Origin of the sequence: Marinitoga sp. 1138, from assembly GCF_013363265.1 — a bacterium.
Classification (GTDB): domain Bacteria; phylum Thermotogota; class Thermotogae; order Petrotogales; family Petrotogaceae; genus Marinitoga; species Marinitoga piezophila.
The window spans coordinates 1-57,671 of the sequence record NZ_LBFA01000001.1; the positions used below are offsets into that span (position 1 = coordinate 1).

General features: G+C 28.9%; 63 protein-coding genes and 2 tRNA genes (1 of these 65 running past the window's edge). 44 read left to right on the forward strand and 21 right to left on the reverse strand.

The window, feature by feature from the left end; genetic code table 11:
- Positions 1–113: 113 nt before the first annotated feature.
- Positions 114–1,478 carry a chromosomal replication initiator protein DnaA gene (gene dnaA / locus XO11_RS00005; protein ID WP_014295533.1) on the forward strand — a complete coding sequence of 455 codons (1,365 nt, stop codon included), beginning with the start codon at positions 114–116 and terminating at the stop codon, positions 1,476–1,478.
- Between the two features lie 38 nt (positions 1,479–1,516).
- On the opposite strand, the gene msrA is transcribed toward dnaA, so the two are convergent.
- On the reverse strand, positions 1,517–2,017 hold the full coding sequence (msrA, locus tag XO11_RS00010) for a peptide-methionine (S)-S-oxide reductase MsrA (RefSeq protein WP_175417928.1): 501 nt from the start codon (positions 2,015–2,017) through the stop codon (positions 1,517–1,519).
- Between the two features lie 130 nt (positions 2,018–2,147).
- Between msrA and XO11_RS00015 the strand changes: the two genes are divergently transcribed.
- On the forward strand, positions 2,148–2,879 hold the full coding sequence (locus tag XO11_RS00015; RefSeq protein WP_175417929.1) for a SagB/ThcOx family dehydrogenase: 732 nt from the start codon (positions 2,148–2,150) through the stop codon (positions 2,877–2,879).
- 25 nt (positions 2,880–2,904) lie between these two features.
- On the opposite strand, the gene XO11_RS00020 is transcribed toward XO11_RS00015, so the two are convergent.
- From XO11_RS00020 to dnaN, 4 genes are read right to left on the reverse strand one after another with little or no spacing between them, the layout of a single operon-like run.
- On the reverse strand, positions 2,905–3,162 hold the full coding sequence (locus tag XO11_RS00020; RefSeq protein WP_014295536.1) for a hypothetical protein: 258 nt from the start codon (positions 3,160–3,162) through the stop codon (positions 2,905–2,907).
- Complete coding sequence (nfi, locus tag XO11_RS00025) at positions 3,149–3,862, reverse strand: endonuclease V (protein WP_368494353.1); 714 nt, start codon at positions 3,860–3,862, stop codon at positions 3,149–3,151. The genes XO11_RS00020 and nfi overlap by 14 nt, the downstream gene beginning before the upstream one ends.
- Complete coding sequence (gene ispF, locus XO11_RS00030) at positions 3,852–4,322, reverse strand: 2-C-methyl-D-erythritol 2,4-cyclodiphosphate synthase (protein WP_075780025.1); 471 nt, start codon at positions 4,320–4,322, stop codon at positions 3,852–3,854. The genes nfi and ispF overlap by 11 nt, the downstream gene beginning before the upstream one ends.
- Positions 4,322–5,590 carry a DNA polymerase III subunit beta gene (gene dnaN / locus XO11_RS00035; RefSeq protein WP_014295539.1) on the reverse strand — a complete coding sequence of 423 codons (1,269 nt, stop codon included), beginning with the start codon at positions 5,588–5,590 and terminating at the stop codon, positions 4,322–4,324. Before dnaN ends, ispF begins: the two co-directional genes overlap by 1 nt.
- 127 nt (positions 5,591–5,717) lie before the next feature.
- Here dnaN and XO11_RS00040 point away from each other — a divergent pair, with 127 nt between their 5' ends.
- The 8 genes from XO11_RS00040 (at position 5,718) to XO11_RS00075 (ending at position 12,662) form a co-directional block, all read left to right on the forward strand.
- Positions 5,718–6,581, forward strand: a complete 864-nt coding sequence (locus tag XO11_RS00040; RefSeq protein ID WP_083635604.1) for a glycerophosphodiester phosphodiesterase family protein — start codon at positions 5,718–5,720, stop codon at positions 6,579–6,581.
- A 46-nt stretch (positions 6,582–6,627) separates the two neighbouring features.
- Positions 6,628–6,933 (forward strand): ferritin family protein, encoded by a 306-nt coding sequence (locus XO11_RS00045; RefSeq protein WP_175417930.1) that lies wholly within the window; start codon positions 6,628–6,630, stop codon positions 6,931–6,933.
- Between the two features lie 92 nt (positions 6,934–7,025).
- The gene (locus tag XO11_RS00050) at positions 7,026–7,472 is read left to right on the forward strand and encodes an LPP20 family lipoprotein (RefSeq protein WP_014295542.1); all 447 of its coding nucleotides are present in this window, start codon (positions 7,026–7,028) and stop codon (positions 7,470–7,472) included.
- Between the two features lie 16 nt (positions 7,473–7,488).
- Positions 7,489–8,469, forward strand: coding sequence for a 2-hydroxyacid dehydrogenase (locus tag XO11_RS00055; RefSeq protein WP_014295543.1), 981 nt, complete (start codon positions 7,489–7,491; stop codon positions 8,467–8,469).
- A 22-nt stretch (positions 8,470–8,491) separates the two neighbouring features.
- Positions 8,492–9,478: a PhoH family protein gene (locus tag XO11_RS00060; protein ID WP_075780027.1), complete on the forward strand. Its 987-nt coding sequence runs from the start codon at positions 8,492–8,494 to the stop codon at positions 9,476–9,478.
- Positions 9,465–10,832, forward strand: coding sequence for an HDIG domain-containing metalloprotein (locus XO11_RS00065; RefSeq protein WP_175417931.1), 1,368 nt, complete (start codon positions 9,465–9,467; stop codon positions 10,830–10,832). The genes XO11_RS00060 and XO11_RS00065 overlap by 14 nt, the downstream gene beginning before the upstream one ends.
- Complete coding sequence (gene ybeY / locus XO11_RS00070; RefSeq protein ID WP_014295546.1) at positions 10,822–11,253, forward strand: rRNA maturation RNase YbeY; 432 nt, start codon at positions 10,822–10,824, stop codon at positions 11,251–11,253. The genes XO11_RS00065 and ybeY overlap by 11 nt, the downstream gene beginning before the upstream one ends.
- 164 nt (positions 11,254–11,417) lie before the next feature.
- Positions 11,418–12,662, forward strand: coding sequence for a DUF1015 domain-containing protein (locus XO11_RS00075; protein WP_014295547.1), 1,245 nt, complete (start codon positions 11,418–11,420; stop codon positions 12,660–12,662).
- Between the two features lie 20 nt (positions 12,663–12,682).
- Here the strand turns inward: XO11_RS00075 and tdt are convergent, their stop codons facing one another.
- Complete coding sequence (gene tdt / locus XO11_RS00080) at positions 12,683–13,687, reverse strand: tellurite-resistance/dicarboxylate transporter (protein WP_175417932.1); 1,005 nt, start codon at positions 13,685–13,687, stop codon at positions 12,683–12,685.
- 20 nt (positions 13,688–13,707) lie between these two features.
- Positions 13,708–14,037, reverse strand: coding sequence for a helix-turn-helix transcriptional regulator (locus XO11_RS00085; protein WP_075780031.1), 330 nt, complete (start codon positions 14,035–14,037; stop codon positions 13,708–13,710).
- Positions 14,038–14,318: 281 nt separating this feature from the next.
- On the opposite strand from XO11_RS00085, the gene XO11_RS00090 reads away from it, so the two are divergent.
- The 7 genes from XO11_RS00090 (at position 14,319) to lpdA (ending at position 18,642) form a co-directional block, all read left to right on the forward strand.
- A complete protein-coding gene (locus tag XO11_RS00090) occupies positions 14,319–14,558 on the forward strand; it encodes a sulfurtransferase TusA family protein (protein ID WP_014295550.1) in 240 nt (79 codons plus the stop codon).
- A gap of 24 nt (positions 14,559–14,582) precedes the next feature.
- Positions 14,583–15,602, forward strand: a complete 1,020-nt coding sequence (locus XO11_RS00095) for a YeeE/YedE family protein (protein ID WP_014295551.1) — start codon at positions 14,583–14,585, stop codon at positions 15,600–15,602.
- 40 nt (positions 15,603–15,642) lie between these two features.
- Complete coding sequence (locus XO11_RS00100) at positions 15,643–16,113, forward strand: rhodanese-like domain-containing protein (protein ID WP_014295552.1); 471 nt, start codon at positions 15,643–15,645, stop codon at positions 16,111–16,113.
- Positions 16,114–16,144: 31 nt separating this feature from the next.
- Positions 16,145–16,498: a DsrE/DsrF/TusD sulfur relay family protein gene (locus XO11_RS00105; RefSeq protein ID WP_041638396.1), complete on the forward strand. Its 354-nt coding sequence runs from the start codon at positions 16,145–16,147 to the stop codon at positions 16,496–16,498.
- Between the two features lie 10 nt (positions 16,499–16,508).
- Positions 16,509–16,865, forward strand: a complete 357-nt coding sequence (locus tag XO11_RS00110) for an intracellular sulfur oxidation protein (protein WP_075780032.1) — start codon at positions 16,509–16,511, stop codon at positions 16,863–16,865.
- A gap of 22 nt (positions 16,866–16,887) precedes the next feature.
- Positions 16,888–17,145, forward strand: a complete 258-nt coding sequence (gene tusB, locus XO11_RS00115; protein ID WP_217671565.1) for a sulfurtransferase complex subunit TusB — start codon at positions 16,888–16,890, stop codon at positions 17,143–17,145.
- A gap of 135 nt (positions 17,146–17,280) precedes the next feature.
- Complete coding sequence (gene lpdA / locus XO11_RS00120) at positions 17,281–18,642, forward strand: dihydrolipoyl dehydrogenase (RefSeq protein ID WP_175417933.1); 1,362 nt, start codon at positions 17,281–17,283, stop codon at positions 18,640–18,642.
- A 43-nt stretch (positions 18,643–18,685) separates the two neighbouring features.
- Here the strand turns inward: lpdA and XO11_RS00125 are convergent, their stop codons facing one another.
- Positions 18,686–19,258 (reverse strand): sulfurtransferase TusA family protein, encoded by a 573-nt coding sequence (locus XO11_RS00125; protein WP_014295557.1) that lies wholly within the window; start codon positions 19,256–19,258, stop codon positions 18,686–18,688.
- A 172-nt stretch (positions 19,259–19,430) separates the two neighbouring features.
- Here XO11_RS00125 and sfsA point away from each other — a divergent pair, with 172 nt between their 5' ends.
- Positions 19,431–20,111, forward strand: a complete 681-nt coding sequence (gene sfsA, locus XO11_RS00130; RefSeq protein WP_175417934.1) for a DNA/RNA nuclease SfsA — start codon at positions 19,431–19,433, stop codon at positions 20,109–20,111.
- A complete protein-coding gene (locus XO11_RS00135) occupies positions 20,099–20,674 on the forward strand; it encodes an HD domain-containing protein (RefSeq protein WP_014295559.1) in 576 nt (191 codons plus the stop codon). The genes sfsA and XO11_RS00135 overlap by 13 nt, the downstream gene beginning before the upstream one ends.
- A gap of 31 nt (positions 20,675–20,705) precedes the next feature.
- Here XO11_RS00135 and XO11_RS00140 read toward each other — a convergent pair whose 3' ends face one another.
- Complete coding sequence (locus XO11_RS00140) at positions 20,706–21,149, reverse strand: SRPBCC domain-containing protein (RefSeq protein ID WP_075780034.1); 444 nt, start codon at positions 21,147–21,149, stop codon at positions 20,706–20,708.
- Positions 21,150–21,234: 85 nt separating this feature from the next.
- Here XO11_RS00140 and ltaE point away from each other — a divergent pair, with 85 nt between their 5' ends.
- From ltaE to XO11_RS00155, 3 genes are read left to right on the forward strand one after another with little or no spacing between them, the layout of a single operon-like run.
- On the forward strand, positions 21,235–22,263 hold the full coding sequence (gene ltaE / locus XO11_RS00145; RefSeq protein ID WP_014295561.1) for a low-specificity L-threonine aldolase: 1,029 nt from the start codon (positions 21,235–21,237) through the stop codon (positions 22,261–22,263).
- 4 nt (positions 22,264–22,267) lie between these two features.
- Positions 22,268–22,759, forward strand: a complete 492-nt coding sequence (locus XO11_RS00150) for a permease (RefSeq protein WP_014295562.1) — start codon at positions 22,268–22,270, stop codon at positions 22,757–22,759.
- A complete protein-coding gene (locus XO11_RS00155) occupies positions 22,756–23,256 on the forward strand; it encodes a hypothetical protein (RefSeq protein WP_075780035.1) in 501 nt (166 codons plus the stop codon). Before XO11_RS00150 ends, XO11_RS00155 begins: the two co-directional genes overlap by 4 nt.
- Before the next feature lie 21 nt (positions 23,257–23,277).
- Here XO11_RS00155 and XO11_RS00160 read toward each other — a convergent pair whose 3' ends face one another.
- The 10 genes from XO11_RS00160 to XO11_RS00205 form a co-directional block, all read right to left on the reverse strand.
- Positions 23,278–23,829, reverse strand: coding sequence for an NUDIX domain-containing protein (locus XO11_RS00160; RefSeq protein ID WP_175417935.1), 552 nt, complete (start codon positions 23,827–23,829; stop codon positions 23,278–23,280).
- A gap of 59 nt (positions 23,830–23,888) precedes the next feature.
- Positions 23,889–24,644, reverse strand: a complete 756-nt coding sequence (locus tag XO11_RS00165; protein ID WP_075780036.1) for a hypothetical protein — start codon at positions 24,642–24,644, stop codon at positions 23,889–23,891.
- A 61-nt stretch (positions 24,645–24,705) separates the two neighbouring features.
- Complete coding sequence (locus tag XO11_RS00170) at positions 24,706–26,073, reverse strand: GlmL-related ornithine degradation protein (protein WP_014295566.1); 1,368 nt, start codon at positions 26,071–26,073, stop codon at positions 24,706–24,708.
- Positions 26,073–27,218 (reverse strand): aspartate aminotransferase, encoded by a 1,146-nt coding sequence (gene aspC, locus XO11_RS00175; RefSeq protein ID WP_014295567.1) that lies wholly within the window; start codon positions 27,216–27,218, stop codon positions 26,073–26,075. Before aspC ends, XO11_RS00170 begins: the two co-directional genes overlap by 1 nt.
- A gap of 176 nt (positions 27,219–27,394) precedes the next feature.
- Positions 27,395–28,666: a UDP-N-acetylglucosamine 1-carboxyvinyltransferase gene (gene murA, locus XO11_RS00180; protein WP_041638655.1), complete on the reverse strand. Its 1,272-nt coding sequence runs from the start codon at positions 28,664–28,666 to the stop codon at positions 27,395–27,397.
- A gap of 55 nt (positions 28,667–28,721) precedes the next feature.
- Positions 28,722–29,312: a diguanylate cyclase gene (locus XO11_RS00185; RefSeq protein ID WP_014295569.1), complete on the reverse strand. Its 591-nt coding sequence runs from the start codon at positions 29,310–29,312 to the stop codon at positions 28,722–28,724.
- A gap of 20 nt (positions 29,313–29,332) precedes the next feature.
- The gene (locus XO11_RS00190; protein ID WP_148265113.1) at positions 29,333–30,145 is read right to left on the reverse strand and encodes a hypothetical protein; all 813 of its coding nucleotides are present in this window, start codon (positions 30,143–30,145) and stop codon (positions 29,333–29,335) included.
- The gene (locus XO11_RS00195) at positions 30,108–30,935 is read right to left on the reverse strand and encodes a Cof-type HAD-IIB family hydrolase (protein WP_014295571.1); all 828 of its coding nucleotides are present in this window, start codon (positions 30,933–30,935) and stop codon (positions 30,108–30,110) included. Before XO11_RS00195 ends, XO11_RS00190 begins: the two co-directional genes overlap by 38 nt.
- A gap of 72 nt (positions 30,936–31,007) precedes the next feature.
- Positions 31,008–31,083 (reverse strand) — tRNA-Ala (locus XO11_RS00200).
- 51 nt (positions 31,084–31,134) lie between these two features.
- The gene (locus XO11_RS00205) at positions 31,135–32,073 is read right to left on the reverse strand and encodes a PD-(D/E)XK nuclease family protein (RefSeq protein ID WP_014295572.1); all 939 of its coding nucleotides are present in this window, start codon (positions 32,071–32,073) and stop codon (positions 31,135–31,137) included.
- A 76-nt stretch (positions 32,074–32,149) separates the two neighbouring features.
- Between XO11_RS00205 and XO11_RS00210 the strand changes: the two genes are divergently transcribed.
- From XO11_RS00210 to XO11_RS00270, 13 genes are all read left to right on the forward strand, one after another.
- Positions 32,150–34,099, forward strand: a complete 1,950-nt coding sequence (locus XO11_RS00210; RefSeq protein WP_175417936.1) for an IGHMBP2 family helicase — start codon at positions 32,150–32,152, stop codon at positions 34,097–34,099.
- Between the two features lie 192 nt (positions 34,100–34,291).
- Positions 34,292–35,521 (forward strand): beta-ketoacyl-ACP synthase II, encoded by a 1,230-nt coding sequence (fabF, locus tag XO11_RS00215; RefSeq protein ID WP_014295574.1) that lies wholly within the window; start codon positions 34,292–34,294, stop codon positions 35,519–35,521.
- A 15-nt stretch (positions 35,522–35,536) separates the two neighbouring features.
- The gene (locus XO11_RS00220; protein ID WP_175417937.1) at positions 35,537–36,382 is read left to right on the forward strand and encodes a DegV family protein; all 846 of its coding nucleotides are present in this window, start codon (positions 35,537–35,539) and stop codon (positions 36,380–36,382) included.
- On the forward strand, positions 36,382–36,801 hold the full coding sequence (gene fabZ / locus XO11_RS00225) for a 3-hydroxyacyl-ACP dehydratase FabZ (RefSeq protein WP_041638659.1): 420 nt from the start codon (positions 36,382–36,384) through the stop codon (positions 36,799–36,801). The genes XO11_RS00220 and fabZ overlap by 1 nt, the downstream gene beginning before the upstream one ends.
- Position 36,802: 1 nt before the next feature.
- The gene (locus XO11_RS00230) at positions 36,803–37,684 is read left to right on the forward strand and encodes a 3-oxoacyl-ACP synthase III family protein (RefSeq protein ID WP_014295577.1); all 882 of its coding nucleotides are present in this window, start codon (positions 36,803–36,805) and stop codon (positions 37,682–37,684) included.
- The gene (locus XO11_RS00235) at positions 37,677–38,606 is read left to right on the forward strand and encodes a nitronate monooxygenase (protein WP_014295578.1); all 930 of its coding nucleotides are present in this window, start codon (positions 37,677–37,679) and stop codon (positions 38,604–38,606) included. Before XO11_RS00230 ends, XO11_RS00235 begins: the two co-directional genes overlap by 8 nt.
- Positions 38,603–39,493, forward strand: a complete 891-nt coding sequence (gene fabD, locus XO11_RS00240; RefSeq protein WP_175417938.1) for an ACP S-malonyltransferase — start codon at positions 38,603–38,605, stop codon at positions 39,491–39,493. Before XO11_RS00235 ends, fabD begins: the two co-directional genes overlap by 4 nt.
- A 113-nt stretch (positions 39,494–39,606) precedes the next feature.
- A complete protein-coding gene (gene pcp / locus XO11_RS00245; RefSeq protein WP_014295580.1) occupies positions 39,607–40,224 on the forward strand; it encodes a pyroglutamyl-peptidase I in 618 nt (205 codons plus the stop codon).
- A gap of 65 nt (positions 40,225–40,289) precedes the next feature.
- On the forward strand, positions 40,290–41,372 hold the full coding sequence (locus XO11_RS00250; protein ID WP_175417939.1) for an Rpn family recombination-promoting nuclease/putative transposase: 1,083 nt from the start codon (positions 40,290–40,292) through the stop codon (positions 41,370–41,372).
- Positions 41,373–41,511: 139 nt separating this feature from the next.
- Positions 41,512–42,333, forward strand: a complete 822-nt coding sequence (gene aroF / locus XO11_RS00255; protein ID WP_014295582.1) for a 3-deoxy-7-phosphoheptulonate synthase — start codon at positions 41,512–41,514, stop codon at positions 42,331–42,333.
- Complete coding sequence (aroA, locus tag XO11_RS00260; RefSeq protein WP_175417940.1) at positions 42,330–43,598, forward strand: 3-phosphoshikimate 1-carboxyvinyltransferase; 1,269 nt, start codon at positions 42,330–42,332, stop codon at positions 43,596–43,598. Before aroF ends, aroA begins: the two co-directional genes overlap by 4 nt.
- 12 nt (positions 43,599–43,610) lie before the next feature.
- Entirely contained in the window at positions 43,611–44,768 is a 1,158-nt protein-coding gene (locus XO11_RS00265; RefSeq protein WP_175417941.1) for an exonuclease SbcCD subunit D, read from the forward strand.
- The gene (locus XO11_RS00270) at positions 44,755–47,553 is read left to right on the forward strand and encodes an AAA family ATPase (protein WP_175417942.1); all 2,799 of its coding nucleotides are present in this window, start codon (positions 44,755–44,757) and stop codon (positions 47,551–47,553) included. Before XO11_RS00265 ends, XO11_RS00270 begins: the two co-directional genes overlap by 14 nt.
- Before the next feature lie 31 nt (positions 47,554–47,584).
- On the opposite strand, the gene XO11_RS00275 is transcribed toward XO11_RS00270, so the two are convergent.
- A complete protein-coding gene (locus XO11_RS00275) occupies positions 47,585–49,381 on the reverse strand; it encodes a PQQ-binding-like beta-propeller repeat protein (protein WP_175417943.1) in 1,797 nt (598 codons plus the stop codon).
- A gap of 268 nt (positions 49,382–49,649) precedes the next feature.
- Positions 49,650–49,726, reverse strand: a tRNA-Ile gene (locus XO11_RS00280).
- Positions 49,727–49,804: 78 nt separating this feature from the next.
- On the opposite strand from XO11_RS00280, the gene XO11_RS00285 reads away from it, so the two are divergent.
- From XO11_RS00285 to XO11_RS00325, 9 genes are all read left to right on the forward strand, one after another.
- Positions 49,805–50,014: a hypothetical protein gene (locus XO11_RS00285; protein ID WP_014295587.1), complete on the forward strand. Its 210-nt coding sequence runs from the start codon at positions 49,805–49,807 to the stop codon at positions 50,012–50,014.
- A 116-nt stretch (positions 50,015–50,130) separates the two neighbouring features.
- Positions 50,131–50,643: an adenine phosphoribosyltransferase gene (locus XO11_RS00290; protein ID WP_014295588.1), complete on the forward strand. Its 513-nt coding sequence runs from the start codon at positions 50,131–50,133 to the stop codon at positions 50,641–50,643.
- A gap of 33 nt (positions 50,644–50,676) precedes the next feature.
- Positions 50,677–52,044, forward strand: coding sequence for a glucose-6-phosphate isomerase (locus tag XO11_RS00295; RefSeq protein ID WP_175417944.1), 1,368 nt, complete (start codon positions 50,677–50,679; stop codon positions 52,042–52,044).
- A complete protein-coding gene (coaE, locus tag XO11_RS00300; RefSeq protein WP_014295590.1) occupies positions 52,041–52,613 on the forward strand; it encodes a dephospho-CoA kinase in 573 nt (190 codons plus the stop codon). The genes XO11_RS00295 and coaE overlap by 4 nt, the downstream gene beginning before the upstream one ends.
- A 75-nt stretch (positions 52,614–52,688) precedes the next feature.
- Positions 52,689–53,984, forward strand: a complete 1,296-nt coding sequence (locus XO11_RS00305) for an ABC transporter substrate-binding protein (protein WP_014295591.1) — start codon at positions 52,689–52,691, stop codon at positions 53,982–53,984.
- A gap of 158 nt (positions 53,985–54,142) precedes the next feature.
- The gene (locus XO11_RS00310) at positions 54,143–54,715 is read left to right on the forward strand and encodes a TetR/AcrR family transcriptional regulator (RefSeq protein ID WP_014295592.1); all 573 of its coding nucleotides are present in this window, start codon (positions 54,143–54,145) and stop codon (positions 54,713–54,715) included.
- 177 nt (positions 54,716–54,892) lie between these two features.
- Positions 54,893–55,825, forward strand: a complete 933-nt coding sequence (locus tag XO11_RS00315; protein ID WP_050899171.1) for an inorganic phosphate transporter — start codon at positions 54,893–54,895, stop codon at positions 55,823–55,825.
- A gap of 47 nt (positions 55,826–55,872) precedes the next feature.
- The gene (locus XO11_RS00320; RefSeq protein WP_014295594.1) at positions 55,873–56,517 is read left to right on the forward strand and encodes a TIGR00153 family protein; all 645 of its coding nucleotides are present in this window, start codon (positions 55,873–55,875) and stop codon (positions 56,515–56,517) included.
- Between the two features lie 147 nt (positions 56,518–56,664).
- A protein-coding gene (locus tag XO11_RS00325) for a CHASE2 domain-containing protein (protein WP_175417945.1) crosses the window boundary here: on the forward strand, positions 56,665–57,671 show its 5' portion. The gene runs 1,003 nt beyond the window's last position; only the first 1,007 of its 2,010 coding nucleotides appear in the window; it begins with the start codon at positions 56,665–56,667; its stop codon lies beyond the right edge, outside the window.

Here is a 57,671-nt window from a genome sequence, read left to right on the forward strand (position 1 = left end):
TAAATCTCAACAAAGTTCATGAAATTTTTTCTTGATTAAGTATGTTAAATCTGATATCCTATATAGTGCACCTCGTTTTATTATTTTTATTTTTTGGTCAGGGGGTAATTGTTGTGTCGAAGGAAGAACTGTTGGAGCAATTGAAATCGAAAATAAATAGACTTACCTGGGATCAATGGTTTACCTCTGCCAAGATTCTCGATATACAGGGAGATAGGGTAATAATAGGAATGGGAAATCTTTTTATAAAAGATTTCGTAGCAAAGAAATATGGTAATCTTGTGTCGGATACGCTTTCTGAAATTCTTTCTAAAAAAGTAAAGGTTGAATTTACATTTATACCAGCTGACCAAAATAAGAATAAACCAGCTGGAAAATTAATCAAGGAAAGACCTTTAAAATTATCCGACTTTAATCCTGAATATACATTTGAAAATTTTGTTGTTGGAGAATCTAACAGAGTGGCATATTATTCTGCGTTAGAGGTAGCGAATAATCCAGGGAAATACAATCCATTGTTTATATATGGCGATGTTGCCTTAGGAAAAACGCATTTATTACATGCTATTGGTAATAAAGTTATGGAAACATCTCCAAATTTAAAGGTTATGTATGTAACAGCAGAAGAGTTTATGAATGATATGATGCGTTCTTTAAGAGAAGAACAGATGGATGATTTTAGAGAACGTTATAGAAAAAAGGTTGATATCTTATTAATTGATGATGTTCAATTTTTAATAGGAAAGGACATGGCTCAGGGAGAACTCTTCCATACATTTAATACATTATTTAATCTTGGAAAACAAATTATTATCTGTTCTGATAGAACGCCTGAAGAATTGGCAACCTTTCATCCAAGGTTAATAAGTAGATTTGAAATGGGATTGGTTGTTAATGTAAATGAGCCTGATAAAAAAACAAAGTTAAGAATTGCTAAGAAAATGGCAGAGATGAGTTCTTTATATATTTCCGATGATGTTGTTACATATTTGGTAGATAACATAGATAATAATTTAAGAAAATTAAGAGGTTTAATTTTAAATCTCTTTTTCCATAGCAAGGTTACTGGGGAGCCTATAAATGTTGAAACTGTGAAGAAATTGTATAGCTCATTAAAAAGACATAAGAAAATTGCTATGGAAAATAAAGAGAGTTTGGCTGTATTAAAGAAAAATCTTATTTTGGAGTCTGTATTAAAAGAATATAATCTTACAAGAGATCAATTGTTTAGCACTACCAGAAAAAAGGAAATATCTGAAGCGCGTCAGGTTTTAACCTTTTTATTAAAAAATTATGGAAAGATGAAAGTAAAGGAAATTTCGTCTTTTGTTGGTAAGAATCATTCCACTGTAAGTCAGGCTATAAAGAAAATAGAAAAGGAATTAACTACAGGGAATCTTGTCTTAAAAAGAAGAATTGATGATATAAGAAGAGTTTTTGAAGAAGCAGAAAAGATTCATGATCAAACAGCAAGTTAAACTGTACCCTTATATTTCAGGGTACAGTTTTTTATTTATTATAAAGAAATAAAAAATTTTGTAATTTCTTCTCTTTTATAATGACAATAAGGTTTTTTCCCTGTTTTTTCATAATAGTCCTGATGGTAATCTTCAGCAGGATAAAATTCTTTCGCCTGTTCTATTTTTGTAGCTACATCATATTTTGACTGTAAAATAGATATAATTTTTTCAGCCAATTCCCTTTGTTCATCTTCGGTGTAAAATATAACACTTCTATATTGTGTCCCGATGTCAGGTCCTTGCCTATTTATTTCAGTGAAATCATGTATTTCAAAAAAATATTTTAATAATTCTTCTGTTGAGATAATTTCATTATCATATATAACTTTTACAGTTTCTGCATGTCCTGTTCTTCCTGTACATACTTCTTCATATGTGGGATTTTCTGTTTTTCCACCCATATATCCAACCTCAGTATCCATTACACCATCTAATTTTTTAAATAAATCTTCTACTCCCCAAAAGCAACCAGCAGCAAGATAAATTGTTTTTTTCATATTTTCACCTCCAGAAAATGTATATATATTATTTTACCATAAAATTAGGAAAACAAACAACTTTTTTATATTATAATAATCTGATATAATATAAATAACAACAATGAATTTGTTAAGGGAGGGAAGAAAGATGAAATGCGGAAGAGAGGTTTTAAAATCGAATTGGAAGAATCTTGAAGTGGATTTGCCAGATAGAAAAAAGGGAATTAAAAATCCTCCATATATAAAACCATATCCTCAGGATACGGAATTAATAAATTTACCAGACATAAAAGGTTTTAAACCGATAAATAATGATTTCATTTCTTTATTGTTTAATAGGCAGAGTCGCAGAAGATATAAAGATAAACCTATTAGTTTGGAAGAATTATCCTATATGTTGTTTTATACGCAAGGTGTAAAAAAAGTGGTAAAGGATAAAGTAACCTTTAGAACTGTTCCATCTGCAGGAGCTACACATCCTCTTGAAACATATATTGTTGTGTTTAATGTTAAAGGATTAGAAAAAGGAATTTATAGATATATACCAACAGAACATAAATTGCTTCCAATAAAATCTGGAAACTTAAGAGAAGAGATTATAGAAGCTACATTAGGCCAAAGATTTATAGGAGAAAGTGCTGTTGTATTTGTTTGGAGTGCAATTCCTTATAGAACAGAATGGAAGTATAAAAATGAAGCTCATAAGACAATTTCTATTGATGCAGGACATGTATGTCAAAATCTATATTTACTTGCTGAATCAATAAATTGTGGGACATGTGCAGTTGCTGCGTATGATCAGGATTTAATGGATAAATTAATTGAAGTAGATGGTAAAGATGAGTTTGTGGTTTATCTTGCACCAATAGGTAAAATTTAATAAAAATAGCAGCCTGAAATGGCTGCTATTTTACTATTACATTTATTTTTTCTTTAAAGAAGTCTTTATCTTCTTCGGTAAATACATTGGTTGGATATAAATAGATATAAGTCCATACTGTATCAATAGGGTCTATAACCATTTTTTTATCAGTTCCATTTATATAATTCACAATTTCTTTTAAAGCAGAAATTGACTCTTTATCGTCAGTATTAACTTTGAATTTCCATGTTTCAATTTTTTCACCTTTTACTTCAAGCACTTCAAGTTCAAATTTTTCCATTTGCATTCCTCCTTGGAAAGATTTCATTTTTAATTTTTTGAGAGTAATAATGTGCTAATCTTGTTGGTTCAGGGAGTTTATACCTTGTAGAAAATTTTAAAGCAAAATATCTGGCTTCATCTATTGTAATGAAATTCCCCGGTGAAACAAAAACAGGTTTTGTTTTTTCACGCGTTCTAATAACACAGCCAATTTTTTTGTCTTTTTTATCATAAATATATGAATAATCACCTTTATTATTTCCAGGTTCATCAAAGTTACCATATAATTTTGATTTTGCTATACCAATAGTCGGAATTTCTATAAAAAATGAAGCGTGAGTAGCAATTCCCATTTTTCTTGGATGAGCAATTCCATGACCGTCAAAAAAAACAATATCAGGTCTTATAGTGACTTTTTTCCATGCGTTTAAAAAGACAGGTAATTCTCTAAAAGCCAATAATCCAGGTATATATGGAAATTCAATTTCCTGATAATGATATTTTACTTCTAACTCATTGAAATTTTTATCTATTATTACTATAATTGCCAATCCAAATTCTTTATAAAACGAAAGATCGACTCCTGCAACCACATTAACTTCCTTTGACAAAGGAATTAGTGAAATTTGATTTATTAAAGATTTTTGTATATTTATGCACTTTTTATAATCTAAATCTATAAAATCATGAATATGATTATAATCCAATTTATTCACCACACTCAATTAATACAACACAATAAGCTTCTATACCTTCATTTTTGCCGCCGATTCCAAGCGAATTTCCTGATTTTCCTTTTATATTAACTTGGGAAGGTGAAATTCTCATTAATTTTGATAAAAGCTCTTTCATTTCCGTTTTATATTTGTTTATCTTTACATAAGAAGTAACAACGGTGGTATCTATATTGATTATTTTGATATTTGAAAGTTTTTCCATAGTTTTTTTTAATAGAATTTTGCTGTCTATATTTTTATATTCTTCAGTTTCAGGGAAAAGCTCTCCTATATTTTCATATCCACATGCACCAAGTAATGCATCAATTATAGAATGAATAAGGACATCCCCATCGGAATGCCCTTTTAATCCTAAATCAGAATTTATCTCAATGCCGCCAAGATATAATTTTTTGCCTTTTTCAAAAGGATGTACATCATATCCAAAACCAACTCTGAACATTATTGTAACCTCACTGGCATAACTATATACATGTATGAATCATCGCCAACAGGTTTTATCATTGTTTGTGAGCTTTCACTTGTAATATTAAATTCAACCTCAGCGGTTGCAATATGGTCAATAGCCTCTCTTAGATATTTTGGAGAATAAGCTATTAATATATCTTCACCTTCTTTATCAACTTCTAATTCTTCAACAGCAAGACCTACATCAGGTGATTTCGCTGATAATTCCATAATACTATCTTTTATTTCTATTTTTACCTGATCATTTTTTGCAGCAATTGAAACTCTTTTTAAAACATTAAGGAATAAATCTGTTGACGCAATAACTTTTGTTTTAAATGCCTGAGGAATTATATTTATATAATCCGGGAAAGGTGCATCAACGACATTTAAGATTATTTCTACCTTATCGTCTTCTAGGAATATTAGAACCCTGGAACCATCAAAGAAAAGTTCTATGTTTTCGGTTTTTGAGCTCTTTAAAACATTTACGAGTTCTTCCATACTTTTTAGAGATAATAAAAATGATGGTGGCATATTTACTGTATCTAATGAAAGTTCAGCAAGTGCTAATCTATAACCATCTGCAGCAACAAGAGTTAAATAACCACCTTCTCTAAAGTCCCAATAAACACCATTTAAATTTTTTGAAATATTTTCAGAGCTTTTTAATGCACAAAAAATAACCTTTTCAATCATAGCTAATAATTTAGTTTTTTCAAATGTAAATATTCCTTCTTCAACTTTATTTGGTACTATTTCCGGAAAATCTTCAGGATCCATTGTTGGAACTACAAATTCAGATTTTCCAGCAATAATTTTAATGTTTTTTCCTTCAATATAGATATTAATATTTTCATAATTTAAATTTCTTATAATATCTACAAAGTTTGTAGCATCAACTACAAATTCAGGTTTTAAAGAAGTTGAATCAGTCTTTATTTCTTCAGGGGAAAATAATGTGTTGTTTTCTTCTTCGGTTTCAATAACTTCAAAATTTTCATTTTCAACAGCATCAGCTGAAACGCTTTCTTCTCCGAATAATTCATTGTCTATTTTTTCAACCTCTTCAAATAATATGTTACTTAAAACACCATGAAAAGAAGTTTGTAAATCTGTTGCGTAAAGGTGTAAATTGTTATCCTTAACAGAAAACTTAAATCCAGATAATACAGGGTTTGTTGTTTTTTTAGCCACAGCTTTTGATGCCATATCCATAAGGTTTAAGAGCTTGTTTCTTGTAACTTCTAGCTTATAAATCATTTTTATTCCTCCTCAATCTATTTTATTTGATTATTTCATATAAAAATATTTATATATTCTATTTTACAATAAATCTTCATTAAAAATCAAGTAATATATAGTATAATATATATGAGGATGTGAAATTGTGAGATTTTTAAAGATCATAACTATTGTTTTTTCTATAATTATTTCATTATCAATGGTATATGATAAATTTAACGATGAAATTAATTATAATAAAATATTTTCAGATATTGAAAAATATAAAGCAACACATAAAATTAAAGGAGGAAGAAAGATGAAAGATAGACCTGTAATACTTGGTCATAGAGGATATAGGAGTAAATATCCAGAAAACACAATTTTAGCTTATTTAAAAGCTATAGAATATGGTGGAGATGGTGTGGAGCTTGATGTTCACCTTTCTTCAGATAATGTTTTAATAATTCATCATGATGATAACTTTGAAAAGATCACAGGTGATAAAAGAAAAATTAGAGAAATGACTTCGAAAGAAATAATGAAAATAAAAATAGACGGAGAGCCAGTTCCTACGCTTGAAGAGGTTTTTGTAAAATTACCAGAATATGCATATATTAATGTTGAAATAAAAGATCCAGATGCCTCTGAGCTTGCATATAATGTTGTTAAAAGTTTTAATGCGTTTGATAGAGTTCTATTTTCTTCATTTGAAATTGAAAGTTTGAGACGTTTAAGAAATCTTGATAAAGATATAGATCTTGGACTATTAATTGAAGATAAAGAGAGAATAGAAAAAATAATGGACTTACACAAAGAGCTTAATTTTTATTCTTTAAACCTTCCAGTTGAAGGAATTGAAATGTTGGGGTTAGATAATTTTAAAACATTAATATCAAAATATTCTGAGATTGGGTTGCATATTGTAATATGGACATTAAATGATATTAAAACATTAGAAAATTTAGATGGTTATATAGATGCTGTAATTACAGATGATATTGAAAAAATAGTGAATTATTATAAATGATTTTTATAGAAAAATCTATGGGTTATTACATGATGGGGGGGATAATATGCCTGAATTTGCAAATCCATTTTCTGGATTAAAAAAGGATAAGAAATTATCTCATGAAGAATTGGTAAGGGCTATTAGATTCATGGTTGCAGCAGAATATGAGGCAGTTCAAATGTATATGCAACTTGCAGAATCTACGGATAACAAATTGGCAAAAGAAGTTCTTATTGATATTGCCAATGAAGAAAGAGTACACGCAGGAGAATTTTTAAGGTTATTGAAAGAACTTGCACCTGATGAAGAAAAGTATTATGAAGAGGGTGTCAAAGAGGTTGAAGAGGAAATTGAAAAGTTAAAAGAATAATAAAATGGCTAATCTCGTCTGAGATTAGCCATTTTTATATGAAAAATATATGGTATAATATGTACTGTATATGGAAAATGGGAGGTGTTGATATGAAAAGAAGATTATATTTTATTCTGGCATTATTTATTATAGTAATTACATTTAATTCATGTGGAGCTACAAATAGTGGTATATTTGCTCAACCGGATATGGAAAAGAATACTTCATATCATGATTTTAAAGGATTTGGAATTATTGATTACAAAACTTTTCCTCATGAAGCACAGGCAAAACTTGCAGCGCTTGAGGCTGCAAGGCAGGATGCATATACAAAAGCAGTGGAATATGTTTATGGGACATATATTGATTCCAGTACAACTGTAAAAGATTTCGTTATGCAAAACAAAGAAATTGAATCAAAATTATATGGTTTAATAAAAGGTGCCCAGGAAATAAATCAGGGATTTGATATGAATGAAGGAATGGCATGGGTTGTTATAAGAATATATAAAAAGGATATAGAAAATATTATTGGAAAAAGAATAAAGTACTTCTAAAAAAGGAGGAATTCTTTTGAAAATCCTGTTTTTGCATCAATTTAATAGTTACTGGGATGAAAAATTGAAAGAATTAAAAAAGGAATTCCCGGAAATAGAAATAATATTTCCTCAAAAAAATAAAGAAATATCATTAAAAAATGCTGAAGCAATAATAGGTGGATTTATAAATGAAACAGAATTAGAAATAGCAGAAAAGCTTAAAATAATTTTTGTTCCTTTTGCTGGTGTTGAACAATTACCTTTGGAAATATTAAAAGAAAAGAATATTATTGTTTCAAATGCTCATGGGAATGGGAAATATGTCGCTGAAAGAGCTGTAGCCTTAGCTTTAGCTCTTCTTGGAAAAGTTATTCCATTTCATGAAGATTTAAAAAATGGAGTATGGCATGGTTTTACAGTTGGAGAATCGATTTTTGAATCATGGCACTCAATTCAAGGAATGAAAATAGGAATACTTGGATTTGGAGAAATTGGTAAAAATATAGCCAGGTTTTTAAAACCTTTTGATACTGAAATTCATATATTAAAAAACAAAAAGATTGATTATATTCCAGAAAATGTTGATAAAGTTTATTATGATGTTGATGAAATAATTGAACAAAGCGAAATGTTGTTTTTAACTCTTCCGTTAACTGAAAAAACATTTAATATTTTGAGCAAGGAACGGATTATGAAAATGAAAGATAAGTATATAATAAATATTGGAAGAGGGAAATTAATTGATGAAGAAGGGTTATATTTATCTCTTAAAGAAGGAATTTTAAAAGGTGTAGCTTTGGATGTATGGTTTAATTATCCAACAAAAGAAAATAAAAATGTGTATCCTTCAAAATATCCTATATGGGAATTTGATAATGTTGTTTTATCTCCGCATGTAGGTGGCTATTCATTTCATGCAACAACAGCAGGTATAGATTATACTATTGAAAGTATTAAATCATATTTGAAAACAGGAAAACCATTGTCAATAGTTGATTATGAACATAAATATTAAGCTAATTGTGAGGTGATATTTTATTAAAGAGTTTATTAATATACCGGATGACATAGAAATTATAGAACTTTTCGGTACTTATAATAATAGGGTAAAATATTTAAAGAACAAATTTGATGTTGAGATTAGCTATTTAAATAATCGAATTGTTATAGTAGGAAATAAAAAAAATAATATTGAAAGGGTAAAAAGCATTTTAAAGGAAATAATAGATATAACCTCAAATGGACATTTGCTTGATTGGACAGAATTTCAATATATAACTTCATTATATGAAAATAATAAAAATACAATTCAAAAAAATGAATCTAAATCATATAAAAGTGTTGTAAATACTACAGTAAGTGGAATGAGAGTTCAGGCAAAAACACACGGACAGTCGTTATATATAAACACAATGAAAAAAAATGATATAGTCTTTTGTATAGGACCAGCCGGAACGGGGAAAACATATCTTGCAGTAGCTATGGCGGTTGAATTTTTAAAAACAGGTCAAATACAGAGAATTATATTAACAAGACCTGCAGTTGAAGCAGGTGAAAAATTAGGTTTTTTGCCAGGAACGTTATACGAAAAAGTTGATCCTTATTTAAGGCCGCTTTATGATTCGTTAATGGATTTTATGCCAGCAGATAGAATAGTTGAATATAAAGAAAAAGGAATTATAGAAGTGGTACCATTGGCATATATGAGAGGAAGAACTTTGAATAATGCATATATTATTCTTGATGAAGCGCAGAATACTACATATTATCAAATGAAAATGTTTTTGACCAGGATAGGATTTAATTCAAAAGCTGTTATTACAGGAGATATTACACAAATAGATCTTGAAAACAAAAAGGATTCAGGACTTTTAGCTGTTCAAAAAATATTAAAAAATATAAATGGGATTTCATTTATAGAATTAACTGAAAATGATGTTGTTAGAAATCCATTGGTTAAAGAAATTATAAAAGCCTATGATAATTTTGAGAAAATCAAGGTGAAGAAAAATGAAAAAATTTAATAAGTTAAAAATAGTGATAATAGTACTTAATTTTTCAATATTATCTATATTTTCTGAAATATTTTTATGGAAAAATGTATCCATAGAATTTTTGTATAATTCCCTTTTGATACTTATCCCTTTCTGGTTTGGGATAATAGAGTTTTTTATGAATAAAAATAAAAAATTCAAATTACATCCTAAAAATTATTGGGCAACATTTTTAACTGTACTTGATATAGGTATAGTGTTAAATATAATAGCTTTAAAATATTATTCGGATCCGGCAATTTCACCTGTTTTTGTTACTGTAATGATAACCTTGATGATGGATTTTTATATGGGATTATTAATATCTTTAGGTTTTTCTTTTTATTTTGCACTTTTACTTGGTTCATCGTTTAAGTTATTTATTATTCTATTTATTACAGGGAATGTAGCAGCATATTTTAGCAAAAATCTTTATTCGAGGGTAAGGATTATAATTCCCGCTTTTTCGGCTATAATAGTCCAGATCATTTCTTATCTGTTATATTATCAATTTGACTATGAGGCTATTCCTGTAATAAGTTTTTCTAATTTTATACAAATGTTATTAATTCTTGGAGTGTTGCCATATCTTGAATATATAACAAGAATATATTCCGATATTGGATTGTTGGAATTGGGGAATTTGAATCATCCATTATTAAGAAAATTATCATTTAATGCGTCAGGAACATATTATCATAGTTTGATTATTGCAAATCTTGTTGAAAGTGCTTCTGAATCGATAAATGCAAATCCTGTTTTGTTAAGAGTTGGATCATATTTTCACGATATAGGTAAATCTTTAAGACCATTGTTTTTTACCGAAAATCAAAAAGGTATAAACCCGCATGATAAAATAAATCCGAAACTTAGTGCTATTATCTTGAATAAACATGTTACAGATGGAATTGAACTGGCAAGAAAATATAGATTACCTATACTCATTGAAGATTTAATAGCACAACATCACGGAACAAGAATAAAAAGATATTTCTTCCATAAGAATCTTGAACAGGAATTGAGTATTCCAGCAGAGGAGTTCAGATATCCAGGACCAATTCCACAATTTAAAGAATCTGCTATTTTAATGATTGCGGATAATATAGAAGCAATTACAAGAAGCATGAAAGAGTTAAATAAAAAGACTTTATCGGAAAGGTTTGATAAACTGATACAGGACCTCTTTTTTGAAGGGCAACTTGATGATTGCGGTTTAACCTTGTCTGAAATAAACAAAATAAAGGACTCAATGATAGAAACAATACTGAATATGAATCATTCCAGAATTAGTTATCCGGAAATTCCGCAGGAATTATTGAAGGAAGGGAATAAAAATGAAAATTAATGTAATTAACAATCAAGATTTAAAAAAAATTGATGAAAAAAAAGTTGAAGAAGTGTCAAAATATGTATTATTAAAGGAAATAGGCGAAGGAGATTATGAATTAAATATAGTAATTACAGATAATAATGAAATTGCTAAGTATAATGAAGAATATAGAAACAAGAAAGGACCAACAGATGTATTATCCTTTGAATATGGATTAGATGAAGAAATAATTGGAGATATAATGATATCTGTTGAAAGGATTGAAGAACAGGCTCCAGACTTTAATAATACCTTTGAAGAAGAATTTTTTTATATTTTAGTTCATGGAATATTGCACATATGTGGATATGATCATATAAATGAAGAAGATAAAAAAATAATGTTTCCAAAACAGGATAAATATTTTCAAGAGTTGAAAGAAAAAGGAATTATCTAATTGAAAAATTTTTCATACTTATGCAACTGAAAGATTTTAGTTAATAATTCCCCATATTCCTTCTTTAAAATAGCGTTTTTTAAAATAATCAGGTTGTTTATAATCATTAGAATTGTTATAATAAAGACGATTTTAAAACAAAATTTATTAAAGGAGGAGTCAAAATGTCAGTGATTAGACCATTTAAAGGTTTAAGACCTGTAGAAAATATGGTAGAGGAATTTTCCTGTCCCCCATATGATGTTTTAGAAGAAGAAGAAGTAAAAGAAATAGTTTCAAAACATCCAAACAGTTTTTTAAGAGTTACAAGGGCAGAAGTAGAATTCAATGAAGATATAGATCCACACAGTGAAGTTGTGTATAAAAAAGCAAAAGAAAATCTTGATAAATTTAAAGAAACAGGAGTTTTAATGGAAGAAGAAAAACCTGCATTATATTTATACAGAGAAACATGGCAGGGGCATTCTCAAACAGGAATTTTTGCAACATTTTCTGTTGATGAATATCAAAAAGGTTTAATTAAAAAGCATGAATTAACAAGACAGGATAAAGAAGACGATAGAACAAAGCACATAATGATTTTAGAAGCACAAACAGGTCCAGTATTCCTTACATTTAAATCAAAAGAAGAAATAAAGGATTTAATAAACAAAGGGATTGAAGCAGCAAGAAAAATATATGACTTTACAGATGAAAAGGAAGTTCATCATGAATTATGGGTATTAACAGATGAAGAATTAATAGAAAAATTACAAAAAGCATTTGAAAGCGTTGAAGCATTATATATTGCTGATGGTCATCACAGAGCAGCTGCAGCTTCAAGAACAAAGGAAATATTAAAATCAAAAAATCCTGCGCATACAGGAAATGAAGAATACAACTTCTTTATGGCTGTTGTATTCCCGCATGACGAATTAAAAATCCTTGATTATAATAGAGTAGTTAAAGATTTGAACGGATTAAATGACGAAGAATTTATGAAAAAAGTAGAAGAAAAATTCGAAATTTCAGAAGCACCAGAATCACCATATAAACCAAAATCAAGACACGAATTTGGAATGTATATTAATAAAAAATGGTATGTATTAAAAGCAAAACCAGAAATAGTTAATGAAAATGATCCTGTGGAACAGTTAGATGTTTATATTCTTCAAAATTATTTATTAGATCCAATACTTGGAATTGAAAATCCAAGAAAAGATCCAAGAATTCACTTCCTTGGTGGAATTAGAGGAGTAAAAGCTTTAGAAGATTGGATTGACGGTAAAAATTGGAAAGTTGCATTCTCCATGTATCCAACATCAATAGAAGAATTAATGGCTGTTGCTGATGATAATAAAACAATGCCACCCAAATCAACATGGTTTGAACCAAAACTAAGATCAGGATTATTAATTCACGAAATATAATAAAAAAAACGGGCAATTCGTTATGAATTGCCCGTTTTTTTATTCAATAAATTAAAGAAAGTTGCAAACCAGAAAAATACTAAAAGGAAATAAATAATAAATCCAAAATAATCTATAAATTTAATTTTAAATATTAATGATATTGTATGAGTTGCTGTTATGTAAGCCCCAGTAGGGAAGATAAAAGCAAACCAGGATAAAGTAAAAGGTATCTTCATTTTTTTAGAATAATATATAGTTAAAGAAATAGCCATTAGCAACCACCAGATACCGTAACCCCACAATAAAAATGAAAATCCATAAAAAACATCTTTTGAAATAATAAAATTAGATGCTTTTGTTAGTTTAATTAACGCTGTTGTTCCAGCACCGATAGGACCAAGATTAACCCATATAGTTGGTGCCATAATATTTGGTAATGGATGATGTAAAATAAATCTGTACATTGAAATTGCAGACATTATCAAAAATAGAAAAAAACCTGTTCCCCAGCTAAAGTAATTGATAAAAATAATAAAATCATTTACCCAACCCTGAAAATGATTAATAAAAAAACTTCCTGGAATTGGAATAACAATAAAAGCAACTGGCGGAATAAAAAACGCAGGACAAATGTGATCAAGTTTTATATGGTTTTCTTTAAACATAATAAATGGAGTTATGATGCCGAATAAAATAGTAAAAAATGTACCTGCAATCCAGAATCCAAACGAAAATGAAAAAGAATTATTAAACAACATTTGTATATTTGCTGATATAACAAGCATTGCAGCACCAAAAGCTGAGAAAAAGTTGGAAACAAGCGGATGATAAAAATCTTTTAAAAAATCCTTTTTAAAAATAAAAAATTTCACAATCCATAAAGATAAAAAAATGATAAACAAGAGAATATTGAGATAGAAAAGGAAATAAGAAAACGATCTTAGAAAGGAAAAGTATTGTGAAAAAATCAAAGAAGTGATAGAAAAAATACCTGTTCCCATAATGCCAGCAAACCATGATGGTTGAAATTCTTTAGCTTTCATATAACTACCTCCTTGAAATATTAAAGATTGCAATTATTATCTAAGACAACATATTCTTTACTTCTTTCTATATCTTCAGAGTATTCGTTAAAAAGATCATGTTTTAAGTAATTAAAAAAAATGAATTTATTTGCTATTTTATCATTAATAGAATACTTTGTAAGAGTTCCCATTTTTTCTGGCATAATAATTCCAATTAGTCGCATCTTTGAAATATGCCTTGAAACAGTAGATTGAGGTAAATCAAGAATTTTAGTTAATTCACAAACGCAATGTGGCCTATAAAATAAAAGATTTAAAATACGTAAACGGGTTTTATCGGCAAGAATTTTCATTAACTCTTCTAACATTAAAACACCTCTTTCTAAATATCCGGATATCCGGATATATTATAAATTAATAATGTTAATGTAAAATGAAGGAAAAATAAAAATAAAAAATTAGGAAGGATAAATAAGATATCTAAATAATATTTTTCATTATTACCAACTTGTAAAAAAATAGAAATTTTTATTTAACAATAAATAGATATAATAAATGTGAAAAAAGTAATTTTAAAATTTGGTAAAAAATGAAAGTGTATTTTATATATAAAGTGAATAAAATCACTAAAAATAAGGAGGGAGTTACTATGGCAAATTATGAAGTAACAAAAACAATTGATGTAAGAGGAGAAGTTTGTCCGGTGCCAGATGTAGAAACAAAAAGGGCATTAAAAAAAATGAAATCAGGTGAAATTTTAGAGGTTTTAATTGATTATGCAATGTCAGTTGAAAGGATTCCGGAAACTGTGAAAAAACTAGGGCATGAAGTATTAGAGGTTAAAGAAGCTGGTAATAGCGAATGGAAAATTTACATAAAAGTGAAATAATTCCTTATAGGAGGATGATTAAAAATGGACGGATTCCTTGATATTCTTTATCAATATGAAATTTATTTTGGATTGGGAGTAGGACTTTTATTTGGTTATATTTTACAAAGAGGGCGTTTATGTTTTAACTCAGCAATTAGAGATGTTAAGTTTTTTGGTGACAATTATTTGATGAAAGCTATTTTTTTGGCAATTTCTATTAATTCACTTGTGTTTGTTGCAATGGCTCAATTTGGTTTAATACAATTACATCCGCTCGCATTTGCACCACTTGGAAATATACTTGGAGGTTTAATTTTTGGGTTTGGAATGGTTTTAGCAGGTGGATGTGCAAGTGGTGTTACATATAGAACCGGAGAAGGAATGATAAGCGCGTGGATTGCTGCATTATTTTATGCAATATTTGCATCAGCATCTAAAGCAAGCTTTTTAAAACCTTTAATTTCGTTATTAAAAGGTCCGGTATATACTGTTGAAGGTGATGGGAAATATTATGCATATGACGCTGTTGGACCAACAATTGCAACTGTTTTAAAGGTAAATCCATGGATACCAGCAATAATTTTTGCGGTAATTGTATGGTATATTCTCTGGAAAACAAAAACTACTGAAAGGCCAGATTCAGCATGGAACTGGAAATTGTTGGGTATCCTTACAGTAATTGTTTCTGCATTAGGATATTTAACAAAACAAACATATGGTCTTGGAATTACTGGTGGCTGGGTAAGTTTAATGAATTATCTTATAGGCGGTAAATATATAGGCTGGTCTGGAATGTTTATTCTTGGAATTATTTTTGGTTCTTTAGTAAGCGCATTAATTCGCAAAGAATTCAAATTTAGAGCACCAAGAGATCCAAAAGTGTTTGGACAGGTAGCTCTTGGTGGAATTTTAATGGGATTTGGAGCTGTTTTGGCAGGTGGCTGTAATATTGGACATTTCCTTACAGGATTTTCACACCTTGCTATAGGTTCTATTTTAACAACAATATTCTTTTTTCTTGGAAACTGGGCTGGTTATTACTGGCTTTATGAAAGGGATTAATTATTTTTATAAATTATTATAAATCTATGGAGGTGGAATTATGAAATTAAGAAAGGGTTTATTGGCATTATTGGTATTGATATTATTGATAACAACATTAACAGCAGAAATTAAGGTAAAAACAGCTAAAGATTTTATTGCTGATGCAAAAGCTGTTGTAAAGGAAATAAGTGTTGAAGAAGCATTTAAGATATATAAATCAAAAGATTCAAAATATATATTCCTTGATGTTAGAGAAGCAAATGAAGTTGAAGCTGGACATATTCCAAATGCACATTGGATACCTAGAGGATTATTGGAATTTAAAATTGCATCGCTTGTGAAAAATACAGAAGATAAGATTATAGTTGTATATTGTAAATCCGGAGGAAGGTCAATTTTAGCAGCTAAAACATTGAAAGAAATGGGATACAATGTATTAAGCGTTTCAGGTGGATTTACTGCATGGAAAAACAAAAGATATCCAATTAGAAGAGGATTACCTGGAACAACTGGTGGAGGCTGCTCTTGATTATAAGAATATAGATATAGGAGGCAATAATATGAAAATAGCTATACAGGTTATGGTTCAACCATATACTTATCAGGATATAGATTCTGCTATAAATATAGCAAAAGCTGCTTTGAATAAAGGGCATGAGGTGACAATTTTCTTATTCTGTGATTCTGCAATAGCTTCAAACGATAAAATAAAACCCGTTAGAAGTGATAGGAAAATACCTTCATTATTAAAAGAAGTTGTAGATATGGGTGGAAGAGTTGAAATTTGTGGAATTTGTATGGATTATAGAGGCATTACAAAGGATATGATTGTTGAAGGTTCTAATCCAAGTGGATTGCCAGAACTTGCTGAATTAATATATGAAAGCGATAGATTCATAAGCTTTATGGCGTGAGGTGAAAATAATGGATAAAAAAGTATTGTTTGTAGTCTATCAATCTCCTGTAGGAAGTATATGGATAAACGAAGCATTTAGAACAGCATTTGGTATGTATGGTGAAGATATAGAACCAGCTGTAATGGTTATGAAAGAAGCAGTAACAGGTATATCTGCCGACACTAAACCAGAATCACTTGGGTTATTGCCAATAAAAATTGTTCAACGATTTATAAAAAGATATGAAACACCTGTATATGCATTAAAAGAAGATGTTGAAAGATATCATGTGAAAAATATAGATGAAAATTATCAGGTTCAAATGATATCAGAAAAAGATTTATCAGATTTCCTTCATGATTTTGATTACGTAATATTTATGTGAGGTGGTTATTGTGGCCTTAATTATGGTTAAATATGGTATAGATCATCCTGTAGAAAGACTTAAGATTCAAAGTGCAAAAAACGATGATACAATAGTTTTAATACAAAACGGAATATACTGGAATTTTGAAAATTTAAAAAAATTAACAGATGCAGAAGTAGTATTATTAAAAGAAGATTTTAATGCGAGAGGATATTCTGATGAAGATGCAAATGTAAAGCTGGTAGATTATAACGGTTTGATTGAAGTTATAGAAAAACAGGAAAAGTTTATTGGATAAGTAAAGTAATTTTTGGGGAGCTAATAACTCCCCTATTTTTTTAAGAGTTTATTTTTTGTTAATCTAAAGGTTAATAAGTATTTTTTTTAAAAGGATAAAATTATATCTGAATATAAAAGGTTAGGAGGGGTAAGGATGTATGATGCAATTGTAATAGGTGGAGGACCAGGAGGATATGTTGCAGCAATTAGATTGGCACAACTTGAGAAAAAGGTTGCCCTTATTGAGAAAAATAATCTTGGGGGAACATGTACAAATCAGGGGTGTATTCCTACAAAAGCTATATTGACTGCTGCACATCTTTATTCAGATATTATAGGTAAATCAAAAAAGTTTGGTATAAAAGTAGATAATGTGTCTTATGATCTTGCAGGAATTCTAAAACACATGAATAAATCCATTACAATGTCAAGAAAAGGTATAGAATATCTTATGAAAAAGAATAATATAGATGTAATGAAAGGAAATGCTATTATAAAAGATAAAAATCATGTAGAAATCGAAGAAAGTGGAGAAGTTATTGAAGGAAAAAATTTAGTATTAGCCCATGGTTCAGTACCAGCTATATTTCCACCATTTAGCGAAGTTGAAGGAATATGGACAAGTGATGATGTATTTAATAATATGAAAGAATTGCCAGAAAGTATAGTTATTGTTGGTGGAGGAGTTATTGGTGTTGAATTTGCTACATTCTTCTCTTCGCTTGGAAAAAAGGTATATATTGTTGAACTTGCAGACCATATATTGCCATTTGAAGATGCAGATATTGCACAGGAAGTAAAAAAAGCTTTAACCAAAAAAGGTGTAAAAGTTCTTGAAAAGACAAAGGTAAAGGGAGTTTCAAAAGAAGAAATATATAAAGTAACAATAGAATCAGAAAAAGGCGAGGAAATCATCGAAGGTGAAAAAGTATTACTTGCAGTTGGAAGAAGACCATATATTCCAGAAGATGTAAAAGCACTTGGAGTTAAAATAGAAAAAGGTGTTGTTACAGACAAAAGAATGAGAACAAATATAGAAAATGTATATGCAATTGGAGATATAAGAGCACAGATAATGCTTGCACATGTTGCAATGTTTGAAGGAATTGTTGCTGCTCATAATATAGCTGGCGAAGAAATGAAAATGGATTATTCAGCAGTTCCATCAATAATTTTCTCATCACCAGAAGTAGCCTCAACAGGTTTAAAAGAAAAAGATCTCGATCCAGAAAAAATCGTTATAGGGAAATTCCCTGTTTCTGCAAATGGAAGAGCAAGAACAATGGAAGAAAGGGAAGGATTTGCAAAGGTTATTGCCGATAAAGAAACAGGTAAAGTACTTGGTTTTGCAGTGGTATCGCCATCAGCAACCGATATGATAATGGAAGGAGTACTTGCTGTTAAACATGGATTGACTGTTGAAGAAATTGAAAATGATATACATCCACATCCAACTCTAACAGAAACAATACTTGGAGCATTTGAAGACGCTGAAGGAATGGCTTTACATATTTAAAGATATCCAATAATAAAAAGTCCTGACATATATTTAAAGGTTGTCAGGACTTTTTTATATATATCTTTATTTCACCAGGAAATTCACTAATTTTTCCCAAAACAGTATTGCCCTCTTTAGTTACCGAAATAGGAATCCTTTCTGCAGATAATGGATAATCTACAATTACCAATAAGATTTTATCTTTATCCATATTTTCAAGCACTTTTCTTGTTTTTATGTCAGGGATAGGGCATATTTCTCCACGCATATCAAGAATAATATCAGGTTTTATATTTAATTTATTTTGATCAAATGGACATATTGTAGAATCAGAACAATCAATTATTCCCGTTCCATTTATTTCGGAAACAAATTCAATGGCATACTCTAAAATACGAAATATTTTAGTTGATGCAAAATCAAAATATTCAATACCTTTTTTTCTTGAAGAAGTTAGAATTCCAATTTTTTTCATATGTGTGAGATGTCTATACACTGTCGAAATATCATAGCCTAACCTATTGGCTATATCTGAAGTAGTTAAATGATTATCAAGGATAGATATTAATATTTCAATTCTTGTTTGATTTGAAATAGTTTTAAAGAGTTCGTGAAGAGTTAATTTTTTAGACATTTTTAATCATCTCACTTTCTATATGTTTTCATATTCATTCTACAATAATAATAAAAAAATTTCTTTTCTTGATTATTAATAAAATAGTGTTTTTTTATTAATATGAATATATTAATTTTGGACAAAAATATTTTCTTGATATAATATTATAAAAAGCGGTTAGGAGGAATTTATGAAAGTAATAAAAATAGAAAATCTTCAAACAGGAACTTTTATTGACAGACCAAATAGGTATCTTGCAAAAATTGAAATTAACAATGAAATTCATGAAGTTCACGTTCATGATCCAGGAAGATTAAAGGAGTTATTATATTCTGGAAATGAGGTTTTGATAAAATCTGTCTCAAATAAAAAAAGAAAAACAAAGTGGGATTTAATTGCTGCTAAAAAAGATGATAAATATGTACTTGTTAATTCAATGTATCATAGATATATTGCTCAAAAAATGCTTGAAAAAAGGTTTGAGAAATTACAGGCAGAAGTAAAGTACAATAATAGCAGAATAGATTTTTTAGGTAATGAGAAAACATGGATTGAAGTAAAAGGATGTACTTTATCTATAAATGGAATTGCATTATTCCCAGATGCTCCAACAAAAAGAGGAACTAAACATCTAAATGAATTAATTGAATTAAAAGAAAAAGGCTATGAAACAGAAGTTTATATTTTAGTATTTTCAAAAGCAGAAGTTTTTTCTCCAAATTTTAAAACCGATAAATTATTTGCTAAAACATTCTATAAAGCAATTAATAAAGGGGTAAAAGTTCATCCGTTATTGTTTGAATTTCAAGATGAATGGATAATCTATAAAAAAGAGTTAGATATTATGGAGGAAGATAAATGGATTATATAAAAAAGATATATGAATATGTATTAAACTTAGAGCACGAACATTCGCATGATTTTGGGCATATATTAAGGGTAACGAAAAATGCTGAAATTATAGCAGAAAATGAAAATGCCAATAAAGAAATTGTGATAATTTCTGCTCTTTTACATGATATTGCAAGAGCAGATGAATTAAAAGGATTAATTGAAGATCATGCAATAGAAGGGGCATTGAGGGCAGAAAGATTTTTAAAAGAAATAAATTATCCATATGTTAATGAAGTGAAATATTGTATAGAAGTTCACAGATTTAGCAAGGGTTTAATTCCTGAAACACTTGAAGCAAAGATTTTACAGGATGCAGATAGGCTTGACGCTTTAGGAAATATTGGAATAGCAAGGGTATTTATGCATAAAAATGGTGGTGATATAAAAGAAAGACTAAACCATTTTTATGAAAAAATACTGAAATTAGGAGATTTAATGCATACGAAAACCGCTAAAAAAATGGCAGAAGAAAAAAATAAAATTATTAAAAATTTTGTGGAAGGACTGGAAAGGGAATTAAACTTAATATTTAAAATTTAATAATTCTGGCTGAGAATTCAGCTGGAATTTCTTATATAATTGTAATTCCTTTTTCTATCCATAATTTTGCAAGGGTTAGCATTTGCCCCCAACCTAATGCACAACCATATTTTATTTGTAATTCATCGAGAGTATATACCTGTGTATAATCAATTATTTTAAGCCAGGTTCCGTTATTTTCGTCTTTAGAAAAAGACATTTCAACCTTTGAACGATATCCTCTTTCTTCTTTATACCACCAGAATATTATTAACCGCTTATCTATTATTTCTTCAATATATCCTTCATCTTCCACAATTTCACCAAGGGTTAATTGCTTCCATAAAAATGTGATTTTACCTTCATTTCTTAATTCCATATACATTTTATCAGTAAACCATGGACTCCAACCATTTTCATTAACAAAAACATTCCATACTTTTTCTATTGGAGCATTAAAATATTCAATTATTTCAATTGGCGGTGTTTCGACCATAATCCATTACCTCCATTTTTTGACATTTCAATAAGAATTATAGTATAATTTAGTTAATCATTTATAACTTTGAGGGGGAATTTTTGTGAAGTTTATAGATTTAAGGAGCGATACAGTAACTGAACCAACAGAAGAAATGAGAGAAGCAATGTGTAAAGCTGAGGTTGGTGACGATGTTTACGAAGAAGATCCTACAATAAAAAAATTAGAAGAAATGGCAGCGCATATATTAGGAAAAGAAGCAGGGCTTTTTGTGCCAAGCGGTACTTTTGGAAATCAACTTTCTTTATTTACACATTGTGAACGCGGTAATGAAGTAATTGTTGGTGATGATTGTCATATTGTTCAGCACGAAGCAGGTGCAGCATCTATAATAGCAGGAGTTCAGTTAAGAACTGTGAATTCTGATAAAGGTGCTTTACCACCTGAAGAGGTTTTAAGAAAGATTAGAAAAGAAGAAGATATACATTATCCAAAAACGGGTTTAATATGTCTTGAGAATGCACATTCCAATGGAAGAGTAATACTTCTGGAAAATTTTAAAGAAATAAGGAAAATAGCTGATGAATATAGTATTCCCATTCATCTTGATGGTGCAAGGATTTTTAATGCAGCGACCTATTTAAAAGTCGAAGCGTCAGAAATTGCCAAATATGCCGATTCTGTTAGCTTTTGCCTTTCTAAAGGATTATGTGCTCCAGTTGGATCTGTAGTAGTTGGAAGCAAAGATTTTATTGAAAAAGCTAAAAAAAGAAGAAAAATTATGGGTGGTGGATTAAGACAGGCGGGGATTCTTGCTGCAGCAGGAATTGTTGCACTTGAAAAAATGCGATTAAGACTGGATGAAGATCATGAAAATGCCAAATATTTAAAATCAAAGCTTGAAGAATTTGATTTTATCAATATAGTTGAAGAGGTTCATATTAACATGGTCTTTTTTAAAATTAACAGGGATTTTGAAAATATAGATTTTATTGATTATATGAGAAAAAACGGTATAAAAATTAATCCTCCAGAAGAGGGAATATGGAGGTTTGTAACCCATTATTGGATTAAAAAAGAGGATATAGATAAAACTATAGATATAATAAATAAATATTTTAAGGGGTTATGATAGTATGAGTACAATAATTAGTGGTGGAATTTTTGTTTTATTTGTTATGGGGTTATATATTTCTTTATTGAGGAAAAATGAAAAACAAAAGTTTAAAAAGGCATTGAAGAAAGGTAAGAAGAACTTAATTCAAAATGTTTTAAGGTTATTCATAATATTTTTGATTATAGGAATGTTGCAGAATTTTCTTGCTCCAGACAAAGTTGGACAATTTTTATTGAATTTTTCAGGTATAAAAGGAGTAGTAGCAGGATTAATTACAGGTTCAATTATGATGGGGCCACCTGCCAGCGGCTATCCAATAGCCCAATATCTTTTCCAGAATAATGCAACTGTATCTCTTGTAACAGCGTTTTTATTATCCTGGGTTATGCTTGGGATAATGTTTATAACTTATGAATTTCAATATTTGGGTAAAAAATTTACATTGATTAGAAATACTCTTGCAGTTATTTCTATTATTATAATTTCCATTATTATGGAGATGATAATATGAAGCAATTTATAAAAAATTTCATGATGGAATTTATTCTTTTAATAATTGCAATTGTTCTTATAATAATTAATCCAGATAAAGCGATAAATGGAGTTATTTATGCGTTAAAAACATTATTAAATCTTTCATTGGTAATAATTGGTGTTGCATTTTTAACTGGATACATTTCAGAAGTAGTAACCAAGAAAACTATATCAAAGTTTATTGGCCATGAAAGTGGATTAAAAGGAATGTCATTAGGAGTAGTTTTTGGAACAATGATGGTTGGACCAGCATTTGCATTTTATCCTTTCTTTGCTGAACTAATAAAAGAAGGAGCAAGTGTTGGGGTAGTTGCAGCAACAATTGCTGCATGGTCAGTTAAGATTCAATGGATGCCGCTTGCATTGAGCTTATTAGATGTAAAATATGTATTGTTGTTAAACTTCTTTATAATATTATTTGCGTTTTTTAGCGGGATAATAATGAATTATTTATTTAAAAAATATGGAAAATAAAAAAAAAGCCTTATTCCAGAGCTAAGGAGAATAAGGCTTTTTTATTTCCTGAATATTTATTATTTGAGCTTTTTTATTTTCATCATAATTGATTTCAAAGAAATAAATAAAGTCTTTTTCATCATAAAGATATGGAATAATCTTTTTATCTATATCCGTTAAGTTTTCTTTTTGAAAATGCTTTTTATTTATCCATTTTAAAATACCTTCATTACATTCTGGCAGAGGTTCTTTCTTTATTTTCGCTAAAAATATAAATAATATCCAGTTATAATGTTCTGGACCTTCTTCGGAAGTAAATGCTTTTAGTTCAATATTTTCTAAATTAAAACCTGTTTCTTCCATATACTCTCTTTTCATTGCTTCAATAATCTCTTCATTATCCTTTACTTTTCCACCAGGCGGAACTAATTTTCCTGCAAATGGTTCTTTATATCTTTCAAGCATTAAAACTTCACCATATTCATTTTCAGCATAATACATTACAGCTATTTTTTGATTTTCATTTTTAAGTAATCTATTAATGTCAAAGTTAATTTTTATGGTGTTAAAAAATTTTTCGATATTTTTCATATTATCCCCCTTCAATATAATATTCTAAAAATAAAGCCTCCCGTTAGGGAGACTTGAGATTATTTTTCAAATGTTGGATACGATAAAATCAAGTTGAAATTTTTAATCCATAAATCGGCAACCAAATCCTTTTTATTACTACTACAATATGTCCAGAATACAATTCTCATTTTATCAGCTTTTTCATTTGCAAATTTAGATACATCAAAGTTTAATTCAAATGGCGTATACATTGTAGCATATAATCGATTAATCCATTTATGTTTTTCAAAAGGATAGGAATTATTTCCCCATACATATGATGTTTTTCCAACTTCATATCCATCTTTATCCATAAAAACAATTAATAATCCTGCTAAAGAATATTCTTTTTCATCAGTACTTTTTGTACTTGAAGTGAATCCCATCATATCAACAGATAAATTAACATGTGTTCTATTTCCATATGGAAGTTTGAAATCTTTATATAAATTGTTTTCAGAAAAACCGTCTTTATGTATTCTTAACCATTTTTTACCATCCACAGTATCTACATATATTAAGCTACCGCCCTGTCTTCTTCCTCCTATTTTCCATTCATTTGATTTTTCAATAAAAGGATAAACATATTTTTCAATGTGCTTTGGAATTATAATTTTTACGATATCTTTTTCATTAAGTTGAATTAAAGAATCTTTCAATTGCACATCGTATATACCATTGTAATAGTGTACTAATTTACCTTCAATAACTTTACCATTTAAAAGATAGAATTTTTCGGAAAATACTAATAACGATAATACAAAAACAAAAAATAAGAAAAGAAATTTCTTCATAATTTCGCCCCCTGATAGAATTTTTATTATATTTATATTATATCAGGGTATTTGCGTTTTTTCAATCAATATTAAAAAATTCTATATCTTCTTTTAATATATTAATAGCAATTTCTTTGTCAATAGTTGAAATTACTCCAATAGGAGCGAAAATATAATTTTTATCATAACCAATTTTTTTGATTTCTTTTGGCAACAATTCATCAGGATGATGTTTATGTTGGCCGATAATTGATTTTATTATAGTTTTATTGAATTTTGATCTTGTAAGAACACCACCAGTTCCAAAAATATATTTTATAGCTGTTAAATCCTTTCCCTGAGCAATAGTTTTTCTCCCTAAAGGTGTATAGATATGTTTTTTCCTTCCAGCGTGTCTTCTTATTCCTTCAACAAAACAATATTCAGCTAATGCTGCCATAAACTTTTCATTTTCAATGGTTTTGGGGTATGGAGAAATTTCTTCAACAAGTTTATCAAAATTTTCAAATCTTTTTCTTAATTCTTTTTCGCCAATAAGTTCTATTACTGTATGTGCATTCACAAATACTCCCATATCCCCTTCTACGGTTCTTTTGGCAACTGGTTCAGGATTAATCATAATACTTTGAATTTCTGGATCGCCTTCAGTAACAGAGTCAACGTCTGTAGTTGCTCCTCCAATATCTACTGTTAAAACATCTTTATATAATTCACTTAATAGTTGTGTAGTTCTCATTACAGCTGCAGGTGTAGGAATAATTTTTTCATCAACATATTCTTCTATTTTTTCCATTCCTGGCGCGTGGATAATATGTTCAGAAAAAACCTCTTGAATTACCTTTCTTGCCGGTTCAACATTTAATTGATCAACCTTTGGATATACGTTTTCGGTAATATATAATTTTTTTCCACTATCTTCAAAAATTTCTCTAATTTCATCAACAACAGCAACATTTCCTGCGTAAATTACAGGAACATTTATAGGTAAATTCCTTAATAATTCGGCATTATGTAATACAGTTTCTTCTTCACCATAATCAACACCACCAGCAAGAAAAATTACATTTGGTTTTATTTCAAGAATCTTTTTTAAATGGGATTTTCTCATTTTGCCAGCGGTGATATATTTTATTACACCACCAGCGCCAAGAGCAGCTTCTCTTGAAGCTTTTACAGTCATATCATATACAAGTCCATGAACAGTCATCTTCAAACCGCCGGCGGCTGAGGACGTTGCAAGGAATTTATTCCATTCAACCTTTTCTCCTAAACGCTCCTCGGCAATTTTCAATGCTCGTTCTATACCTATTGTTATATCCCCTTCATTAATAGTTGTGTAATGTTCTCCTTGAGAAAGAATAATAGGCTTTTTAGTATCTATTTTATCAAATAAGGTTACTATAGTTGTTGTACTGCCAATTTCTGCAGTAACTAAATCAATTTTCATTATCTCACCTCATTGATATATTCAATAAGTCTATTGATTCCTTTTTCAAGATTTTCTATAGAGTTTGCATAAGAAATTCTTATGAACCCTTTAGCTCCAAAACCACTACCAGGTATAACAGCTAATTTTTTTGTTTTTAATAGTTGATTACAGAAATTTAAGTCATTAGTATCGTATTTTGAAACATCTATAAATAGATAAAATGCTCCTTTTGGATAAACATAAGGTAAATCTGTTTGATTGAATTTGTTCAAAACAAATTTTCTTCTTTCATCAAATTTTTCTATATAATAATCAATATCTACATCAAATGCTGATAATGCACCATATTGAGCAGGAGTATTGATATTTGAAGAAAGATGACTCTGTATTTTCTTAATTTCTTTTGAAATTTCTTTTGGAGCTACTGAGTAACCAACTCTCCACCCTGTCATTGACCATGTTTTTGAAAAAGCATTAATTATTATAGTTCTTTCTCTTAATTCTTCTAATTGTGTAGGTGAGAAAAAATCACCTTCAAATACTAATTTTTCATATACTTCATCACTTATAATATAAATTTCTCTATCTTTTATTAATTCATAAATTTCTTTAAATGTTTCTTCGGGATATACGGCGCCAGTTGGATTATTTGGAGAATTAATAATTATAGCTTTTGTTCTTTCGCTTAAATAAGGTTCTATATCAGAAGCTTTTGGAATAAAATTATTTTTGAATTTTAATGGAACATGAACAGGAATTCCACGGGCCATTTTTATTTGAGCTTCATAACTTACCCATGCAGGATCAAGCATTATAACTTCATCTGCAGGGTTTAATAATGCCAATAACGTATTGTACAATGCCTGTTTTCCGCCATTGGATACAACAATATTATCTGGAGTATATGTTGTGTTTCTTCTACTATTAATAAAATCAGCAATTTTTTCTCTCAATTCCAAAATACCAGCTGAGTCAGTATATTTTGTTTTTCCTTCAAGCATAGCTTTATAAGCACTTTCAATAATTTCTTTAGGAGTTATAAAATCCGGTTCTCCAGCAGTTAATTTAACTACATCTTCTCCACTTTTTTCAAGCTCTATAGCTTTTGCATTTAATTCTAGAGTAATAGATGGTTGAATACTTTTTATAATTTTTGATATCAAAATAATCCCTCCAAAATAAAATATTGTGTCATTTGTATTCTAACGCTTTATGAAAAAAATTTCAATATCAATTATGCTGTATTTATGTTAAGAAAATGGCAAGATGATAATTATACTCATTTATTTTCCATTAATCTTATAAATTAAAAATAAGGCAGTTCTTTAAAAGAACTGCCTTATTCAAAGTATTCAACACTTAAATTTAGTTTTTCTAATTTGTCAAATAATTTTTCATATCCTCTAAATATATGATCAACGTTATTAATTACAGTTTCCCCTTCAGCTGCTAACGCAGCAATTAATAATGCTGCTGATGCTCTTAAATCTGTTGCTTCAAGTGGAGCGCCTGATAACTTTGTTACTCCTGTAATAATTGCCGTATTACTTTCAACAAAAATTTTTGCACCCATTCTGTTAAGTTCATCAACATGATTAAATCTTGTTTTAAAAACATTTTCTGTTATAGATGATCTTCCAGGAATTAAGCTAAGCAATACCATTAGTTGAGGTTGTAAATCTGTTGGAAATCCAGGGAATGTCGAGGTTTCAACATCAACAGGAGTTAATTCCATTTTTGAAATACCGCTAACAATTAACGTATTATTTTTAAATTCATAATGAATTCCGAGTTTTTCAAAAATATCAAGTAAGGAGAAAAGATGATCTTCTATTACATTGTTTAAAGTAACTTTTCCCCCGAGTATAGCTCCTAATATAGCATAAGTTCCAGCTTCAATTCTATCTGGAATAATAGTATATTCTGTTCCGTATAATCTATCGGTGCCATAAATTTTGATATTAGATGATCCCTGACCTTCGATTCTAGCTCCCATTGAAATTAGGAAATTACATAAATCTACAATTTCGGGTTCTTGGGCACAATTGGTCAATATTGTTTCAGTATCTTTTAACATTACTGCTGTTGTAATTAAATGTTCAGTTGCACCAACACTTGGGAAAGGCAATGAAATATGTATTTTTTTCTGATGATTATTTTCTGTAAATTTTGAATTTGTATAACCATGTTCGATTTTTGATTCAATTCCTAATTTTTTTAAACCTTCTAAATGAAAATTAACAGGTCTTACACCTATTGAACAACCTCCAGGTAATGCAACTTTTGCATAACCATTTCTTATGGTAAGTGGGCCAAGTACGTTAAATGAAGCTCGCATTTTTCTTACAGGACCATAGGGTAAAATAGAATTGATTTTTTCTTCGCCTTTTTCTATAACTAATGTTGAGTTTTCCCACGTAACCTTTTTACCTGTGTTTTCTAATATTTCAATCATTGTATTAACGTCAGCAAGATTTGGTATATTATGCAATATAACCTTTTCATCGGTTAGAATTGTTGCAGCTAATATAGGTAATGCCGAATTTTTTGAACCGGATATGGTGATTTCACCGTTTGCATATTGAGGTCCGGCAACTTTCATTTTACCCATGGTTTCAATCTCCAATCTATGTTTCATTCTATTTCCTCCATTCATATGAATAGCGCTATTCAAAATATTTTATTAAATCTCCCGTAGATGTTAAATCTTGAGGTAAATAAAATTTGTATATCTCTAAATTGTTTATAAAATCAAGTTTTTCAATTTGACTTTTTATTCTGTCGGAAACTTTAAACAATACATCTTCTGTAATGTCTGGTATAATTATGGCAAATGTTGTTTTTGAATATCTCAACACTAAGTCCAACGGCAATCTTACATTGCTTCTTAATATTTTTCCTATTTCCATTTCAGGACCTTTATACAATTCACCTTCGTATTTTATTTCAGCTAATTCCGGTAATTTTAGAATAATAAGACCATAATTTTTCTGGCTTTCGAAAGCCTTTTCAAGTAACAGGTAAAAAATCTTATCAAAAAATTTTCTTGAATATACCCTTGTTGATGGATCAATAAAATCACGTGTGATAATATCATCTACAAAATCACTATATGCATCTATCTCTTCTTTAGTAAAAGTATTATATTCTTCAATAAGTTTATTCATATTATCAATTGTACTTTCAAGTTGATCAACTTTTTCCTTCAATTGATTATTCTCTTTTTCTAATTGATTTACCTTATTTTCAAAATCCATTTTATTCCCCCCTTATTTTTTTACCAACTCCAATTTTTCTTTGCAGAATATATAGGAGTTTTATTGTTGATAAAATCGTTTATAAGATTTTCAACGCTTTTTGAAAAATAAACTATACTTTTTTCTTTACTGTTTTCAGGAAGTTTTCTATAGTATTTTTTATAGTTTTTTCCTATCCAGCCTGTAACAATAATAGAATTTTCATATATTTCTTTTATTATTTCTTTATAATTTTCAGAATTAAAAATTTCCCAGTTTAATTCTGGATAAATATCATTATTTAAAAATACCTTTTTTTCTATTTTATCATAAAACATAAAGGTTTTATCATATGTATTAGAATAATAAAAAACTTTTCCAGCCTTTTGTTCTAAGGAATTCTTTACATCTGAATCAAAATCCTGTCTGAGGTAGATAACAGGAAAAATGCCTGATGTTTCAAACCCGCGTATCATAGTATAAAGAACCTGGGATACTATATATGGGGAGCTTGCAATATATTCTAAAAAATTTTCTGTTCCTTTTTTTAATGTGGCTAAATTACCAAATACAACAAAATCATATCCTTTTCTTTTTAAAAAAGAGCCTATACTTTTTGAAAATTCAAATATCAAGTCATAAGAGTTTAATGTGCCTAAAACAAAATAATCCAATTCTTTATCTAATTCATGTAAATTTAGCAAATAACCATAAAAAGCCTCTTTATTGACTGAATCTTCTAAAGAGGTATTTAAATAACCTATTATTACTTTTTCTTTTTCAATTGGTATTTTTTCAGAAAAAACATAAATAAAATTAATTACTATTACTAAAATTAGAAATAATCTTTTCAAGGACAATAGCAACACCCTCTTCATCATTTGATAGGGTTATATTTCTTGCAGATTCTTTAACATGTTCATTTGCATTGGCCATTGCATAAGAATTCTTTGACAGAGAAAGCATAGATATATCATTTTCACTATCTCCGAATATATATGCTTCTTCCAGATTAAATCTGTAAATTTCCTTTAATTTCTTTAAAGCAAGACCTTTGGATGAATCCTTATTTAAAAAATCAAGATAAATACTAAATGATCTAACTATATTTAAGGTATTTCCATATTTTTCTGTCATGGATTTTTGAATAATATCAAGTTTCTCTGGTTGATTTATAGCGAGAATTTTTGTTGGTTCTCCATGTTGTTTTATATGCTCAACAATATCTTTTACAATCTTATATTCAACACCTGAATGTTTGGCATATTGTTTTATTTCATCATTGTCTTTATCGGTAATTAAATCATCATTTAAATATATTTGCACATGTGTATCGTGTTTTTTTAAATCCTCAATAACCTTAATAGCTAAATCCTTTAAAATATCAGATTCAAAAACAACTTCCCCTGTATGACTTACAACATATGCACCATTATATGAAACAATAGGGATGTTATTATGTAAAAAAGGCATATATTTTTCTACAATTAATCTTGTAGATTTATACATTCGACCACTTGCAATAATTATAAAACTTCCCATTTCAAATATTTTTTTAATACTTTCAACAGTTCTTTGGGAAATGGACTCATTTGAATTTAATAATGTTCCATCAAGATCGAAGATAAATGTTTTATTATGCAAGTTTCTCACCCCTTAAATTATATCATACATTTAACAAAAAAACAAAAAAATGGGGATAAATTCCCCATTTTCTGGTGGAGTCGATGGGACTTGAACCCACGACCTCTACCGTGCCATGGTAGCGCGCTCCCAGCTGCGCCACGACCCCACATCACAAATTATTATATAATATAAAGTTTAAATTGTCAAGAAATCCATTTTAAATTTTGTTCTTTTCCCTCATTTCCTTATATGCAGGACATATTTCTTTGAAATTACACCATTTACAATTATTTATAGATGGATTTGCTACAAAATATTCTTCATCTTTTGGAATATTTAAATATGAATCCTTAAGATAACCTTCTAAAACCTTTATCTGTTCTTTTATAAACTCTTCAACTTCTATAATATCCTCATTTTTAAATACTCTTTCTTCTGCATAACCATAAAGAAGATATTCATTAATCAAGATAATGTCCTCAAGTGGGAATCCATACTTTAAAGAAGCATATAATGCATATAACCTTAATTGAAATTCATCATCTTTAGAAGGCTTTCCTGTTTTCCAATCAACAATATAAATCTTTCCATTTTGTTCGAACATTAAATCGATAATGCTGTAAATCTTATAATCATTTATAAAAAAATGAGGGAAATTAGTTTCATCAACTTCATATTTAATATGTTCCTCTTTTAATCGCTGATAAGTATCAGAAGAAAAGTAATTATTAATTATTTTTTCAGTTTTTTCTTTTAAATTTCTTCCAAAATTATCATCAAATAATTTTCTCGTGTTATAATAAACAGAATGGAACATAACATAATCCTTAGGTCTTTCAAACCATTGCTTTTTATGTTTATACGAATCTTTTATGGCAATATTAAATTTATTTCCTATGAAATTAACAGCATCTCTTTTGTTATTTAAAGAAGATGTAGTAATATTTATTGTGATAAAATCATGAACTACATTACCAAGATATTTTTCAATTGTAGTGATTTTATCCAGCCTATACGCAAGTTTTTTTCTGTACTCAACAGTATCTTCCCAACCACGCCATTTATAAAACTTTGTGAAGTAGAATTCACGAGGGCATTTATTCAAAATTTTATGTTTTGAAAGAGACCATGACTTTTCAGGATATTCACCAATCAAAATTTCAACTCCTTTATTTTTTTCAGAAATATTATAACATAAAATTTAAATATATAATCAATTATGAGGTGATGCGATGAACTTTTTTGAAAAACTGTATGAAGCAATAGAACTGGAAAAAGAAGCAGAAATACAGGCTATGAAAAATGAAATAAAATTGTACAAAAAAGAAAGGGAAAAAATGGGAAGGGCTATAACAGGCCTTTCTGGAAAATATCTTGGAAGGGAAATAGGTAACTTATACATAGTAAAATTTGGCAGAAAAAAGGATATAAAAACAGAGATTTCTTCTGGAGATATTGTATTGGTAAGTAAAGGCGATCCATTAAAAAGTGATTTAACAGCGACGGTTACAGAAGTTGGGAAAAAGTATATTATCGTATCCTTTTCTGAAAAAATTCCTGTTTGGGTATATAAAAGCAAAAACATAAGACTTGATTTATTCTTAAATGAAATAACCTTTAAAAGAATGCAAAAAGCCATTTTAAAAATGAATTATGCTGAAAATGAATTAAAAATATTAAAAAACATATTTACCGGGAAATATAAACCAACACCCATTAAAAAAGAAAAAATAAAGTTTTTTGATAACTCATTGAACAAATCTCAGAAAGAAGCAGTAGAAAAAGCAATTGGAAGCAAAGAAATATTTTTAATTCATGGACCACCTGGAACAGGAAAAACAAGAACATTAACAGAAATTATAGTCCAGGAAGCTAAAAAAGAAAAGAAAGTGCTTGTAACTGCTGACTCAAACGCTGCAACAGATAATATACTTGGAAATCTAATAAAATATGAAACCTTTAAAATCTGCCGGCTTGGACATCCAGGGCGTGTAGACGAAGACTTAAAAAAACATTCATTATATTACATAGCAGAAAACCATGAAGAATACAAAGAAATTGTAAAAATCAGAGATGAAGCTATGCAATTATCTGAAAAAAGAGACAAAACAGGAATAAAACCAACTCCACAAAACAGAAGGGGGTTAACAGACGAACAAATTGAAAAATATGCTTTAAAAGACAGAGGAACAAGAGGAATATTTCCAGATGTAATGAAAAAAATGTACGAATGGATAAAAATAAACAATGAAGTTCAAAAACTCTTTGACAAAGCCAGGGAAATGGAAGAAGAGTTAATAAAAAAAATAATTGAAGAATATCAAATTATAGTAAGCACAAACAGTACATCAGGAATAGATGAGTTAGAAAATATAACCTTTGATGTTGTGGTAATAGATGAAGCATCCCAATCGACAGAACCTTCATGTTATATACCAATTACACATGGCAAAAAGATAGTTATGGGTGGAGACCACAGACAATTGCCACCAACAATATTAAATAAAGATGTAGAAAATATTCTTTCAAAAACGCTTTTTGAAAGAATGATTAACAAATATCCATCGCATTCCGCGATATTAAAGGTTCAATATAGGATGAATGACAAAATAATGCAATTCTCAAATCAAAAGTTCTATAACGGAATATTAAGAAGTGCAGATAATGTCTATAATCAAACCTTAACTCTTGATCTTTCAGAAGTAAATGATGAAAAAACAAAGGAAATTCTTGATACAACACCAATTGTTTTTGTAGATACCTCCTCAAATCCAGAAAGGTTTGAAATATATAAAAAAGGTTCAAAATCAAAATACAATCCATTGGAAGCAAAAATAGTAATTGAACTGGCAACCATATTAAAAGAACAAAATGTCGATTTTGGAATAATCACACCTTACAAAGACCAGATGAAATATTTAAAAGAAAAGACAGATTTTTATGTCAATACCGTCGATGGTTTTCAGGGAAGAGAAAATGACGTAATAATCCTTTCGTTAACCAGAAGCAACGATGAAGGAACAATAGGATTCTTAAAAGACGAAAGAAGATTAAATGTAGCAATAACCAGAGCCCGTAAAAAACTGATAATAATAGGTGATATCTCAACACTGAAAAATTATCCACTATTTGATGAACTTATAAACTACATTTCCTTACATGGGAAAATAATTAGTATATGAACAAATCCCTTCCGAATTTTTCGGAAGGGATTTTTTTATAAAAGGGTATAAGATTTGTATATGTTTTATATAGTTTATGTATTCAGGGTATAAAAATTTTTAAAACTGCAAACAAATGTTCGTATAAAAATAAGTTGGCACGGTGTTGCTAATAATAATAATGGAATAAAAAATACAGTGGGAGGTATGAAAATGAGAAAAGTAGCAGTAACAGGATTAGGAACTATTAATTCAATAGCAAAAAACACAAAGGAATTTAAGGAAGAATTAAAAAAGATGACTATAGGTATTGATCACATAACTCAATTTGACACAACAGATCATAAGGTAAAGATTGCAGCAGAGGTTAAAGATTTTGAACCAACGTTATATATGGATAAAAAGCTTGCAAGAAGATATGACAGATTTTTACAGTTTGCAATTGCAGCAACAAAAGAAGCATTGGAAGATAGTAATCTTGAAGGAGAAGATTGGAAGGAAAATGCAGCAGTAATTGTTGCATCAGGAATAGGTGGATTTAAAACATTATATAAGGAATTTTTGAAAATGGAAAAGAAAGGTCCAAGAGTTGTTAGTCCTTTCTTGATACCAATGATGATTTCTGATATGGCTTCAGGTGTTGTTTCAATAGAATTTGGATTAAAAGGTCCTAATTTTAATACAGTAAGTGCCTGTGCATCATCATTACATGCAATAATTATGGGAAGTATGTTAATAAGACATGGTTATGTAGATGTTGCAATAGTTGGAGGAACTGAAGCAACAATAGATCCAATGCCAATAGCTGCATTTGCTAATATGATGGCATTATCAACAAGAAATGATGATCCTAAGACTGCATCAAGACCATTTGATAAAGATAGAGATGGTTTTGTAATGGCTGAAGGTGCAGGGGTTATTGTGCTTGAATCTGAAGAACACGCTAAAAAAAGAAATGCAAATATTTATGGATATGTAGAAGGATTTGGTATGACAGGTGATGCTTATCATATAAGTGCTCCTGATGAAAATGGGACTGGTGCAGCTAAAGCTGTGGAATTAGCTCTTGAAGATGCAAAGGTTGATCCAGAAAAGGTAAAACTTGCAAATTGTCATGCTACTTCAACACCTGCTGGAGATATTGCTGAAACACGAGCTCTAAGAAGTGCATTTGGAGAACATGCTAAAAAAATATATATCCAGGGAACAAAATCATTGGTAGGACATGGATTAGGTGCAGCAGCAGCAATAGAATTTATAGGTATGGTATTGCAGATGAAAGAAGGATTTATTCATGGAATGCCAAGTTTATTTGAACCCAATGATGAATTAAAAGATTTGAATTTCCCAAAAGAAACTATAGAAGAAAAGGTAGAATATGCCATAAAGAATTCATTTGGATTTGGAGGACATAATGCATCGATAGTGTATAAAAGTTTGTAAGAGGAGTGATTTTATATGAAAATAGGTATAGTTACCGATAATACGTGTAATTTAACACAGGAATTTATGGAAAAAAACGATATTGGATATGCTTCATTATATATTTTAAGAAACGGAAATCATGTAAAAGCAATTGATTTATGCCAGACAACTTTTTATGAGGACTTAAAAGTTGGATCATACGTACCTTTAACCTCTCAACCTTCTGTAAAGGATTTTGAAGAGGTATACAGGGATATGCTAAAAAGATATGATTATCTTATTACAGTTACAATTTCTGAAAAATTAAGTGGGACATTAAATTCTGCAAGATTAGCAGCTTCTATGGTTGATGAAAAAAGAATATTTTTACTGGATTCAAAATTAACCAGTTACGGTTTAGGTTTTCTTGTTTTGGAATTAATGGAAAGAATAAAAAGTGGAATGTATAGCGTCGAACAACTTGTTGAATATGCAAGGGAATTTTACAAGACTACAAGAATATATTTTAGCGTTACCAATTTAGATTATTTATACAAGGGTGGTAGAATTGGTAAAGCAAAGGCATTAATGGGTGGATTGCTTAATATGAAGCCAGTCCTTTCATTGACTGAAGGGGAAATTATACCTGTAAAAAATGTGAGAGGTATTGGTAAGATGGTAAAGGAATTGGCAAATTTAGGACTTGAAAGAATTGATTCCATGAGATTAAAGAGATTGGCAGTGATTCATACTGGCAATTTAAAATATGGTGGCCAATTGTTAGAAGAATTAAGAAACAGGGGAATAAAAGATGAAGATATAGTTTATTCAATGTTGGATACAGTAATAGGAACTCATTTAGGACCTGAAGCGGTAGGGGTGATAACACAATGGGAGTAATGAATATTGATGAAATAATGAAAATATTACCACATAGATATCCTTTTTTGTTGGTTGATGGTGTGGAAGAAGTTTCAGAAAATAAAATAATTGCATATAAAAATGTGTCGGTAAATGAACCGTTTTTTCAGGGGCATTTTCCACAATATCCAATAATGCCGGGGGTACTTATTATAGAAGGCCTCGCACAAACTGCCGGATTATTATTGATGAAGGATTTAAAAGATGATGCAATACCATTGTTTTTAGGTATAGACAAGGCAAGATTTAAAAAAGAGGTTCGTCCTGGAGATAAGCTTGTATATGAAGTTGAATTGATTCAGGAGAAAATGGGTATGTATAAATTAAGTGGAAAAGGAAAGGTGAATGGAAAAGTAGTAACAAGTGCTGAAATACTTGTTGGAATAAAGAAGGGATAACATGAAAATTAAAGAAATTAATGCATATATTCCTGAAAGAGTGTTGGATAATAAAGAACTTGCAGAAAGGTTTAATGTTTCTGAAGAATGGATATATAAAAGAACAGGAATAAAAAAAAGGTTTGTATCCGAACTGGATATATTTCAAATGGGAATGAAGGCAACAGAAGGTTTAAATTTAAATGGTGTTGATACTGTATTATTTGTATCTTCAGTAGGAGCACATTATGTTCCTTATTATGTAAGAGCATTTGAAGAATTAAAAATAGCAACGCCAAGATACGGAATAGATATATCAAACGGATTTGTTGGTTTCATTACTTCTTTGCATATTGCAAATTCAATGTTTAGAGAAAATATAGCCAATAAAATATTGATGATTATATCGGAAAAATTATCGGATCTTGTTGAACCTGATGATATAAATACTGCTATCTTATTTTCTGATGCGGCTGTAGCCATGATTTTGGAAAATCATGACAATTGTGTATGTGATCATAGGGTTCATTATGATCCAGAATATCTTGATGCATTAAATATAAATGAAAATAAAAAGATAAAAATGGATGGTAAAAGGGTATATAAATTTGCAGTCAATAATATGAGAAAAATGATAGATGCGTATTTTAAGGAATATGGAGAAAAGATAGTAGTTCCTCATCAGGCAAACAAAAGGATACTGGAAAGTGTAAAAAAATATTATAAAAACACTGAATTTATAGATATAATAGAAGGTTATGGAAATACGGGAGCAGCCAGTATACCGGTATCTTTATTTGTAAAATATGGCAATAATGAAATATCGTTAAAGGATTATTTATTTATATCGGTTGGTGGTGGGATGACGGCATCAGGAATTGCATGGAGGTGTGGTAATGAATAGAGTTACAGAAATACTAAATATAAAATATCCAATTTTTGAAGGCGGTATGGCCTGGGTAGGAACGCCAAAACTTGCAGCAGCTGTATCAAATGCAGGTGGTTTGGGAACTATTGGTGCAGGAAGTATGACACCGGAAATATTGGAAAAAGCAATAGATGAAATAAATACATTAACCGATAAAACATATGCGGTTAATATAATTCTCGTTAATCCATATGCTGATCAATTAGTTGAAATAGCAATAAAAAAGAAAGTACCTGTATTGGTTTTCGGTGCTGGAAATCCAGGGAAATATATTCCAGAATTAAAAGAAAACAATATAAAGGTTATGGCTGTAGTTTCTTCTGAAAACCTCGCTTTGAGACTTCAAAAAGCTGGTGTGGACATAATAATTGGAGAAGGAATGGAATGTGGTGGCCATATAGGTGATGTTACTACGATGGTTCTTATACCAAAATTAGTTGAAGTTCTTGATATTCCTGTAGTTGCAGCTGGCGGAATAGCGGATATTAGGGGAATGAAGGCCGTAATAGAACTTGGTGCCGAAGGAATACAAATGGGGACACGTTTTGTCGCTACTCATGAATGTGAGGCACATGAAAATTACAAAAATCTTATTTTAAAAGCTGGAATTAGAGATGCTATTGTAACAGGTGCGACAATGGGACATCCAGCAAGAGTTTTAAAAACAAAGTTTGCAAAGAAAATAAAGAAACTTGAAGTTGCATCACCGGAGGAAGCAGAAGAATTGATGGTTGGTAGTTTAAGAAAAGCATTTGTTGATGGTGATTTAGAAAATGGTTCTTTCATGGCTGGGCAAAGTGCTGGATTAATAAATGAAATAAGAAGTGTAAAAGAAATTGTAGAAGAATTTGGTATGGAATTTGAGAAAATTTTAAAAGAGAGAGGTGCTGAAAAATGATAGCATTTGTATTTCCTGGCCAGGGTTCACAAACACTTGGAATGGGAAAAGAAATACTTGAAAAATATCCTGAATATGAGAAATATTTAGATATAGCATCAGAAAGCATAAGTGTTGATTTAAAAGGGATAATATTTGGTGATGATGAACAATTATTAACTTTGACAGAAAATACTCAACCTTCATTATTAACTATATCTTATATAATGTATTTATATGCAATTGAAAAATTAAATATTGTTCCAGATGTAGTAGCTGGACATTCGTTAGGGGAATGGACAGCGTTAGCAGGAGCTGGAGTATTATCTTTTGAAGATGCAGTAAAATTGGTTAGGTTGAGAGGAAAATACATGAGTGAAGCATGTCCTCCAGGTGTAGGAGGTATGGGGGCAATAATAGGACTTGATATAGAAAAAATAAATGAAGTTTTAAAGGAATTTGAAAATGTAAATGTAGCAAATCATAATTCTCCTGAACAGATAGTGATAAGCGGAGATAAAAAAGAAGTACAAAAGGCTTTAGAAATAATGAAAGAAAAAGGTGCGAAAAAGGTAGTTGAATTAAATGTTAGTGGTCCTTTCCATTCAAAATTAGTTGCACCAGCCCAGGAAAAAATGGCAGATGAATTGGCAAAAATAGAGTTCAAAACACCAAAGTATAAGGTGATTCAGAATTATTCCGCAGAGGTTGAGGAAGATCCGGAAAAAATAAAGGAGAATCTCATAAAACAGATAACCGGTACTGTAAGATGGGTTGAATCAATAAAGAAGATGAAGGAAATAGGTGTTGAAAAAGTATATGAAGTTGGACCTGGAAAGGTTTTGACAGGCCTTGTAAAAAGAATAGACAAAACATTACAACCTCAAAGTATATTAAAGGTAAAATAAATATTTAAAATACCACAAGACAGCCATTTTTAGTTAATATCCCCTTCCGTTTTTCTGGAAGGGGATATTGTTATGATATAATTTAATGAATAATTTAAAGGAAGGGTGAAATAATGAAAGTATTAGTGACAGGTTTTGAACCATTTGATGGTGAAAAGATTAATCCATCTTTTGAAGCGGTAAAGCGATTATCAAGCAGTATTTATGGTGGTGAGATAATAAGGTTAGAAATCCCAACGGTATTTTATAAATCCATAGAAACATTAAGAAGTAAAATGTGTGAGGAGCAACCGGATATAGTAATATGTGTTGGTCAAGCTGGTGGAAGGGCAAGAATATCAATAGAAAGAGTGGCAATAAATATCGATGATGCCAAAATTCCGGATAATGAAGGGCAAAAACCAGAGGATAAGCCTATATTCTTTGATGGTGAAAATGCATATTTTTCCAATCTTCCTATAAAAAAGATAAAAAAGGAGTTGGAAGGTATAGGTATTCCAGCAGAGATATCAAACAGCGCAGGAACCTTTGTTTGCAACCATTTATTGTATGGATTGATGTATTATATTGAAAGGGATTTTAAAAAAACTTTAGGTGGATTTATTCATGTTCCTTATCTTCCTGAACAAATTATTGATAAAAAAGGAAATCTTCCAAGTATGTCATTGGAAAATATAGTAAAGGCACTTGAACAAATTATAAAAACAAGCATTAAGGAATCTATAACATAATAAATTTAATCCAAAAATCTGATTATGATATAATATATATGAAAGAATAAGGGGGAAAAGGAAAGATGGGAATATACGATCAATTATTCAAGGAAATATTTTCCGATAAAGAAATGGTACTTGAATTTATAAATATGTTTATTCCTAAATTAAAAAGTTATGGGATTTCAGTAGAAGATATAACAATAGAACATACAAAATTTACAGATATAAAATACGGAGATAAGGAAAGTGATTTACTATTTAAAGTAAAATATTTTGAAAATGAAGTATATCTATATTTATTGATAGAACATCAATCAACTGTAGATTATTTAATGCAATTTAGAATACTCGAATATATGGTACGAATATGGAAAAATTATATAAATGAACATAAAAAAGAATCGAGAACAAAAGGGTTTAAATTAATACCAATAATGCCGATAGTATTTTATACAGGAAAAAGAAAATGGACGGCTGAAAATTGGTTTATGAAAAAAGTAGAAAATTGGGAAATGTTTGATGAATATACACCAAAATTTAAATATGAAGTAATTGATTTAAGCCAAATTTCTGAGGAACAATTAATAAATATAAAAAATGCATTAGGTTTATTATTAGCTTTAAATAAAGCAGAACGAAATAAAATTCAGAAAATAATATATGAAATAAAAGAAGAGTTGGAAAAATTGCCTGATAAAGAAAAGGAAAAATTTAGAAATTATGTGAACGGAGTGATAAAAACTCTCGTCAAAAGGAATGGGGAATTGGAACTTCCTGAAGAAGTTTTTGAAGAGGAGGTGGAAAATATGTTTGAGAATTTTGTAAAAGCGGTAAATGAAGCGATTCATGATGCTCTAGAAAAGGGATATGAAGAAGGAATGGAAAAAGGTAAAAAAGATGGATTTCAACAAGGAATTCAAGAAGGAATTCAAGAAGGAATTCAACAGGGAATTCAACAGGGAATTCAACAGGGAATATTAGAAGGTGAAAGAAGAAAAGCGATAACGCTATTACGGGTTCAATTGTTAAAAAAATTTGGAGAAGATATAAAAATTTATCTGGATAAACTTGAAAATATGAATCTAGATGAATTAAATAATCTGGCTGAAAATATATTTGATATAACATTAGATGAAGTAATTGATATTCTCAAAAATAAGTAAAGGGCATTTAAATATGCCCTTTTTTAAATTAATATATTAAGTATTATGAAAGATTTTTAATACGCAATATATCAGAAAATTCAACAAAAAATGTTATAATTAATTATAAGCAGTATTAAATAGATTCCAGGAGGAAGATATGGACATAAAAATAATTTCAAAAGAGAATATCTTGGATGATTATAAAGTAAATATATCAGAAGATGTATTTTTTGGAAAAGGTTATTTTACAATAATTGCTGGACCATGTTCTGTAGAAAGCAAGGAGATTGTTGAAGAAACTGCGCATTTCCTTTCAGAACTGGAAATAAAAATAATGCGTGGAGGAGTTTTCAAACCAAGGACTTCTCCATATTCTTTTCAGGGGCTTGGCAAAAAAGGATTGGAATATTTAAAGTCTGCCTCTGAAAAATATAATTTGAAAATAATAACAGAAGCTCTTGAGGAAGAGAGTCTTGAAATTGTAAATAAATGCGCAGATATAATTCAAATAGGCTCAAGAAATTCTCAGAATTATGGACTTTTAAAAAAAGTTGGTCAAATGTCTAAGCCGGTGTTGTTAAAACGTGGTTTTATGATGACAATTAAAGAGTTTCTATATTCTGCGGAATATATAGCCCTTGAAGGAAATAAAAATATAATATTGTGCGAAAGAGGTATTAGAACCTTTGAAACACAGACAAGAAATACTCTGGATATATCTGCTGTGCCAGTATTGAAAAACGAAACTTTTTTACCAATTATAATTGATCCAAGCCATGCGGCTGGAAGAAGGGATATAATTCCTGATCTCATAAGAGCTTCACTTGCTGTTGGAGCAATGGGAATAATGGTTGAAGTACATCCTAAACCAGAAAAAGCCCTTTCCGATGGGAAGCAAAGTTTAACTTTCAAAGAATTTGAAGAGGTTGTGAAAGAATTAAGAGAATTATCAAAGGCTTTCGGAGTTGAAATTATATGAGGATAATGCCAATAAAAAAGATAAGGGCTAAATTGAGTATGCCAGCTGATAAGTCCATTACACATAGAGCGTTGATATTATCTTCACTGGCAAAAGATGAAAGTATTATCAATAATTTATTATTATCAGAGGATACAAAAAGGACATTTGAAATATTGAAGAAAATAGGAATGCGTTTTTCAGGAGATTTTAATAAACTTAAGATAATACCTCAAAAAATAAAAGAAGATAAATATGAATTATATTGTGGTAATTCAGGAACAACAGCCCGTTTGCTGAGTGGATACTTTACGTCAAAAAACGGGCTGTTTTTGTTAACTGGGGATCAATCCCTTTCCAAAAGGCCTATGAAACGAGTTGTAGAACCATTAAGACAAATGGGAGCGAATATTGAGACTCGGAATAATAAATTGCCATTAAAAATAATAGGAGGAAAATTAAAAGGGATAGATTATACTTTACCTATTCCAAGTGCTCAGGTTAAATCAGCGATAATAATAGCAGGATTAGATGCGGAAGGAAAAACAATAATTAGAGGAGATAAGAGTTCAAGGGATCATACTGAAAGAATGTTAGAATATATGGGAGCTAATATAAAGGTTAGTAAGAATTATGTAGAAATTCAAAAATCGGAATTATATCCATTAAAAAATTTTTATATTCCTGGTGATATATCTTCAGCAGCATTTTTTATAACCCTTGGAATATTGCATGAAAATGCTAAAATCACAATAGAAAATGTTGGATTAAATAATACAAGAATGGGATATATTGAAATATTAAAATCAATGGGGGCTAATATTGAATATGAAATTATTGAAAATGAACCGGAACCATATGGAAATATTTATGTTGAAACATCAAAAAAATTGCGAGGAATTGAAGTTTCTAAAGAATTAATTCCTGCGGCAATAGATGAATTGCCACTTTTAGCTTTGGTTGGAACAAATGTTGATGGGAAAATAATTTTAAGAAATGCAACAGAGTTGAGGGTAAAAGAAAGCGATAGGATAAAATCAATAGTTGATAATTTCAAGAATTTAGGAATTAGAATTAAAGAATATCCTGACGGTTTTGAAATATCTGGAAAACAGAGAATAAAAGGTGGAAAGATTGAAACATTTGGCGACCACAGAATAGCTATGATGTTTGGTATAGCGGGATTAATTAGCGAAGAGGGTATATACATTGAAAACGAAAAAGATGTTGAAATATCCTTTCCAGAATTTTTTCAACTTATAAATCAATTAAGCAAAGAGTTTTAGGGGGAATGGAATATGAAAATATTACACACAGCTGATTGGCATCTTGGAAGAAGACCGGCAGGAGGAATTGGAAATTTTTCAAAGGTTAGGTATGATGATTATTTTAAAGCAGCAGAATATATAATAGAGCAGGGGATAGAAAAAAATGTTGATGTATTTATAATAGCTGGAGATATTTTTGATAGAAGTTCTTTATTACCGGATATTTTATATAAAACTGAAAAGTTATTAGAAAAATTGAAAGAAAATAATATAGTTACTTTTTTAATAGAGGGTAATCACGACAGGATATATTCCGATAATGATTCATGGATAAAATATTTTGAAAAGAGAAAATTGGTAAAAATTCCGGAATTTGAAAGAAAAGATGGAGAATGTATATGTAATCCCATAACAATTGAAGATATTAATTTTTATGGTATTCCATATCAAGGAGTTATAATAGATGAGATTTTAGATGATTTAGCCCAAAAGCTTGATAGCAACAAAAAAAATATAGTGATTGTTCATACTGGAATAGGTGGAGAGATACTTCCTGGTTGTGTAAAAGCTGAAACAATAGAAAAGTTTAAAGGAAAAGTATTGTATATGGCTGGTGGGCATTTGCATACATATAGAAAGTTTCCAAAAGAAAATCCATATTTCTTTGTTCCTGGTTCACCAGAATACTGGGATTTTGGTGAAGGAGATGAAAAAGGATTTATTATATTTGATACTGAAACAAATAAATATGAATTTTTTCCTTCCAATAAGCGTGAAGTTAAAACATATGCATTTGATATGTCAGATGAAATATATGATGAATTAGAAAATATTCAAATAAATGAGGGAGATATTGTAAAATTAAAGATCAAGAATTTGAACAATAAAATAGTGGATACCGAAAAAATAGAGAAAATACTTGAAAACAAGGGCGTTTTAAAGGTATTTATAAATGTTGAATATACATCTTATATCAGTGGAGTAGATAATATAAAAAATATAAACAAAGAGGAAATAGAAAAAAGGGTTATAGAATCCTGGGGGAATATTTTTTCTTCAAATAGTAATAAGGTGATTAAAAATATAGGTTTAATGAAAGAAAATTTAGGTAATCCGGAATTTATAAACGAAATATTTGATAATTTTTTAAGTGGTATTTTAGAAGGTGAAAATAATGAAAATAAATAGAATACAATTAAAAAATTATAGAAATCATAGAGAAAAAATCGTTGAGTTCAGGGAAGGAATAAATCTATTGTTGGGTAAAAATGGAACGGGAAAAAGTTCAATATTTGAAGCATTGGGAATAGCTATGTTTGATATAGAACCGAGGGATAAAAGTCTTAAAAATGCGGTAAATAAAGGGGCTAAAACAGCTACAATTACAGTTGAATTTATTGGTAATGATGATAATGAATATATTGTAGAACGCAAGATAGGCGGACAAAGCAAAGTGATTTTGAAAGAGAAAAATGGGACGGTTCTTTCGGAAAGAAAAGATGATGTAATTAGAAAAATAGGTGTTCTTGCAGGAATAAAAGGTAAAAATATAAAAGAGATATTCAGAAATGTAATTAGTGCAAATCAAAATGATATTATAGGAGTTTTTAATGAAACACCATCATCGAGAAAGGAGTTGTTTAATAAAATCTTTGATACGGAAGTTTATGAGCAATTGTATTCGATTTTGCAGCTTTCAGAAAAAAAATATAATGAACAAATATTGTCTTTTGAAAGTAAAGTAGAAATATTGGAAAAGCAAATAGAAGAATATGCAGGAAAAGATTTGGAATTGGAAAAAGTAAAAAAGGAAATAGAAAATTTGGAAAATGAATTATCAAAATTGAAAGAAAAAGCGGCTCGATATGACGAAAAAAAGAAATCTCTTGAAGAAAAAATCAATAGACTGAAAGAATATGAACATAAGTTGGATTCATTAAAATTAAAAGAAGAAGTTTTGCAAGAAAAAATTTTAAAGTTGGAAAAAGATATTGATCAATCTTTAAAAGCAAAGGAAATAGTAATGAAAAGTGAAGAAGGCTATAGGAAGTATAAAGAATTAGAATATGAAATAGAAAATAACTCACAAAAGGAAAAAGAGTTAATACTGAGAGAAAAGAAAAAAAGAGAAATTCAAGAGAAAATAAAAAGGTTGGAAAGTTCTGAAGAGCTGTTATCTGAAAAATTAAAAACTGCAGAAAAAAGAGTTGGAGAAGAAAAAGAGATCATTAATAATAAAAAAGATGAATTAGAAAAATTAAATGAAATATATCAAAAGATAAATGTTGAGTTGGTAGAAACAGAGAAACAATTAAAGGAACAAATGAACATAAAGGAAAAAATAGATAATGAATATGATAGTTACAATATATTATTGGAAAAAAGAAAGAATAATTTAGAAATTATTACTGAGAAGGAAAAGAAATTACAAAAATTAGAAGAGTTAAAAGTAAAATTATTAGAATATGAAAAAAATAAAGAATATCTGACAAATAAGCTAAAAGAAAAGGAAGAACTAAAAAATAAAATTAGGGAAATTCAAATAAAAATTGAAAATCTAAAAAATTCAAAAGAAGAATTGAAAGATGGAATTTGTCCAATATTAAATGAAAAGTGTCTAAATTTGGAACAAAAAAAAGAAGGTAATAATTATTTTGATGTTGAAATTGAAAGATTAAATAAAACAGTGAATGAATATGTTAAACAATTAGAATTACATAAAAATATAGAAAATGAAATAGCTGAAAATGATGGTAATGTAATAGAAATAAAATCGAATATTTCTGCAATAAAAAAAGAGATTGAAAATATTGAAAATATTGAATTAGAAAACAAAACAATAGAAAATCAGATAAATGAAATAAAGGAAAAATATGGCGATATACGTGAAAAAAGAGGAAAAATTACTGCTGAAATAAATGAAATTTCAGCTAAAAATGCGGAATTAAAAAATGAACTCAATAACATTTTTAAAAATATAAAAAAATATAGAAATGAAATTAATGAAAAACAGAATTTTATACTGGAAATAACTAGAAAAACAGAAGAGTATAAAAGTAAAATATTAAATATAAAATCAAAAAGGATTTCATTGATAGAAGAATTGAAAGCATATGGTGATATTGAAATAGAAATAGAAGAAATTAGGGAAATAATAGAGAGATTAAAAACAGAGAGAAAAAGATACAAAATAGATTATGATAATTATTTGAAAAATAAAGAATTATCAAATAAAATTGAAGAATTAAAAGTAGCAAAACAAATAGAAGAAGAAAATTTAGAAAATTTAAAAAATACAATACAAGAAGTAAAAGAAAAAATACTATCTTTTGAAAAAGATGAGAAGTTAGAAGCGGAATTAAAAGAGTTAAATCAAAAAATAAAAATATTATATACTGATATATCGGAAATGAATAAAATACTTGGTGGAAAAAGAAATGAAAGAGAAAATCTAATAAATATTTTAAACGAGTTGAATAAAAAAGAAAAAGAAAGAAAGGAATATATAGATAAAGTTCAGTATTTTAAGAAAAAATTAAAATTAACAAAGGAATTTAGAGAAAATATAAAAGCTATGGGAAAGTATGTTAGTGAGAGGGTTACAAATATTATCTCTACATATGCAACTAATAACTATAGAGAAATTACTGGAAAAAATGAAGTAATAATCTGGGATTCATCGAGGGATTATTTAGTCATATTACGTGACGAGATAAAAGGAGATAGAGATTTTTCAATATTATCAGGCGGAGAACAGGTAAGTGTAGCTATTTCAATCAGGATAGCATTGGCAACCTTTTTGTCAAATGCAAATTTCTATATATTAGACGAACCTACAAGTAATTTAGATGAGGAAAGAAAAAATCTATTAGCAGAGAATTTGAAGAAAATGTTAAAAAATATTGAGCAAGCTTTTATAGTTACACATGATGGCACTTTTTCTGAAATGGCAGAAAATATTATTAATTTGTAAATACAAAAGCCCTGAAAATCAGGGCTTTTAATTATTTTATATAAGGATTATTAGTATGTTTGCAAGAAAACTTGTATTGTGAAATTATATCTTCATTTAAATATAAAATTGCAATAACTCCATTTGAACCGGCAAAGAAAATATTATTATCATCAGAACATAGCATTTTTGAATACCCTAAATGATATTTTTTAATAATATTTCCTGTTTTTTTGTCAATAAAATATACATTATGATCAAGAGCATTTAGAATAATCATATTTTTTGTTAGAATTCCTGTTCCGGGAATATAACCAATATATTTCTTCCATAAAATTTTTCCATTTTTTAAAGCATATAAATATTTTCCTTTACTTGAAACATAAACGGTTTTATCTTTATCAATTAATGGATATGAATAAGGTAAATCATCCAAATCAACTTTCCATAAAATATTGCCGTTTTTGTCAAATACAGTAAAAGTGACATATGGACCGTTAACATAAATATTATTATCTTTATCAATATTAAAATATGTTGTTAATGCTTCGTCGCCAAATTGTTTTGAAAAAAGGATATTAAAACCTTTATCCAATTTCATAATATTAGAATAAGCATCAAGAAAAATAATATTTCCTTCATGATCAATAATAGATGAAAATTTTGACATTTTAGTATCAAAAGATTTTAACACTTTGAGATTTTGATCCAATATAAAAAAACCTCTGTACCACGTTGGTAATAATAATGTATTTTGAGATTTTATAGATACTCCTGCACTAATTGTATCAAAATCAAATTTAGTTATGGTTGAATCATTGGATATAACATACAAACTTTTTCTAATTGTTGAAACAAAAACCTTATTTTTATAGATTACTGGAGGATCAACTGCAAAGGATTTTAAAGAAAATTTCTTAATTAAATTACCATAAAAATCGAAAATATAAAATAAACCTGATTGTGCAGAAACATAAATCCTGTTATTGTTTACTGAAATACCACCAATAAAAGAATCTTCTGAAACAAATAAATTAACTATAGACCTGGAAATAAAATCAATCTTTGGATTTTTAAAAGAATAATTATCAAAAACCAGAGAATTATTCACTATCTTAAAGCTTTTTGTGTAAAACTCTTTTTCATTAATAGTTAATTTATACATCTCTTTAAAAGAATCAATTTGAGGAATGTAATTCTTAGATTTTAGAAAAATAATATCTTCTGCAGAGGCATAAAAAGAAAAATCAAGAGCTTTAAAAATGAAAAGACCATTTTTTATTTCTATATTTTCATAAAAAAGAAAATCCCCGTTTTTAAAATATACAATATTTTTATTTTTGCTACTTAAATTGGGTCTGAAATAAGAAAGAATATAATTTGAAGGAATTTCAATAATTCCATAATTTGTAGAAACCTTCCATAATTTATCAGAAATGATCTTTATAGAATTAAATCTAAATTCACCGAATATCGTGGCAACATAAGAAGATAAAACTCTTTTTTTAACGACGACGATTTTTAAATCGCTGTTCTTTATATAAAAAATAGCATTATCATTTTTAAAAATAAAATAATCCCCATCGATTCTTTCAAAAGCACCCTTAAAAGTATAGGTGTTATTAAGGGAAAAATACATATTTTCTTTTTCTTCGCGTGTGAAATTCATATCTTTAATCATGGATAATGAAATTTTTTGAATCTTATTATTATGATCTTTTATAAAAACAAGAGCCCGATTCATAGAAAGAAATGTACCTGTATAATTTTGATTATCAAGTGTATCAATTGTAATGGAAAATATCAGGGAATAAAACATAAGAAATAAAAAAGTTAACATTTTTTTCATAAAAACACCTCATTCTATTAATATATCAAGTGATACATTAATTATTATATCATAAAAGTACTCATTACAAAAAATAAAAAATATCAAAAAAGTGAAAAGAAAATGATAAGAATTCATTAACAAAAAGTAACGTTCTGGAACGATGTATATAAAAGAAAATTGGAAGATTAAAAAATTAACCTGAAAAACAAAAAAACTTGACAAAAAAAATAAAATATATTAAAATTAATATAGGTATAAAAAAAAGCGAGGTTAAAAACCTCGCATCTGGTGGGCTCGGGTGGATTCGAACCACCGACCTCCCGGTTATGAGCCGGAAGCTCTCACCAACTGAGCTACGAGCCCTTCTCACTTAATGCGTTTAGATTATAACATCTAAAATTATTTTTGTCAAGTATTTTTTTTGAAGGGAGTGATAAAAAAATGAAAACATTAGATGTTGAAAGTAAAAAAAACTTTAAAATTGTTGACCCGATTAAGGTCACTTTAGATAAATATCCAAGAATTCTTGTAATAAAAGCGGCGTTTGAAACTCTAAAAGAAGGAAATAAAGTTACTTTGATAGAATTAGAAAAGAAAATATCAATATTATTAAATTATTCATATAAATATAATAGTAGGTATAAACAATAATCATGCCCCATAAAAGGGGCATGATTAATTTTATATAAAAAATGATGTTGTATTTTAAAAAAAATATGGTAAAATAATGCTGTCAATATTTTATATTAATTAAGGAGGAATTGATTATGAACTTTGAAAAATTTATTAGAGACATTCCAGATTTTCCAAAGCCGGGGATAATTTTTAAAGATATTACACCATTATTGGCAGACCCAGAAGCTTTTAAAGGTGTAATAGATGAAATGGCTGAAAAAGTTAAAGATATAGAATTTGATGCAATTCTTGTTCCAGAAGCAAGAGGATTTTTATTTGGTTCAGCATTAGCATATAAATTAGGAAAAAAATTAGTTCCTGTTAGAAAACCTGGGAAATTACCTTATGAAGTAGTTGAAGTTTCATATGCGTTAGAATATGGTGAAGCTAAGATTCAAATGCATAAAGATGCACTTGAAAAAGGAGAAAAGGTTTTAATTGTTGATGATGTTTTAGCAACTGGCGGAACAATAAAAGCAATTCAAACATTGGTAGAAAAATTAGAAGCTGAAGTTTCAGGGATTATTTGTTTAATTGAATTAGAATTTTTAAATCCAAGAGAAAAGTTAGATAATGTTAGAGTAGAAAGTATTTTGAAATATTAAAATCTTTATAAATTTTATTATGGGAGGGGTAAAATGAAAGGATTAAAATTTGATTTTACAAATATGTTTTTTCCTAATATTGAAAAAGGTATAAAACAAGAAGAGTTGATTGAATATGAGGGAAAAATAGCTGAAATCATAGATGAGATATTAAATGAAAAGCCAGGGTTTGTAAAACTTCCTCAGGATACCAAATTTCTTGATAAAATTCTTGATTTACAGGATTGGATACAATCATTTGAAAGTTTTGTGGTTCTTGGGATAGGTGGTTCAGCATTAGGAAATATTGCTTTACAAACAACATTAAATCCATTAAATTATAATTATATGAAAAATAGAAAAACACCAAAAATATTTATTATTGATAATGTAGATCCCGATTTTGTTGCATCTATTTTAGATCAAATAGATCCTCATACAACATTATTTAATGTTATATCAAAATCCGGAACAACAGCTGAAGCAATGTCAAATTATCTTATAGCAAGAGGAATAATAGAGAGTTATGGGCTTGATCCTAAAGAACATATAATATTTACAACAGATCCTGAAAATGGAATTTTAAGAAAAATTTCCAAAGAAGAAGGTATAAAAACATTGGAAATTCCACCAGAAGTTGGCGGAAGATTTAGTGTATTAACACCAGTTGGATTGCTTTCAGCATTAGCGGGTGGTATTGATATTATAGATTTATTAAACGGGGCAAAATCTATGTTGGATAAAGTATCAAATAAAAATTTGAAAGAAAATCCAGCAGCGTTAAATGCACTTTTACACTTCTTATATTATAAAAAAGGATATAATATTTCTGTTATGATGCCATATTCAAATAAACTACTATTACTTGCTGATTGGTATAGACAGCTCTGGGCAGAAAGTTTGGGAAAGAAATATAATATAAATGGAGAAATTGTAAATGTTGGTCAAACTCCTGTAAAGGCATTGGGAGCAACTGATCAGCATTCACAGGTTCAATTATATAATGAAGGCCCAGATGATAAAGTAGTAACATTCTTAAAACTTGAAAAGTTTGAAAGAGATATAAAAATACCAAAAGTGCATGAAGAATATTCCGCATTATCCTATTTAGGTGGGAAAACATTATCAGAATTGTTGAATACAGAATTATTTGGAACTGAATATGCGTTAACAGAACATGGAAAACCAAATATGAAGGTTATATTCCCTGAAATAAATTCATTTAATGTTGGTGAATTCTTCTTCCTTTATGAATTCCAAACAGCAATTATGGCAAAATTACTTGAAATAAACGCATATGATCAACCAGGGGTTGAACTTGGTAAGAAGGTTACATACGCATTAATGGGTAGAGAAGGATATGAAGAATTTGCAAAAGAAGTAAATGAAAAAGTTTCAAAAAAGGAAAAATTCGAATTATGAAAATAATAGGAATTACAGGATTGGCTGGCAGTGGTAAAAGTACCATTGCCAGTCTTTTAAAGGAAAAGGGATATCCAATAATTGATCTTGACAAGCTTGGTCATAAAGCGTTGTTTGAAAAAGATATAAAAGAAAAACTGGTAAAAAAATTTGGTGATAAAATTTTAGAAAATAATGAAATTCAAAGGAGCAAATTAGCTCAGATAGTTTTTACAAATAAAAAAAATTTAGATTATTTAAATTCTGTGGTTCATCCAAAAATTAAAGAATTTGTTTCAGAATTAATAGAGAAATATAAAAAGGATAAGTATGAATATGTGATAATAGATGGTGCTTTAATTGATCAAATAGGTTTAAATGAAATATGTGATATAATTTTATTAGTAGAAGCTTCTGATAAAGAACGCTTTAAAAGATTAACTGAATTTCGAAAAATGGATCCAGAAAAAGCTAAAAATATTATTAATGCTCAAAAAAGTTTAAAATTAAATTATCATTACAAAATCAACACAGAAAAGGAACTAAATGCAATTAAAGACGAATTATTTCAAATACTTAAAATTTTTTAATTTGATTTTTCTAAGTGAATTATAGTATAATGTAATGCTGAAGTTTTTTAATAATCTTAATGGGAGGTGTCTTTTGTGAAAAAGCTTTTATTAGTATTATTGGTATTATCACTTATGGTTTTTTCTTTTGGTGAAAAGATCAAAGTTGAATTCTGGCATGCTATGGGTGGGGGCCATGGAAAGGCATTAGAAGAATTAGTAGCTGCATTTAACAGGGAAAATCCCGAAATTGAAGTAGTTCCTGTATATGTAGGTAATTATGGTGCATTATCAAGAAAATTATTGAGTACAGTTGTTGCATACAACGAAGGTACAAGAGATAATCTTCCTGTATTAGCACAGGCATACTCAAACTGGACATCAAAGTACTTACAGAGTGAGGGAATAGTTGAACCTTTAAACAAATTTATCTACGGTGATCCAGAATTTAAAAATGTTTGGGATAATCAAATATATGATGTTTTCAAGAAATTATGTACATGGGGAGATAAAATTTACTCAATTCCTTTCAACAAAAGTGTATATACAACATATTACAATGTAGATATATTTGATTTATACGGTGTAGAACCACCAAAAACATTAGATGAATTATCAGAAGTAGCAAAAGAATTAACAGATGATATTGATGGTGACGGTCAGATTGATCAGTATGGATTGGGTTATAGAACTACAGTAGATGATTTCCAGGTATTCTTATATGCAATGAATGGTAAAATTCTTGATTATGCTGGAAATGGAAAATGGAAAATTGTTCTCGACAAAGATTTAACAATAAAAACTTTAGAATATATGCATAAATTAAAATCAGATGAAGTTGCATTTGTTCAGGGTGGATACTTAAATGATCCATTTGGAAATGGACAAATTGCAATGTATATGGGAACAATTGCAGGAAAACCATATGTAGAAAAATCAATTAAAGGAAAATATGAATGGTCATGGGCTCCATTACCTTCAGTAGATGGTGTTCCACATTCACCAATTGCTGGTACTGATTTAATTATGTTTGCTTGGGCATCACCAGCACAAAAGCAGGCAGCATGGATGTTCATGAACTTCTTATTAACAAAAGTAAATCAGGCATATTGGGCAGTAAATACAGGATATGTACCTGTTAGAAAAGACGTAGTTGAAACAGCACAATGGAAAGCATATGTTGCAAATGATGATAAACCGGCAATTGCATTAGATTCATTAAAAACAGCTGTTCCTGATCCAAAACCAGCAGCATGGTATGATATAAGAAAAGCATTAGGAACTATAACAGCTGATTTCTTATACGATAAAATAACAGCAGAAGAAGCATATAATAGAATGGTTAATGAAATGAAAAATCTCTTAATGGAAAATGAAGAATATTCAAAATAATTAAAATTTTAAGGGTGGGTGATTTAAAATCGCCCACCTTTTTTATACACAAATGTGCTTTACAAAAAATTAACCTTTTTATTATATCAATGATTTGACAATAAGGTAAAATGATGATATAATTCAAGTATGAGTTGATAAAAAGGAGGTTAAATTTTATGGCAAGAAGACCGAATCCAACCTTAAGAGCAAAAAGAAAAGAAAATTTAATGGATTCTATAATAAAAATAATTAATGAAGAATCTATTTCTGAAGCAACAACAAGACATATATGTGAAATGTCAAATTTAACTATTGCTTCTTTGCATTATTACTTTGGATCTAAAGATGAAGCGCTTGTTGCTACAGGCGAAGGGATATTGGAAGAATGGATAAATGAAATATTTAAAAAGAAAACAATGACTGCAGAAGAAAAAATAAGAAAAATTTTTACACCTCCAAAATATATGATAGCCTTTTCACAGATTTTGACATATCCGTATAGACAAAAAGAGGTATCAAAAAAAGCTAGATTTTTGGATATGCAGTTTACCAATACTATAAAAGAATTTCTTAAATTGCACGAAATTGGAATGAATAATATTGATAACACTGCAGAATTAATGAAAACATTCTTAATAGGATTAAGTTTTAAAGTTGCTGCAAATCCCGATGTTATAGACAGCGAATTAAGAAATTTAAAAGAATTTTTCAATAGAAAAGAAGATCTTCCGGATATAAAAGGTTTTTAAAAGAGGATTTAAATCCTCTTTTTTTTAATTTAAAGCAATAATAGAAAGTAATTAAATCTATTACAATTTAATTATTTTAGATTACATATTATTGAATTTTAAAAAAGACGTATTTTGTAGTACAATCAATGATACGTCTTTTTTATTATATTATAGTAGTGGAGGGGTTATATGTTTATATACTTGTTGCCAGCTATATTCTTTGGGTGGTCTCTTGGTGCAAATGATGCTGCTAATATTTTTGGTACTGCTGTTTCAAATAGGATAGTAAAATACAGAACCGCGACAATTATTTCAGCTATTTTCATTTTAATAGGTGCTTTAACTGGTGGAGCAAAAGGAATTGAGACTATAAGTAGCGTAACTGCGCAAAGTTTAATTTCAGGTTCTATTTCCGTTTTTTCAGCGGCTTTAACAATGACTGTTATGACATATTTAGGAGTTCCGGTATCTTCTTCGCAGGCCATAGTTGGTTCAATTATGGCTGTGGGATTAATAGAAGGTGGAGTTAATTGGGCAATAATTTTAAAATTAGTTTTAGCATGGGTTGGAACGCCTATTGGCGGTGCAATATTTGGCTTTTTATCTTATAAATTGTTAGCAATACCTTTTAATAAAATTAATTCTATTTATGCAAAAGAAAGAACGGTCCAAATTGCAACGCTTTTAATTGGAGCTTATGGAGCTTATTCATTAGGAGCAAATAATGTTGCAAATATTACAGGAGTATTTGCAAGTACAATAGGAGTAAATACAGCGGCATTGGTTGGAGGATTGGCCATATCATTTGGTGTATTAACATATAGTTATAAGGTTATGATGACTGTTGGTACTCAAATAATGGAATTAGATTATTTTTCAGCTGCAATTGCTGTTTTAGGTGAATCTATAACAGTATGGATTTATGCAATATTAGGAATTCCTGTTTCTACATCTCAGGCTATAGTTGGAGCGGTTATAGGGGCAGGATATGCAAGAGGCTCAAGATTAACTAATAAAAAAATTTTATTTAAAATAGTTGGCGCATGGGTAAACACCCCTGTTTCCTCAGGAATAATAACAGCTTTAATATATTTTATTTTAAAGGGGATATTTAAAATAAATCTTTAAAAATAATAATAATTTTATAGTATAATTAATATAATGGGGGTGAAAATATGGGTCTTTTTTTTGGAAGAAAAGAAAAGAAAATAATAGAATTATTTAATCAACATCTGGATGCTGTGGATACAACTATCCAGAAACTAAAAGAATTAATAAAAAATCTTGATAAAGATACATCAATTGTTTTAAAATTGGCAGATGATGTAAGAAATTCAGAATCTTATGCAGACAACATAAGAAGAAATGTTGAATCCGAAATGTATTCAGGAGCTTTTTTACCAAATTTTAGAGGTGATTTATTGGGAACGGTAGAAGCTATGGATAGAATAGCAAACAAAGCGGAAAGTGTAGCTGATGAAATTGAATTGCAGCGTCTTGAAGTGCCAGAAGAAATAAGAGAAAATCTTGTTAGATTATGTGAAAAGGCATATAATACCTATCTTGCTGTAAAAGGTGCAGCAAAAGAAATGTTTGAAAATTTTGAAAAGGCCAATGATTTAATAATTCAAACAGAGCATTTTGAGCATGAAACTGATGAAATAGAAAGAGATACAATAAGGAAGATTTATGATCTTGATATTAGCCTAGCGCATAAAATGCAGTTAAAAAAATTAGTTCACAGAATAGCTGATATATCCGATACATCCGAAGATGTTTCCGATAGAATACAAATAATTATATATAAAAGACGGGTATAGTCATCAAACATAAAACTCCCTTCAATTCTTGAAGGGAGTTTTTATTAACATAGTTGTTTGTTTATTATTAATTTGGTTGTAAAAAATGATGAAAATATGTTATAATTAAACTATAAATAAACTATTTTTATGAAGGTGATTAATACAATGAAAAAAATAAAAATAAGAATTACCTTTTTATTAGTACTGTTTTTTCTGGCGATATATTTTATTACATACAGTTTAAACAATCCCTGGATAGAAATTTTTGAACTAAAAACATTGGATTTAAGATATAGAATAAGAGGAATTGAAAAAACAACTCCAAAGGTTGTTGTAATAGCTATAGATGAAAATTCTCTTGTAAATATGTCTACAAGATTTAATGATGAATGGCCCTGGAATAGAGAACATTATGCAAGAATGATAGCTAAACTTTTTAAACTTGGAATAAAAACTATAGGATTTGATGTGTCTTTTACTACTCCTTCAGAAAGTAATATAATGAGTAATGGAAAATCTAAGGACGATATGTTGCTTGCAGCAATCTTAAGAAGATACAATAAAGTTGTTTTAGGAACGTATTTAACGGTAGAAAAAAGCAATTTTGATGAATATAATCCTGAATTTAAAAAGCAATTAGAAGAAAATAAATTTTATTTAAAATATTCATTTAAATTAAAAAATCCAGAGTATTTATCATTGTTTTTTCCGTTAACTGCATATAAGATAATACCTCCTATTCCAGAATTTTCTTCATTGGTACCTGCTTCAACATATGAAATTGGGCAGCTCGATCCTGACGGAGTTGCAAGAAGTCTTCCATTATTATTTAAAGAAGAATGGGCTGCAGATAATGGGTTTAATACAGGATTATTTCCGCATATGGATCTAATGTTGTACGCAAATTATAAAGGTTATAATCTTCAAAATTTTATTTATGATCCAAAAAATTATACAATTGAAATTGAAAATGAAAAGATTAAAACAGATAAAAATGGTTTTTTTCTTTTAAGTTTTTATGGAAAAGGTCCTCAAGTTTTTGATACTATTTCTTTTTATGATTTAGTGTATACCAATAAATATGACAATTATGATTTTAAAGATAAGGTTGCCATTTTAGGTTATTCAGCCACTGCAAAAGGATTATATGATTTGCGAGTTACACCATTTTC

Excerpts from the sequence above, each read along its gene's own strand:
- XO11_RS00090 (WP_014295550.1), top strand. The coding sequence starts at position 14,319 with ATGGCAAATTATGAAGTAACAAAAACAATTGATGTAAGAGGAGAAGTT.
- XO11_RS00170 (WP_014295566.1), bottom strand. The coding sequence starts at position 26,073 with ATGAAAATTGATTTAGTTACTGCAGAAATTGGCAGTACAACAACTATA.
- XO11_RS00095 (WP_014295551.1), top strand. The coding sequence starts at position 14,583 with ATGGACGGATTCCTTGATATTCTTTATCAATATGAAATTTATTTTGGA.
- aroA (WP_175417940.1), top strand. The coding sequence starts at position 42,330 with ATGAGGATAATGCCAATAAAAAAGATAAGGGCTAAATTGAGTATGCCA.
- XO11_RS00105 (WP_041638396.1), top strand. The coding sequence starts at position 16,145 with ATGAAAATAGCTATACAGGTTATGGTTCAACCATATACTTATCAGGAT.
- msrA (WP_175417928.1), bottom strand. The coding sequence starts at position 2,017 with ATGAAAAAAACAATTTATCTTGCTGCTGGTTGCTTTTGGGGAGTAGAA.
- XO11_RS00075 (WP_014295547.1), top strand. The coding sequence starts at position 11,418 with ATGTCAGTGATTAGACCATTTAAAGGTTTAAGACCTGTAGAAAATATG.
- XO11_RS00135 (WP_014295559.1), top strand. The coding sequence starts at position 20,099 with ATGGATTATATAAAAAAGATATATGAATATGTATTAAACTTAGAGCAC.
- XO11_RS00165 (WP_075780036.1), bottom strand. The coding sequence starts at position 24,644 with ATGAAGAAATTTCTTTTCTTATTTTTTGTTTTTGTATTATCGTTATTA.
- aroF (WP_014295582.1), top strand. The coding sequence starts at position 41,512 with ATGGACATAAAAATAATTTCAAAAGAGAATATCTTGGATGATTATAAA.
- dnaN (WP_014295539.1), bottom strand. The coding sequence starts at position 5,590 with ATGATTTATAAGCTAGAAGTTACAAGAAACAAGCTCTTAAACCTTATG.
- XO11_RS00045 (WP_175417930.1), top strand. The coding sequence starts at position 6,628 with ATGCCTGAATTTGCAAATCCATTTTCTGGATTAAAAAAGGATAAGAAA.
- XO11_RS00020 (WP_014295536.1), bottom strand. The coding sequence starts at position 3,162 with ATGGAAAAATTTGAACTTGAAGTGCTTGAAGTAAAAGGTGAAAAAATT.
- fabZ (WP_041638659.1), top strand. The coding sequence starts at position 36,382 with ATGAATATTGATGAAATAATGAAAATATTACCACATAGATATCCTTTT.
- XO11_RS00140 (WP_075780034.1), bottom strand. The coding sequence starts at position 21,149 with ATGGTCGAAACACCGCCAATTGAAATAATTGAATATTTTAATGCTCCA.
- coaE (WP_014295590.1), top strand. The coding sequence starts at position 52,041 with ATGAAAATAATAGGAATTACAGGATTGGCTGGCAGTGGTAAAAGTACC.
- sfsA (WP_175417934.1), top strand. The coding sequence starts at position 19,431 with ATGAAAGTAATAAAAATAGAAAATCTTCAAACAGGAACTTTTATTGAC.
- XO11_RS00050 (WP_014295542.1), top strand. The coding sequence starts at position 7,026 with ATGAAAAGAAGATTATATTTTATTCTGGCATTATTTATTATAGTAATT.
- XO11_RS00110 (WP_075780032.1), top strand. The coding sequence starts at position 16,509 with ATGGATAAAAAAGTATTGTTTGTAGTCTATCAATCTCCTGTAGGAAGT.
- murA (WP_041638655.1), bottom strand. The coding sequence starts at position 28,666 with ATGGGTAAAATGAAAGTTGCCGGACCTCAATATGCAAACGGTGAAATC.
- XO11_RS00275 (WP_175417943.1), bottom strand. The coding sequence starts at position 49,381 with ATGAAAAAAATGTTAACTTTTTTATTTCTTATGTTTTATTCCCTGATA.
- XO11_RS00270 (WP_175417942.1), top strand. The coding sequence starts at position 44,755 with ATGAAAATAAATAGAATACAATTAAAAAATTATAGAAATCATAGAGAA.
- fabD (WP_175417938.1), top strand. The coding sequence starts at position 38,603 with ATGATAGCATTTGTATTTCCTGGCCAGGGTTCACAAACACTTGGAATG.
- XO11_RS00265 (WP_175417941.1), top strand. The coding sequence starts at position 43,611 with ATGAAAATATTACACACAGCTGATTGGCATCTTGGAAGAAGACCGGCA.
- XO11_RS00285 (WP_014295587.1), top strand. The coding sequence starts at position 49,805 with ATGAAAACATTAGATGTTGAAAGTAAAAAAAACTTTAAAATTGTTGAC.
- XO11_RS00150 (WP_014295562.1), top strand. The coding sequence starts at position 22,268 with ATGAGTACAATAATTAGTGGTGGAATTTTTGTTTTATTTGTTATGGGG.
- XO11_RS00320 (WP_014295594.1), top strand. The coding sequence starts at position 55,873 with ATGGGTCTTTTTTTTGGAAGAAAAGAAAAGAAAATAATAGAATTATTT.
- ybeY (WP_014295546.1), top strand. The coding sequence starts at position 10,822 with ATGAAAATTAATGTAATTAACAATCAAGATTTAAAAAAAATTGATGAA.
- tusB (WP_217671565.1), top strand. The coding sequence starts at position 16,888 with ATGGTTAAATATGGTATAGATCATCCTGTAGAAAGACTTAAGATTCAA.
- XO11_RS00085 (WP_075780031.1), bottom strand. The coding sequence starts at position 14,037 with ATGTTAGAAGAGTTAATGAAAATTCTTGCCGATAAAACCCGTTTACGT.
- lpdA (WP_175417933.1), top strand. The coding sequence starts at position 17,281 with ATGTATGATGCAATTGTAATAGGTGGAGGACCAGGAGGATATGTTGCA.
- XO11_RS00185 (WP_014295569.1), bottom strand. The coding sequence starts at position 29,312 with ATGGATTTTGAAAATAAGGTAAATCAATTAGAAAAAGAGAATAATCAA.
- XO11_RS00155 (WP_075780035.1), top strand. The coding sequence starts at position 22,756 with ATGAAGCAATTTATAAAAAATTTCATGATGGAATTTATTCTTTTAATA.
- pcp (WP_014295580.1), top strand. The coding sequence starts at position 39,607 with ATGAAAGTATTAGTGACAGGTTTTGAACCATTTGATGGTGAAAAGATT.
- XO11_RS00290 (WP_014295588.1), top strand. The coding sequence starts at position 50,131 with ATGAACTTTGAAAAATTTATTAGAGACATTCCAGATTTTCCAAAGCCG.
- tdt (WP_175417932.1), bottom strand. The coding sequence starts at position 13,687 with ATGAAAGCTAAAGAATTTCAACCATCATGGTTTGCTGGCATTATGGGA.
- XO11_RS00230 (WP_014295577.1), top strand. The coding sequence starts at position 36,803 with ATGAAAATTAAAGAAATTAATGCATATATTCCTGAAAGAGTGTTGGAT.
- ispF (WP_075780025.1), bottom strand. The coding sequence starts at position 4,322 with ATGTTCAGAGTTGGTTTTGGATATGATGTACATCCTTTTGAAAAAGGC.
- XO11_RS00235 (WP_014295578.1), top strand. The coding sequence starts at position 37,677 with ATGAATAGAGTTACAGAAATACTAAATATAAAATATCCAATTTTTGAA.
- XO11_RS00210 (WP_175417936.1), top strand. The coding sequence starts at position 32,150 with ATGAACTTTTTTGAAAAACTGTATGAAGCAATAGAACTGGAAAAAGAA.
- XO11_RS00310 (WP_014295592.1), top strand. The coding sequence starts at position 54,143 with ATGGCAAGAAGACCGAATCCAACCTTAAGAGCAAAAAGAAAAGAAAAT.
- XO11_RS00250 (WP_175417939.1), top strand. The coding sequence starts at position 40,290 with ATGGGAATATACGATCAATTATTCAAGGAAATATTTTCCGATAAAGAA.
- XO11_RS00100 (WP_014295552.1), top strand. The coding sequence starts at position 15,643 with ATGAAATTAAGAAAGGGTTTATTGGCATTATTGGTATTGATATTATTG.
- XO11_RS00220 (WP_175417937.1), top strand. The coding sequence starts at position 35,537 with ATGAAAATAGGTATAGTTACCGATAATACGTGTAATTTAACACAGGAA.
- XO11_RS00125 (WP_014295557.1), bottom strand. The coding sequence starts at position 19,258 with ATGTCTAAAAAATTAACTCTTCACGAACTCTTTAAAACTATTTCAAAT.
- fabF (WP_014295574.1), top strand. The coding sequence starts at position 34,292 with ATGAGAAAAGTAGCAGTAACAGGATTAGGAACTATTAATTCAATAGCA.
- XO11_RS00295 (WP_175417944.1), top strand. The coding sequence starts at position 50,677 with ATGAAAGGATTAAAATTTGATTTTACAAATATGTTTTTTCCTAATATT.
- XO11_RS00015 (WP_175417929.1), top strand. The coding sequence starts at position 2,148 with ATGAAATGCGGAAGAGAGGTTTTAAAATCGAATTGGAAGAATCTTGAA.
- XO11_RS00065 (WP_175417931.1), top strand. The coding sequence starts at position 9,465 with ATGAAAAAATTTAATAAGTTAAAAATAGTGATAATAGTACTTAATTTT.
- XO11_RS00160 (WP_175417935.1), bottom strand. The coding sequence starts at position 23,829 with ATGAAAAATATCGAAAAATTTTTTAACACCATAAAAATTAACTTTGAC.